We start from the raw sequence: 56,067 nt of genomic DNA, 5'->3' as shown, positions 1-56,067 counted from the left end.
GCCTGATCATCATCGTCGCAGTGTTTCTTCAGCGCAGTGACTGGAAGCTCCGCAAGAGCAAGTAAGCCCCTGACCTGATTTCAACCGAACCGGGACCCGTCCCCAATTCAAATACCGGATCGCACCGGACGGGAGAGGTGCGTCCAGATGGCAGCATTGAAGGAGGAAGCAATGCTCATGAAGAAAGCTTTGGGAGTGATCGCGGTAACCGGTGCGCTGGCCTTTGCGGGCGCTGCGGTTGCACAGGAAAAAATCAAGATCGGCGTCAGCTATCCGACCCCGACCCATGCCTGGGCAGCCGGCATGAACTGGCACGCGGAACAAGCGGAAAAGCGGCTTGAGGCGCTTTATCCGGATGTCGATCTCATCCTGGTGAACTCGCCGGATCCGGAAGCACAGGCAAGTGCCCTGGAAGACCTGGTCTCCGTTCACCAGATCAAAGCCCTGGTGGTTCTGCCGTTCGAATCCGAACCGCTGACCGACCCGGTGCTGAACGTCAAGAAATCCGGTGCATGGATCACGGTCGTCGACCGCGGCCTCAGCCAGCCGGGCATCGAAGACCTTTATGTGGCCGGCAACAACCCGGAACTGGGCCGTGTTTCCGCGCAATACATGAAGACCCGCCTGAAGGACGGCGACAACATCGTCATCCTGCGCGGTATTCCGACGGTCATCGACAATGAGCGCTTCGACGCGTTCATGGCCGAGATCGAAGGCTCCGGCATCAACGTGCTCGACCACAAGCACGCCAACTGGAACCGCGACGACGGCTTTGAAGTGATGCAGGACTTCCTGTCCCGCTTCCCGGACATCGACGCGGTCTGGGCCCAGGACGACGACATCGCCATTGGCGTGGTTGCCGCCCTGAAACAGGCTGGCCGTGACGGCGACGGCATGTTCGTCGTTGGCGGTGCCGGCATGAAGGAAACCATCAAGGCAATCATGGATGGCGACACCCTTATTCCGGTCGACGTTCTCTATCCGCCGGCGATGATCGCCACCGCCATGGACCAGACGGTTGCCGCCTTCAAGTCCAATGGTCCGGTTGCCGGCCGCTACATTCTCGGTGCGACGCTGATCACGCCGGAAAATGCTGAAAACTACTACTTCCCGGATTCGCCCTTCTAAGGCTTCGGGACGTAGCAGGCCGGGGTCTTTCGCGATGGGACCCCGGCCCTTTCCACCTCACCTCACTTCACCTTCCCCGATTTCTGGAGAATGTCATGAAAACCATAAAGGGTCCGGCGTTGTTTCTCGCCCAGTTCGCGGGGGACGAAGCGCCGTTCAATTCCTGGGCATCGATCACGAAATGGGCCGCGGATTGCGGCTATCTTGGCGTTCAGGTACCCAGTTGGGACAGCAGGCTGATCGACCTTGAAAAGGCAGCCAGTTCCAAGACCTATTGCGACGAATTCATTGGAACGGCGCGCGAGAACGGTGTCGAGATCACCGAGCTTTCAACCCACTTGCAGGGCCAGCTCGTTGCCGTGCACCCGGCCTATGACACGGCTTTCGACGGCTTTGCCGCGCCGCATGTCCATGGCAATCCTGCCGCCCGTCAAGCCTGGGCGGTCGACCAGGTCAAACTGGCCCTGGCCGCAAGCCGCAATCTCGGCATTTCGGCCCACGCCACCTTTTCCGGCGCGCTTGCCTGGCCCTATGTCTATCCGTGGCCGCAGCGCCCTGCCGGACTGATCGAAACCGCATTTGACGAACTTGCCAGACGCTGGCGTCCGATCCTCGACTATGCCGAGGAAATGGGGGTTGATGTCTGTTACGAAATTCACCCGGGTGAGGACCTGCATGACGGCATCACCTTCGAGATGTTCCTGGAGCGCGTCAACGGTCACGACCGCTGCAAGATGCTCTACGATCCGTCCCACTATGTGCTGCAGTGCCTGGATTATCTGGACAATATCGACATCTACAAGGACCGGATCGGCATGTTCCACGTCAAGGATGCCGAGTTCAACCCGACCGGACGTCAGGGTGTTTATGGCGGCTACCAGTCGTGGGTCGACCGCGCCGGACGCTTCCGCTCCCTTGGCGATGGTCAGGTTGATTTCGGAGCCGTCTTTTCCAAGATGGCCGCGAATGATTTCGATGGCTGGGCCGTGGTTGAGTGGGAATGCTGCCTGAAGCACCCTGAAGACGGGGCCCGGGAAGGCGCGGACTTCGTGAAGGCTCACATCATCCGCGTGACCGAAAAGGCCTTTGACGATTTCGCCGACGGCGGCAGTGACGAGGCAGCCAACCGGAAGATGCTCGGGATCAACTAGAGTTTTGACTTCGACGAGGCAACAATTGGACGGGTCGGCGACGACGCTCGCCACCTCTCACTCTCGTCATGAGGAGGACCGCCCGGTCCGTTTCGAAGGGTGGGCTGCAATCTTGAAAACAAGTGGCCCCTCCCTCGAAAAAGCGCATCCGCGCTTCCTCAGCATGAGGTTTCTATGTATGTAAACAACGCGTGTAATCGATTACAGCGCGCGGCGCGATAGAACAGAAACAGTTTCAGGAGGAGCGATATGGCCATCGAAGGAAAAGACACCGTGCAGACGCGCCCGATCCGGCTCGGCATGGTCGGCGGCGGCAAGGATGCCTTTATCGGCGCCGTTCACCGAATTGCCGCGCGCATCGACGGCGCCTACGACCTGGTGGCGGGCGCCCTGTCTTCCACCCCGGAGAAAGCGCTTGAATCTGGCCGCGCGCTCGGCCTCAAGGAAGATCGCATCTATGGCTCCTTCGAGGAAATGGCCAAGCGTGAAGCCCGGCTGAAAGACGGCATAGAAGCCGTTGCCATCGTCACGCCGAACCACATGCACTATCCGGCGGCGAAGGAATTCCTGAAACGCGGGATCCATGTCATCTGCGACAAGCCTCTGACTTCAACCCTGGCCGATGCCAAGAAATTCGTGAAGGCTGCGGAAAGCTCCGATGCTCTCTTCTTCCTGACCCACAACTACACCGGTTATCCGATGGTTCGGCAGGCACGCGAGATGGTAGCCAGTGGCGACCTCGGCACGATCCGCGTCGTTCAGGTGGAGTATCCCCAGGACTGGCTGACGGTGGAACAGCACAACAAGCAGGCTGATTGGCGTACCGACCCGGCACGCACGGGCCTTGGCGGCTCCACGGGCGATATCGGCACTCATGCCTATAATCTTGCCTGCTTCATCACAGGCCAGTCGGCGGAAAGCCTTGCAGCCGACCTGCAGTCCTTCGTTCCGGGCCGTCAGGTGGATGACAACGGCCACGTGATGCTGCGCTACGCCAGCGGCGCGCGCGGCATGCTGTGGTGTTCGCAGGTGGCACCGGGCAACGAGAACAATCTCAAGATCCGGATCTATGGCGACAAGGCCGGGCTCGAGTGGCACCAGGAAGACCCGAACTATCTCCACTACACGCCTTTCGGAAAGCCGAAGCAGTTGCTGACCCGGGGCGGTGCCGGCATGCTCGACAGCATCGCCTCGGCCACCCGTGTGCCGCCAGGACATCCGGAAGGCTATCTGGAAGGCTTCGCCAACCTCTACAAGGACGCTGCCGACGCCATCCGTGCCCACCAGTCCGGCAAGGACGCCAGCTCTCTGGTTCCGGGAATCACGGACGGACTTGCCGGCGTGCGCTTTGTAGACGCCTGCGTCCGCTCTTCGGCGAAAAACGCTGCCTGGGTGAAGCTGGACGGATAGTCTTGCCTATCGTCGCACTTTACGAAGCCCGGGCTCTGCTGCCCGGGCTTTTGTCGTTTTCAGGGCACGTTCCCTTGAGAAAGCAGGGCCACAGAACAACATCCTTGCCGCTCTCGGCGATTCCACACGGCGGTGTGTGCTGGACCCTGGATCTTGACTTGGACCGGGATGGCGAATGGCGGGCCTCACCCTTTCCTCGTCGCGCCATGGCTCAACCGTGGTTTCCAGGCCCCTTCCTGACCTTCGTCACGCCTCCTGGAAATGGCCCCGCATCGGCGTGGATTGCCGGATCAGGCCCGGAAACGATGAGGGAAAGAGGCAATCAAGATCGTCATTTTTTTCATTATTACAGATACTTAATCATCCCGTTCGCACCGCACAACGCTACTCGCTTTACAAAAGTAATAAAGTATTACTTAATGATTTTTGTGAGGAGAATATACCTTGTGGAGGAGACCCTATGAAACTCAAGGCAATGCTTATTGCCGGGGCAATGTCGTTTGTCCCGATGACCGCCATGGCTGCCGATCTGACCATCGGTTTTTCGCAGATCGGATCTGAATCCGGTTGGCGTGCAGCTGAAACAACTGTCACCAAGCAGGAAGCTGAAAAGCGCGGCATTGATCTGAAATTTGCCGATGCCCAGCAGAAGCAGGAAAACCAGATCAAGGCGATCCGGTCCTTCATCGCGCAGGGTGTCGATGCGATCCTGCTCGCTCCTGTTGTAGCCACCGGTTGGGACGAAGTCCTGGAAGAAGCCAAGGATGCCGAGATCCCGGTCGTGCTGCTTGACCGGACTGTCGACGCACCGGAAGATCTTTACATGACCGCCGTCACGTCGGATCTGGTTCATGAAGGCAGCGTCGCCGGCCAGTGGCTGGTTGATGAAACTGCCGGCGAGAAGTGCGACATCGTCGAACTTCAGGGAACAACCGGTTCCAGCCCCGCCATCGACCGCAAGAAGGGCTTCGAGCAGGCGATTTCCGGCCATGACAATCTGAACATTGTCCGCAGCCAGACCGGCGACTTCACCCGCAGCCAGGGAAAGGTCGTCATGGAAAGCTTCCTGAAGGCTGTTGGCGGCGCCAACATCTGTGCCCTTTATGCCCACAACGACGACATGGCCGTCGGCGCCATCCAGGCGATCAAGGAAGCCGGCCTGAAGCCGGGTGAAGACATCAAGATCGTCTCGATCGACAGTGTTCCGGACATCCACCTGGCGATGGCAAACGGCGAAGCCAATGCCACGATCGAACTGACCCCGAATATGGCAGGCCCGGCGCTGGACGCGCTTGAAGCCTACCTTGCGGATGGCACGATGCCGCCGAAGTGGATCCAGACCGAGTCCAAACTCTACACGCTCAAAGATGATAACATGGCCATCTACGAGATGAAGAAAGACCTGGGATACTAAGAACGATCCCGATGCCGGGCGGCCTGCCGCCCGGCATCTCAAGGTTCAGGAAGTCCGACTTCGGGGGAAGCCGATACATGGCGAGCGTAACCGACCCTGTGCTCGAATGCCGGGGCATATCCAAATTCTTTCCGGGGGCCATAGCGCTGGATGCAGTGGACCTGACCCTTTATCCGGGTGAAGTGCATGCGCTGCTCGGCGAAAACGGGGCCGGAAAATCCACCCTGATCAAATGCCTGACCGGTGCCTATCGGCGCGATGCCGGCACCATCCTCCTGAACAGCCAGGAAATCTCGCCCAACAGCACTCAGGACAGCCAGAAACTGGGTATCGGCACCGTCTACCAGGAAGTGAACCTGCTGCCGAACCTGACTGTTGCGGAGAACCTTTTTCTCGGCCGCCAGCCGATGTGGCACGGGTTCATTTCCCAGCGCAAGATGATGAAGATGGCGCGGGACCTGCTTGCGGAATTCGGCCTTTCCGTCAATCCGGCCGAACCGCTGTCGGCCTATTCCGTCGCCGTACAACAGGTGGTCGCGATTGCCCGTGCCGTCGAGCTTTCCGGCAAGGTTCTGATCCTTGACGAACCGACAGCCAGCCTCGACCGGGATGAGGTTGACCTTGTTTTTTCCGTCATTGAAAAACTGAAGGCGCGTGGCCTTGCCATTGTCTTCATCACGCATTTCCTCGACCAGGTGTTCGAGATCTCCGACCGGGCAACGGTGCTGAGAAACGGCCGTGTGGTTGGCACCCGTCAGCTTGCAGACGCAACCCAGACCGAGATCGTGACGCTGATGCTCGGCCGGCAGCTGGAAGATCGCATCCACGACCGCGCCCCTTCCGCAACCGGCGACACATTGATAGAGCTGACGAACTTCGGCAAACGCGGCATGATCACGCCGTTTGACCTGACCGTGCGCAAGGGCGAAGTCGTCGGCCTTGCCGGGCTTCTGGGGTCCGGACGTACGGAAACTGCCGAAATCATCTTTGGCGCCGTGCAGGCTGACCAGGGCGAAGCGCTGCTGGAAGGCAAGAAAGTCACCATCAAGAACCCGCGTGAGGCCGTCGCACACCGGTTTGCGCTCTGTCCGGAAGACCGGAAGAGCGACGGTATCGTCGGCGATCTTTCCGTGCGGGAGAATATCATTCTGGCTCTGCAGGCCCGACAGGGCTGGTTCCGGCCACTACCGAAGGCAAAGGTCAATGAACTGGCGGAAGCCTATGTGAAGGCCCTCGACATTCGCCTCGCCAGCCTGGACATGCCGATCCGCCTGCTTTCTGGCGGTAATCAGCAGAAGGCACTGCTGGCAAGATGGCTGGCGACAAATCCGGCCTTCCTGATCCTGGATGAACCGACACGCGGCATCGATGTCGGCGCCCACGCGGAAATCATCGCCCTTATCGAGAAGCTGCGCGAAGACGGCATGGCGCTTCTTGTGGCCTCGTCCGAGCTGGAAGAGCTCGTCGCCTATTCCACCCGAGTGATCGTGCTGCGTGACCGGCGTCAGGTATGCGAACTTGCCGGTGACGACATCACGACTTCCAACATTGTCGCGGCCATTGCCGACGAACCCATGGCGGAGGCCGTTTGATGACCGCACATGTTCACAACACCCTCCGGCGGATCACCCCGCAGCTGATCATCCTGGCTGCCGTTCTGATGTTGAACTTCATGGTATTCCCGGATTTCTTCCGGATAGAATTCCAGAACGGTCGCCTCTTCGGCAATCTGATTGACGTGCTCAATCGTGGCGCACCGACCGCCCTTCTGTGCATCGGCATGACACTGGTCATAGCGACCAGAGGCATCGATCTGTCGGTTGGCGCCGTCATGGCAATTGCCGGTGCGGTTGCCGCTTCCCTTGCCGTGGATGGGCATGGCTGGCACGTCGCCCTTACCGGTGCGCTTGCCGTCGGTGCGATCTGCGGCCTGTGGAACGGCGTTCTGGTTGCTGTCCTGCGCATTCAGCCGATCGTCGCAACGCTTGTGCTGATGGTGGCCGGCCGGGGCATTGCGCAGCTGGTGACGGAGGGAACAATCCTGACCTTCCTGGATCCCGGCCTCATCCACCTGGGCGCCGGCACGATCCTGGGCATTCCGACCCCGATCCTGATCTGGATCGGGCTCGGGCTCGCGGTTGCGGCAGTGGTCCGCAAGACAGCGCTTGGCATGCTGATCGAGGCAATCGGCATCAACGAGAGCTCTTCGCGCCTTGCGGGCATCAACAGCCGCGTGCTGATCATCTCTGTCTATCTGATTTCCGGTGTCTGTGCGGCCCTGGCCGGCGTTATCGTCGCGGCGGATATCAAGGGGGCAGATGCCAACAATGCCGGTCTCTGGCTCGAACTTGATGCCATCCTGGCGGTGGTGATTGGTGGCAACTCGCTGCTTGGCGGGCGTTTCTCGATCTTGGCGTCGCTGCTCGGAGCCCTGATCATCCAGTCGGTCAATTCGGTGATCCTGCTGTCCGGCATGCCGCCTGAATTCAACCTGGTCATCAAGGCACTGATCATCATCGCGATCCTGGTCATCCAGTCTCCGACCGTGAAACACGCGCTTTACATCTTGCGGGCTTCCGCGGAGCCCCAGCCGTCCGACCCCATCAAGGAAGCGAAAGAAAGCCCGCAATGATCCGCTCCACTCATCTGCCGCTTCTGATCACCATCGCGACTTTCGTGCTGGCCTATACGCTGTGCGCGTCGCAATACCCGGCGATGCTGTCGACACGGGTCGTCGCGAACCTTCTGACAGACAACGCCTTTCTTGGAATAGCCGCCGTCGGCATGACCTTCGTGATCCTTTCGGGGGGCATCGATCTTTCGGTCGGCTCGGTGATCGCCTTTACCGGCGTCTTTCTGGCTGTGATCCTGAGGGATACCTCGATCCATCCGCTGGTCGCCTTTGTCCTGGTACTGGCGATCACCATTTCCTTCGGCGCGGCGATGGGGGCGATGATCCACTATCTGGAGATGCCGCCCTTCATCGTCACGCTGGCAGGCATGTTCCTGGCCCGCGGCGCGGCCTATGTACTATCGACCGACAGCGTGCCGATCACCCACGAGTTCTACGACACACTGCAGTCCCTTTACTGGAAGGCTCCGGGCGGCGGACGTTTCCGGCTCACCGGCATGATCATGCTGCTGACCTTCCTCATCGGCATCATCGTCGCCCACCGCACCCGCTTCGGCCAGAATGTCTATGCACTTGGCGGCGGGCTGTCGACCGCCCGGCTGATGGGCGTTCCCCTGGCAAGGACCACCATCGGCATCTACGCAACGTCAGGCGGCCTTGCCGGACTTGCCGGGATCATCTTCTCTCTCTACACGTCCGCCGGCTATTCACTGGCGACGGTAGGGGTCGAACTCGACGCCATCGCGGCGGTGGTGATCGGCGGCACATTGCTTACCGGCGGCACTGGTTTTGTCGCAGGCACATTCTTTGGCATTTTGATCATGGGGTTGATACAAACCTTTATCGTGTTCGACGGAACGCTTTCGAGCTGGTGGACAAAGATCGTGATCGGCGGTTTGCTCTTCGGCTTCATCTTGCTTCAGAAGGGACTCACTTGGGCAACGACACTGCGCAGAAAACCAGCGACAGAGTTCGCCGCGCAATCATGACCTTCGTCGCCACCGGCGGGTTGGGAAGCCAGATCGGAAACCATACCGATCAGGTTGTCGAGCAACTGGGAAGAGCCATCGTTGCAGGTGAGTATCCGCCGGAAACGATGATCCCCCTGGACCCGGACATTTCGGAAATGTTCGACGTCTCGCGCACGGTGGTGCGGGAAGCGAAGAAGACGCTGATCGCAAAAGGCCTGATCCAGTCGAAAGCCAAGGTTGGAACCCATGTCCGGCCCGCATCCGAATGGAACATGTTCGATCCGGACGTCCTGCGCTGGCACGCCGCGCTCAACAACCAGCGTCCGTTTCTGGAAGACCTGTTCGAGATCCGCCTGATCTTCGAACCGGCGGCGGCAGGCAGCGCCGCCAAGCGCGCAACCGATGCGGAATGCGTGACCCTGTCCAAACTCTGCGACAACCTTGCCACCGGCAAGGACAGGGCTGCCGTGGCCGTGGCCGATCTGGAGTTTCACAAGATGATCCTGAAGCTCTCCGGCAATCGCTTCCTGCAGTCACTTGGAGATCTCGTTCAGGCCGCGCTCTATTCCCTCTTCATTGCCGAGGCCAACGAGCGCAACGACCAGGAAACATACGAGTTCGTCGAGCGTCACCGCGCCATCGTCACGGCCATCAAGGCCGGGGACGCAAAGGGAGCCCATGACGCCATGGTCGCCGTCATCCTGGCCGGCCGGAAGATCGAACTGAATATCTGAGGCTGTCTGCGGACACGGGTGCCGCCGGTCCACCTTCTTAGCAACACAAACAAAAAAACCTCATCCTGAGGAAGGCCGCAGGCCTGTCTCGAAGGATGGGCACCTTGCTCCGAGCAAGTGGCCCATCCTTCGAGACGCGCACGCGTGCTCTCCTCAGGATGAGGTCTTTATCTAGTTACTTTACTTGCCGGCTCAGCTGGCCGGCAGCAGGTCGTCCGGCAGGTTCTGGTAGCAGACCGGACGCAGGAAGCGCCGGATAGCCATCGTGCCGACGGAGGTGGCGCCGAAGTTGGTCGATGCCGGGTAAGGCCCGCCGTGAACCATGCTGTCGGCAACTTCCACACCGGTCGGGAAGCCGTTGGCAAGCACGCGGCCTGCCTTGCGCTCCAGCACCGGCATCAGCTTGCGGGCAAGGTCCTTGTCGCCTGCATCCATCTGCAACGTGCAGGTAAGCTGGCCTTCCAGGCTCTTGGCGATTTCCAGAAGCTGTGCTTCATCCTTCACGCGGACCACGATGCCGAGCGGACCGAAGACTTCCTCGCCCAGTTCCTCGTTGGCCAGCCAGTTGTCGCCGGTGGTCTCGAAGACGTAAGGCGCGGCTTCACGGGTCTCGCAGGACGTGCCGATCAGTTCGCGGACACCGCTGGAAGCGGCAACCCGCTTGGAACCGGACCGGTAGGCGGCCGCGATTCCGTCTGTCAGCATGGTCTGCTTGCCAATGCCGCCGAGGGCTTCTGTTGCCGTCGCAACGAAAGCGTCCGCATCCGGACCTTCGAGCACCAGGATAACGCCGGGGTTGGTGCAGAACTGGCCAGCACCCATGGTCAGCGATCCGGCCCAGCCCTTTGCAATTTCCTCGCCGCGAGCGGAGAGCGCCGCCGGCAGCAGGAACATCGGGTTGACCGAACCAAGTTCACCAAAGAACGGGATCGGCACCGGGCGCTGTGCGCACATGTCGAACAGGGCACGGCCGCCACGCAGGGAGCCAGTGAAACCGACGGCGGTAATCAGCGGGTGCTGAACAAGCGCCTGGCCAACCTCGAAACCATTGCCCTGGATGAAGGAGAAGACACCCGGATGGAGGCCGCAGGACTTGATGGCTGCGGCGATCGCCTCGGCGACAATCTCACCGGTGCCCGGATGGGCCGGGTGGCCACGGACGACCACGGGGCAGCCCGCAGCCAGAGCCGATGCCGTATCACCGCCGGCGGTCGAGAATGCCAGCGGGAAGTTGGAAGCACCGAAGACCGCGACCGGCCCGATCGGGCGCTGGACCAGCTTCAGGTCCGGGCGCGGCAGAGGCTGGCGGTCCGGCAGGGCTTCGTCGTGACGCTTGTCGAGATAATCGCCTTTCAGAATATGAGAGGCAAACAGGCGCAACTGGCCGGTGGTGCGACCACGCTCGCCCTGAAGACGCGCTTCCGGCAAACCGGTTTCGGAAGTGCCGATCTCGGTGATGGCGTCCGCACGGGCTTCAATCTCGTCTGCAATGGCATTGAGGAATTTCGCCCGCTCTTCACTGCTGGAATAGCCATAGCTCCAGAAGGCTTCTTCCGCTGCGCGGCAGGCCGCGTCCACCTGGTCGGCGGTACCGACGGAAAAAGCGTGAGACGCGCCATGCGCCGGTTCGGAGGTAAATGTTGCATCGCCGGCAACCCATTGCCCTGCAACAAGCTGCTTTCCGTGAGGCATAAAAGTCATGTCAAACCTTCTGGTTTTGAAGATGGATCAGAATTCGAACGGATCAGTGATGACGCGCCGCCCAAGAGAAAAGGCGTCGCACACATGGATCATCGGCGAGAGATCGACGTCGCTCGTGCCCGATTTCACCAGATCCGCCATACGGACGTAGAGGTTGGCATATTCATGGTTCGCCCCCTGTATAACGGGCTCACCGTCGATTTCCAGCTTCTCACCGCCAAGTGACAGCTTTGCGGCGCCTCGGTCGGTTTCAACGTCGATGTCCCATGTCTGGGGCCCTTCCTGACGCCAGTCGAAATCGGCGGACATTTCCGCGCCAACCGGATCTGCGAAGGTCAGCCCGGCGGCAATCGGCGTTGCCCGGTTCTCCGGAAACTCCAGCGTCGCACCGGTGAGGTGAACCGGATAAGGAAGAACCTCGGTCAGGATCGAGAGCGCATTGATACCTGGATCGAAGACCCCCATGCCACCCGGCTCCCAGATCCATTCCTGGCCGGGATGCCAACGGCGAACATCTTCCTTCCAGGTGATCTTGAGCCGTTTCAACGTGCGTTCGGCAAGGAATGCCTTCAGCGCCGGTACGCTATCGGCATAGCGGGAGTGCCACGTGGCGAACAACGTCACCCCGTGTTCCCTTGCAAGTGCCTCCAGCGCATAGCATTCGGCAAGGCTCTGCCCCGGCGGCTTTTCCAGCATCACATGCTTGCCGGCCTTCAAGGCCTTGGCCGCATACTCGAACCGAGGCTGCGGTGGAATGGCGAGCGAGACAGTGGTGATGTCCGGCCGCTTTTCCAGAAGCTCGTCGATCGTTTGGAAATGATCGATCCCGTCAACGCCGGCGTGACGGCTGACCGCCGCCTCCAGCTGCCAGTCCGGATTACCGGCAACCGCCGGAATGTGCTGATCGCGGGCAATCTTGCCGATGCCCACCAGCGCCAGTTTTTCTGCCATCAATGTGAATCCTTCGGCACGGCGGAACCGCGGCAGCCTTTCAGGAAGTCGAAATCGGCGCCGGTGTCGGCACCCTGAACGTGGTCATGGAACAGGCGGGCGTAGCCGCTGTCCGGAACATGGTGCGACGGCTTCCATGCTGCAAGCCGTGCGGACAATTCCTGTTCGGAAATGTCGAGATGGATTGTCCGGTTCGCAACATCCAGTTCGATCATGTCGCCGTCTTTCACCACCGCCAGCGGTCCACCGGCAGCCGCCTCCGGAGAGGTGTGCAGGACAACGGTGCCATAAGCCGTGCCGGACATGCGCGCATCCGAAATGCGGACCATGTCGGTAATGCCTTTCTTCAGCACCTTGGGCGGCAAGCCCATGTTGCCGACTTCCGACATGCCCGGGTACCCCTTGGGGCCGCAGTTCTTCAGCACCATGACGCAGGTCTCGTCGATGTCGAGGGCATCGTCGTTGATCTTGGCCTTGTAGTCGTCGATATCCTCAAAGACCACTGCCCTGCCCTTGTGCTGCATCAGATGCGGCGACGCGGCAGACGGTTTCAGGACAGCGCCATTGGGTGCAAGGTTGCCCTTCAGAACCGCGATACCACCCTGGTTGGTCAGCGCCTTTTCCGCCGGCAGGATGACATCCTCGTTCCAGTTCTTCACATCCTTGACCTGGTCCCACATGGTCTCGCCGGAAACGGTGATGGCGTCCTTGTTGAGCATGCCCGCCTCGCCGAGGCGCTTGATCACCACCGGCAGACCACCGGCATAGAAGAACTCTTCCATCAGGTATTTGCCGGACGGCATCAGGTTGACGATGGTCGGAATATCCCGGCCTGCCTTGTCCCAATCATCGAGCGAGAGGTCTATGCCGACACGGCCGGCGATGGCCAGCAGATGGATGACCGCATTCGTCGACCCGCCGATGGCACCATTGGTGCGGATGGCGTTCTCGAAGGCTTCGCGGGTCAGGATGTCGGACGGTTTCAGATCGTCCTTCACCATCTGCACGATCCGCCGGCCGGAGAGATGCGCGATCACCCGGCGGCGGCTGTCGACAGCCGGGATCGCCGCATTGCCGGACAGCGCCATGCCGAGTGCCTCGGCCATAGAGGCCATGGTGGATGCCGTGCCCATGGTGTTGCAGCTGCCTGGGGACCGGCTCATGGCGGCCTCCGCCTCCAGAAACTCCTCCTGGGTCATTTCCCCGGCCTTCACCGCCTCGGAGAATTTCCAGAGGTGCGTGCCGGAGCCGACCCGTTCGCCCTGGAACCAGCCATTCAGCATCGGACCGCCGGTGACGACAATTGCCGGAATATCGACTGAAGCCGCGCCCATCAGCAAAGAGGGCGTGGTCTTGTCGCAGCCGACAAGCAAGACGACGCCATCCAGCGGCGTGCCCCGGATCGCTTCTTCCACATCCATGCTGGCAAGGTTGCGGAACATCATCGCGGTTGGACGCAGCGTGCTCTCGCCGGTCGAGAACACGGGGAACTCCACCGGAAAGCCGCCGGCCTCGTAGATCCCGTGTTTGACGCGCTCCGCCAGATCGCGCAGATGCGCGTTGCAGGGCGTGAGCTGGGACCAGGTGTTGCAGATGCCAATAACCGGGCGACCATCAAAGAGGTCGTCCGGCAGACCCTGGTTCTTCATCCAGCTGCGGTGATAGATGTGGTCACGGCTGGTGCCGCCGAACCATTCGGTCGACCGCAATTTGCGCGGCCATTTCGCCGGTTTGAATGCCATGATCTAAAGAACCTTTACTTGAGCCGCCCCGGCTTCCGCAGCCTTGAAAGCCAAGCGGTTTTTCAGGGGAACGCCGAACCCCGGCGCGGAAATCTCGACCTCGTCCCCTTCCCGGCAGCCAATGCCATCGGCGAAGGAAAGCGTTGCCGTGCCGAACATATGCACGTGTAGATCGCCCGGCTGGCGGAAAACGTCATACTTGAAATGATGGTGTTCCAGGTTCGCCAGCGTGTGGGACATGTTGCCTTCGCCCGACAGGAATGGCTTTTCCCAAAGCACTGCGCCGTCACGGTAGATCCGGCTGGTGCCTTCAACCTTCTCCGGAAGCGGACCGACCATCAACTCCGGCCCAAAGGAGGCCGGACGCAGTTTGGAATGTGCCAGGTACAGATAGTTCTGGCGTTCCATCACGTGATCGGAGAACTCGTTGGCGAGCGCGAAGCCGACGCGGAACGGTGTTCCGTCTTCGGCAATAACATATACCCCGGCGATTTCCGGTTCCTCGCCGCCATCCTCGCAAAAACCGGGACTGACAAGATCACCGCCCGGCGCCACCGCGCAGGACCCGTTGCCCTTGTAGAACCATTCCGGCTGGACGCCGACATGGCCCGGCTGCGGACGACCGCCTTCAAGGCCAAGCTGGAACATCTTCATGCTGTCCGTGACGTTGGCATCGTCGTTCTTCGCCTTGGCGTGCATGGCATCACGAGTTGCCGCGGACCCCAGGTGCGTCAGCCCCGTGCCGGTCAGATGCATATGGGCTGCGTCCGGGTGGTCGATCGGCAGCAGCAACCGGCCTTCCGACGCCAGCTGTTCCAGGTCGACCGCCGCGCCGAGTTCATGTCCACGAATACATTCGGTCAGGCTCTGGCCCTTTGCGATGGCTTCCTGAACCAGCTCGTAGGTGGAGGCAACTCCCTTCAGGACAGAAGCTTCGCTGCCATTGCGGACGACCACGGCACGTTTGCCGGCATCATCCAGGATCTGGGAAATCAGCATAGCGTTACCCCTGCTTGTTCTTGTTGTAGACGTCGAAAATTACGGCTGCGAGCAGCACGAGGCCCTTGATCATCTGCTGGTAGTCGATACCGATGCCCATGATCGACATGCCGTTGTTCAGCACGCCCATGAGGAAGGCTCCGACAACCGCGCCAATGATGGTGCCGACCCCGCCGGACATGGACGCCCCGCCGATGAAGACGGCCGCGATCACGTCCAGTTCCAATGCGAAGCCGGCCTTGGGCGTTGCGGTGTTGAGACGTGCAGCGAATACGAGACCCGCGGCAGCAGCCAGAACGCCCATGTTCGTGAAGGCCAGGAAGGTCAGTCGTTCGGTCTTGATGCCGGACAGTTTGGCAGCCTTCTGGTTGCCGCCGAGTGCGTAGATCCGGCGGCCGACCGTCGTCGTTTCGGTGATGAAGGCATAGATGATCGTCAGGACGCCCATGGTGATGAGCACATTCGGCAGACCGCGGAACAGGGACAGCTTGAACATCACGAACACCAGTGCCGCAGCAATGATCACGTTGCGGGCGATGAAGAAGCTCGTCGGCTCATCCTCGATGCCGTAGGCCTTGTTCTGTGCCCGCTGGCGCATGCCGATCCAGACCACAAGGGCTGCGGCCACGACACCGGTTGCGAGCGCAAGAACATTGACCTTGCGAGCACCGAAGAGATCCGCCAGTGCTTCCCCCATGCCGGCCGGAAACATGTCCGGCACGAACCCGGTGGCAATGATCTGGAATTCCTTCGGGAACGGCCCCACCGATTGACCTTCGAGAAGCCAGAGCGACAAGCCGCGGAAGACAAGCATACCTGCCAGCGTCACGATGAAGGATGGTATTTTCCAATAGGCGACCCAATACCCCTGGGCCGCGCCGATAAGCCCGCCGATGGCCAGGCAGACGATCATCGTGATGTACGGCGATTGGCCGTAGTTGACGATCATGACCGCGGCGAGCGCCCCGATGAAGCCCATCACCGAGCCGACCGACAGGTCGATGTTGCCCGAGACGATGACGATCAGCATACCGAGCGCCATGATGATGATGTAGGAGTTCTGCAGCAGCAGGTTGGTGATGTTTACTGCACGCAGCAGCGTGCCGTCGGTAACCACCTCGAAGAAGGCCATCACCGCAATCAGCGCGAACAGCAGTCCGTATTGCCGCAAATGCGAGGAGATATACTCGCCGATGCCCTTGGTCTTCACGACCGGCGTCGCATTGGTGTCGCTATCAGCCAGTTCCATGGGTTTTTCTCTCACTCGTTGACAATGAGCGACATGATGCGCTCCTGGCTCGCATCGCCGGCGGCAAGTTCACCGACGAGAGCCCCTTCGTTCATGACGTAGACCCGGTCGCACATGCCGAGCAGTTCCGGCATTTCCGACGAGATCATGACCACGCCTTTGCCCTGCGCGGCGAGGTCGTTGATGATGGTGTAGATTTCATATTTGGCGCCGACGTCGATGCCGCGGGTCGGCTCGTCCAGGATCAGCACTTCCGGCGCGGTGAACAGCCATTTGGCCAACACCACCTTCTGCTGATTGCCTCCGGAAAGGTTGACCGTTTTCTGGAACACCGACGGCGTACGGATCGCCAGCGCTTCCCGGTATCTCTCGGCAACGCGGGTTTCCTCGTTGCGCTTGAGGATGGGCCCGGAGGAAACGCCGTTCAGGTTGGCGAGCGTCGTGTTGAACCGGATCGTCTCGTCCAGAACCAGCCCGAGGGCCTTGCGGTCTTCGGTGACGTAGGAGATGCCGGCTGCAATTGCCCGGTCCACGGTGCTGACATCAATCGGCTGGCCCTTGAGCTTCACCGATCCGCTGATGTTACGGCCATAGGACCGGCCGAAGATGGACATGGCCAGTTCGGTCCGGCCCGATCCCATCAGCCCGGCAATGCCGACGACCTCACCAGCCCGGACATTGAAGGAAGCGTTCTTGATCACGCGCCGTTCGGAATGCTCGGGATGCCAGACGGACCAGTCTGTGACTTCCATCAGGACATCGCCCGGGGTTCGGCTGTGCTCCGGGAACCGATGTGTCATGTCCCGGCCGACCATGTCGCGGACGATATCGTCCTCGCTCAGGCCTGCCTTGGCGTCGAGGTTCGACACGGTCATGCCGTCACGGATCACCGTAACGCTGTCCGCGACATATCGGACTTCGTTGAGCTTGTGCGAGATGATGATGCTGGTGACGCCCTGCGCCTTGAGTTCCAGCATGAGATCAAGCAGCTTGCGGCTGTCGTTTTCCTGCAGCGCCGCGGTGGGCTCGTCCAGGATCAACAACTTGACGTCCTTCGACAGGGCCTTGGCGATTTCGACAAGCTGTTGCTTGCCGACGCCGATGGAGTCGACCTTGGTCGTCGGGGCCTCCGAAAGACCGACCTTGGCGAGCAGTTCTTCTGTCCGCTGGTTGGTTTTCCGCCAGTCGATCACGCCCTTGCTGGCGCATTCGTTGCCCAGGAAGATGTTTTCGGCAATCGAAAGCTGCGGCACCAGGGCAAGTTCCTGGTGAATGATGATGATGCCCTGCTTTTCACTGTCCGATATGCCGGAGAACCGGGCCGGTTCGCCTTCAAAAACAATCTCGCCGTCATATTGACCGTGCGGATAGACGCCGGACAGAACCTTCATCAGTGTGGATTTGCCTGCGCCATTCTCGCCGACGACGGCGTGAATTTCGCCCTTCTGGACATCCAGATTGACCCGGTCCAGCGCCTTCACGCCGGGAAAGGTCTTGCTGATGTTCTGCATGGAAAGGAGTGCCATCGACCCCGTTCTCCGAATTCCGAGGAAAGACCCACCCACCGAGCCGGACAATCAGGGTCCGGGTCCATTCCGCTCTCCCAGGACTGCGAGGAAGAGCGGAATTGCCGTGTCGATGGGTGGTAAGTGCTGCCGGACCAGCGGAAGATCAATCGGATGGGATCGATCCTCCTGAAGCTGATCACGTCCAAAGTGGCGGAGCATCCGGTGTGCGCTCGGTTGAACGCAGGATGCTCCGGGGTGTTGTCGTTCTTATTTGACCTGGTCTGCAGTGTAGTAACCGCTGCCGATCAGGATCTCTTCCCAGTTGCTGGCGTCGACGGAAACCGGCTCCAGCAGGTAGGACGGAACAACCTTCACACCGTTGTCGTAGGTGGTGGTGTCGTTGATTTCCGGCTCGCCGCCACCCAGCAGGGCATCAACCATGCCGACAGTGACGCGGGCAAGTTCACGAGTATCCTTGAAAACGGTCGAGTACTGCTCGCCGGCCAGGATCGACTTCACGGACGGGACTTCGGCGTCCTGACCGGTGACGATCGGCATCTTCAGATCGCCGGAACCGTAGCCGACACCCTTGAGAGAAGACAGGATGCCGATGGACAGGCCGTCATACGGGCTGAGAGCGCCGTGCAGCTGCTTGTCGGTGTAGTGAGCGGACAACAGGTTATCCATACGAGACTGTGCAACTGCACCGTCCCAACGCAGCGTACCGACGGTGTCCATGCCCATCTGGCCGGACTGGATGACGATCGTGCCATCGTCGATCAGCGGCTGCAGAACGGACATCGCACCGTCGTAGAAGAAGTAGGCGTTGTTATCGTCCGGAGAACCGCCAAAGAGTTCAACATTGTAAGGGCCGTCGCCGAACCGCTCTTTCAAGCCGTTCACGAGAGACGTTGCCTGCTGTACGCCGACCTTGAAGTTGTCGAAAGTCGCGTAATAGTCGACGTCGCCGCTGTCACGGATCAAGCGGTCGTAGGCGATGACCTTGATGCCGGATGCTGCTGCATTTTCAAGAGCGTTGGAAAGCGTGGTGCCGTCGATGGCGGCGATCACCAGAACGTCCACACCCTTGGTGATCATGTTCTCGATCTGGGCGAGCTGGTTCGGAATATCATCTTCTGCGTATTGCAGGTCTGCTTCATAGCCGGCTTCAGTGAACTGCTCGACCATGGAATTGCCGTCGGAGATCCAGCGTGCCGAGGATTTCGTCGGCATGGCGATGCCGATGGAGCCTTTGTCCTGGGCCATTGCCGCGCCAGTCAGCGCCACGCCGGACATAAGGGTTGCTGCTGCCGCTACCGCGACAAGCGCCTTGGAAACAAATTTCATATCGTCCTCCCGGACCGGATCCCAGCCGGCCCAATTCAGTCACAGGCATTCACGGGTTGATGCCGGGGAGTACAAAATGGAAAAGTAACATGACGGTCAAATTATTATTCATTATCATTACATACCTTAATTGATATGAAATAACGGAAATCGGCCATGAGCTTGGACTTGCTGCGGCGGGGAATGAAAATCTCCCACTTGCGATTGCTCGCGGAGCTTGCAAAACACACTCGGCTCACCGACGCAGCAAGCGCTCTCGGCATGTCGCAACCGGCCGCTTCGCGTCTGATCTCCGAGGTTGAGCGTGTGGCGGAAGCCGACATTTACGTGCGATCGGGCCGTGGAATCGAGTTGACCGACATCGGCCACAAACTGGCCGAACGCTGTGTGCGCATCCTGCAGGAGTTTGCCGATGCGGGGCGCGATATCGAACAGCACAAGTCCGGCCAGAGCGGGCACGTCAGCATCGGGTCGGTGACGGGCCCTGCAATCGAATATGTCCTGCCCGCGATACGTCACGTGCGCCTCAGCTACCCTGATATTTCCATTTCGGTGGAAGTCGGTCCCAGTCTCGATCTGGCACCGATGCTGGAGGACGGGCGGCTCGACTTTTCCCTCAGCCGCGTGCCGGTGGATGAAGATCCGGACCTGTTCGAGGAACGCCCTCTCCTGCGCGAACCTGCCTGCCTGGTCGCCCGGACGGATCATCCGCTGACCCGTCTCGCAGCACCTGTGCCTGCAGAAGCCCTATTGGGTTTTGACTGGGTGCTTCCTCCTGTTGGCGCCCCGATCCGCACCACGACGGAACAGGCATTGCGCGACAAGGGGCTTGGACTGCCCACCAAGGTGCTGACGACGTCTTCGTTTCTGTTCACGGTTACGACTGTGCAGCGTACCAACGCGATTGCCGCTGTCGCCCAATCGGTTGCCTCAAGCTTTGCTGAAAATGCAGACGGAAGCCCGGGCACGATCACGGCCCTTGAAAGCGATCTCACCTTGTCGGTTGAGACCTATTCCTTCCTGACCCGAAAAGGCCAGGTTCTGACGCCTGTCGCCCGGATCGTGGCACGTGAAGTCCTGCGGGCAATCACGGGCGAAACGATACTCGCGTGATTGGAGATCGTAAGCCGATGCGATGCAACGTCTTGAAAAACTTGACAAACTGTAGAGGGGGAGTGGTGCCCAGAGCCGGAATCGAAGTGTCAGCATAAGCTATTGATTTTACTGAAACTTCAACTCCGCTCCTACACCGCATACTGTAAAATATACTGTTTTACAGCGTTGTCCGTACCTGTCTAGAACTGTCCGCAACGGTCCAATTTATTGAGCCAAGGTGTTGAGATCACTGATAAAAGGAGCAAGTTCATCCTTGAACATGACACCTTTTTCGGTGAGTTCGCCCTTTACTTCGATGTGTGAGCCCTTGCGAACGCCACTCTTGGAGATCACGGGAGCAGGAATGCTGATAAGACGATAGCCGAGCGGCGCTATCTTCACGACACCGAGTGAGATGGATTTCTCATAGATGTTGGATGCCTGGAAGCTAATCTTACCAGCGGACTCCTCGCCGGAAGAAGCTCGAATCCCAAGCTGACGGGCATTGATGATCGAATAGAAATGAATGTCGTTCCGCTTCGGATCATCGTCCTCGACGTTAGCGGTTGCGAATCCTTCCATCGCAAAAACGCCAAGGGCGAAATTCACCGCTCCGTCAGTGTGAATCCTTTTGAGCTTCTGGTCGGATACCGTACCAGCGGACGAATCCCCGACAGCAAGCCATGCTTCCGTGACTTTCAGAAGCTCAGCAAGGACTCGCAGCTTGTCATGCCTGGGGATGCTAATCCCGGCAAACCAACGCCGAACGCTTTCCTTAGTTACGGTGACGTTGAATCGCTCTAGCTCTCTGACGATCCAAGTCAGCCGACCTCTGTTGTATTCCGGCACAAGATCATTGTTGTCACAGGCGATTGTTAGCCTGTTCGCGAATTCCTGAAACTTGGGTTCTTCACTCATGATTTTCCCCTGACTGGCAACTTGTCCACACCCGTCCACAACTGTTTATAGACATACAATTAATTATTGACTTTGGTCACGTCAATAATAAAGCTGCCGAGTCACTTTTTATTTGATGAACAAGATTAATTTTCAGGGACAGGAATGAAGGATTCCCTAAGCTAATTCAACACGAACTGAATCAATAATTCGTTCTTGAGTGGCATCCCTATCGCTCAATAATGGCAAAAGTCTCTCATCGTAAGTCCCTCGTGCAAGGATATGATGAGTGAAAGTTACTTTCGTTTGACCGGGGCGATGAAGGCGCTTGTTAAACTGCTGGTATATCTCTAGGTCAGGGGTCAGGCCATACCAGACCGAAATGTATCCGCCGTACTGGATATTCTGACCGTGACCGATTGAGTTACCATGGGCAACCATGATTTCAATGTCACCGTTATTCCATCTCTTCTTGGTTTGGCGAACATCGCCCTCACCGAATACGACAGCTTTTTTCCACCTTTTTTTGATCCTATCTAGATCAAACTTAAAGTTATACGCGATCAGTACCGGGTCACCGTTGGCATCCTCGATAATGCGTTCTAATGCTTCAAGCTTTTTATTGTGAATGAAGATGTCTCTACCATCTTCCTGGTACATGCTGCCGTTAGCAAATTGCAGAAGCTTATTATGCAACACGCCTCGGTTGACTGCTTCCACGTCATAGCGCGAAGAATAAAGTGACTCTTGGAACCGCTCGTATTCATCTAAAACCTTTGGCGGCAGATCGACAAAGACTTCAACTGGAACGTTAGGAGGGAGCTTTACACAATCTTCTTCTCTCAAGCTGAACATGATGTCGCTCAGCCGGTTCATGATCTTCTTTTCGGCACCCTTCTTAGGCTCAAGGGACCAGCCCTTGAATCCTTTAGTGAAGAACTTTTCCTCAAATAGGAACTTGCTGTTTCCCAGGCGCTTGCCGAGATCCGCGATGAACGCCAGTCCCCAGAGATTGGGGAGTCCTTTTGGCGCGGGAGTTCCTGTCAACAATACGCAACGCTTCGCACGAGCGCGTGCCTTCGCCATTACTCCGAAGCGGCTTAGTGCCTTGTTCTCTGTCCGCATCTTGCCATTTTTGAACATGCTCGCTTCATCAACGACGATCATGTCATACGGCCAATCCTTGCCGCGCCTGAAGAACTCCCAGAGCCAAGGCAAGGCTTCGCGATTGATGATGTGGATTTCGGTGTCCTGTGACGCTAGGCGAGCGCGCTTCCAATCCTTCTCGACCGTTTTGCGCCTGCCTGCAAACTGCGTCGAATCCTGGGGGTCCATCCCGATCACATCGCGCGCGAAGCGATACGCCTTGGTGTAAGCTGCTTTGATGTCAGGATCGTCATCCTCTGCCCTGATCAGCGTATATTCCAGATCGCGCAGATGTTCCCAATCTTCGATTTCGTCAGGCCATGTTGCCGTTGCCACCAGCATTGGAGCTACCACCAGGACGCGGCGGATCTCTCTGTCGTCCAATAGATCCAGGATCGCGGTTAGCGTGGTAGCGCTCTTCCCCGAGCCCATTGGCAGGGCCAGGATGAGGTATCGTTTTCGCTTGATCTTGTTGACAAAGACAATCTGATAGCGCCGAAGATCCTCCCGACGCAGCACCTTTGGCATGCCCATCAGATAAGGCCCTCGTGATCGCGGCTATTTCGGCCAGAAAGGCGGTCCAGGAGGGCTTTCCCCTCTTCCACGCAATCGATGACCCAGACGCCGAAACCCGCGTCTCTGAGGCGCTGTATTTCGGCCTCCTGGTTGGCGGTTGGCTTCTTGCCCTTCTGCTTGAACTCGATGAAGTAGATGACCCCGGCTTTCATGAAGACGCGGTCAGGGGCGCCATGACGGCCAACCCATTGAAGTTTCCTAACCAAGAAACCTCGTTTTTCTCCATAAGCAGAGACTAGACGCTCTATCTTCTTTTCGAGCATCAGCTCAAACCCCTGTGATACCCGATCTCAGAAAGTATCGAGCGCGCTTCTTTCAAATAATGCTGGTAGTTAATGTCTGACGGAAACTCGTCAGGAAGTTCCATGATCGGCATCGCGCCATCACTCTTAGGAACTTTATTATGTGTTCCCGAAGCATTAGCGTTTTTGTAGTGGATGCTTTCTTGGGAATCCGTCGAGTGATACCAACGGATAGCCTTGCCGAGGTACTTGCCACGGTAGATCGCCCCGCCCTTGACCGTGCGGACGGTGACAAAGCGGCGGATGTCATCACATGCGAGGATCGTTTCGCGCAGCGGGACGCCCTTGGTGATATGATCGATGACGGCCCGAACGCAAATTTCGTTCGTCGGGTTCTTCATCATCATGGGCTCGCCTTCCTTCTCAGGAATGGCGTAGGCGCCCTTGGTCTTCCACCCGCCGTCCTCTTTGACCGCGATGTAGTTGTTCACGTCACGCGAATAGACGGCGCTGTATCGCGTTTCTTCGGTGAAAAAGCCGGTCGCCTTCTCCCAATCGTCAATGATCGCAGCCATCATGTTCGTTTTGCGCTTGGGGCAACGGATGACGATGCCGTCAGTGTTGGCACTGACGACGGGGATGCCTTCAAGCTCAAGCCATTGGATGAGCATCAGAAGGGAGAGCTGACCCGTGATGGTCGTTTGAATGAGAAGTTTGGGAGAGCAGAGGGCCGACCACTTGGAACCGAACTTCCCGAACGAACCGTTGATCGTAATTTTGAGGCTGTCGGCTACGACCTTGTCGCCGTCCTTCTTTGCTTTGAGGCGGCGCGCAACCAGTTTTTTGTAGACGGTGAGGAAAGGCTTGCCGAGATGTTCCGGCATGAGCCCCTGATTGATAATGATCGCCGGGTAGTAAGAGGTAACGTCGCGGTCCACCAAAATGTGGTCGTCGTCGGCGTGTACCGCTTGCGTCTTTTCAGAGCTGTGCAGTCCGCCGATGCCGAGGCGATAGACCCCCTTCCCGATCCTGATATCTAGATCCTTGAGCCCTTTGGGCAGGACCATCTTGCCGGAACCGTCGAGGCGAAACTTACTTTCGTGAACGATGTCCAGGACGGCGTTAAGCTCAGGGCCATCGAACTCGATGAATTTTGGAATGTCGAAGTAGTAGAAGGCGCCAGGGGTGATCTTGGGGCGATAGACTTTCTGACCCGTGATCGCGCTGACTTCGCTTTTGATGACGGCTTCCGCCACCTGAGCGTCCGACTTAGAGCGCAGATCCATCTTGTATTCGACGGACATTTTGGCCCGGAGGTCGATTTGCTTCTGAAGGGTCTTGAAAAGCAGCTCAGTGGCGTCGAGGTCGTTTTCCCAATAGTCGAAGGTTTCATCCATCTGCCGAGGCGTTAGAACTGCCTCGGGCTCGATTGGGAGATCCTGCATCCGCCGACCGTGCATCCGACCGTTGTAGATCTTCAGGCTGGCCTTTCCGGGGGCTACCTCAATCAGATCGATATGATTGAGATTGTCAGGTACTCGGATGCCGAACTGTTTTTCGACATCCCAGGGCTTTAGATTTAGCTCGATGATCGCATTGGCGAGCTGCTTGATTTTCTCGCAGCTCCATCCAGCGATTGCCGCATAGAGAACGGGTAAGTCGAAGTCTTTGGAGTTGAATCCAACGATGAGGTTCGATTCCAGGAACCTCTTCAGGCGTTGCCGCTTCTTCGGGGACAGGCGTTCGTTACCCGCCATCTCCCAATAGTAGACTTCGCCGGTAGCCATATCTTTGCCACCGGCCAGGAAGTAGTTGATGTAGACTTCTGAATCGAGCGCGACTTTCATGTGATGTGGGCCGGGATATCCCCGGCCCTTCTCCATCAGAGATCGTCGTCGCGGCGACGGCGCGAACGGCTATTTCTCGAAGGCCGGTCAACGTCGTCGTCTTCATCTTCCTCGTCACGGCTGCGACGGGAGCGACGGGAAGAGCGGTCGTCATCCTCATCATCGTCATCGCGACTGCGACGGGACCGGCGAGATGAGCGGTCGTCCTCTTCTTCATCGTCGTCCCGACTACGGCGGCTACGGCGAGAAGACCGGTCATCCTCGTCTTCATCCTCATCGTCACGGCTGCGGCGGCTGCGGCGGGAAGAGCGATCATCGCCGTCCTCATCCTCGTCATCACGGCTGCGACGGGAACGGCGAGAAGACCGGTCGTCATCCTCATCTTCATCGTCACGGCTGCGACGGGAACGACGCGAGGAACGGTCGTCCTCGTCTTCATCCTCATCGTCGCGGTTGCGGCGACTGCGGCGGGAAGGACGGTCGTCGTCCAGATCATCGAACTCATCGGGATCGATAGGAGCCGCCCCGAACGGTTCGCCGTCCTCACGGAAGCGAACGGCTTCCAAGGAACAGTTGACGCGCGGGATGCCGTTGTACTTCTGAGCCCAGAAACGGACGATGCCATCCACATAGCAACCGCCGTAGATGACACCGTCTTCCTCGTGCAGATCGGTCTTGTCTCGGTCGAGGACGCGCGGGCGCTTATAGTTTCTGGCCGCGACGACCATGTGGTTTTTCGTTTCGGGGCGGTCGTCATCGCCTTCCCGGAACGCGATATTGTCGGCCTTGATTTTCGGGATCTTTTTCCCGAACTCTTTTTCCTTCGCGGCTTCGATTGCGTCCTCAATGTCGGCAATCATGTCCTCGCCTTCGCGCGTGTCATCCGGGATCAAAAAAGACGCGCTGAACGCTTTCTTTCCATCCGGGTCATTGTTGAACGCCTTCGCACTGAAAAGGTGCGGATGCGACAGCCGAACTTTTCTCAGTTGGACTTTGCAGGGATCGTCACTAGCCAATTTCTGACTCCTTTGTTGACTTGTCACTATTTTCTTGACACTCAATCCAAATCATCGAACTCATCGACAATTGATTTGATTGCCGGTCGGTCGTCATGATCGGGAACAAGCACGGGGTTAGGTGGATCGCGCGTGATCAAGTTCTGGATCTTGGCGAATTGCTTCGGCGGCAGGGCTTTCTCCGCCATCGTCGGGGTGATCAGTTTTTTGGTGTAAGCCTCTTCCCCGAGCTTCGTATCCAGCTTCTTTTTTGCTCGGTCTGGATCGTTCCATCGACGGGGTTTGGCCTTGCCCTCAACGGCCTTGTACCCAGGGACCACGGCTCCCTTGAGAGCGTCGTCAAGAGTTTCGTTCTCGACCCGAGCCAACCACTTCTCAAACATGCTCTTGTGCTCGATGAGGTAGGCTTTTCGAGCGTAAGTTAGTTTCGCTGGTGCGGTCAGGCGTGGCGGGATGCCAAGCTCCGCATTGCGGTCGAGGTCGTCAAAATCGTCTGCAATGATTTTGAGATTGTAGTCGTCATACTCGGGGCAATCGCGATTGATAGCACCAGGGCAGTACATGCATTGCTTTGGGCCGGGGGTGCGCTCGGCATTGGGATCGTAGGTCCGCCTCGCTTTGCGCTTCACCTTCTTCCCGAACTCAAGCAGATCTTCCAGCGTCGTTGTCCAGGTGCCGCCGCCTTTGGTGGAATACGGCTGGAAGACGTGAATGACGAACTTGGTCGCATCCGAGATGTGGCGCGCAACGTTATCCCAAAAGCCGAGCGCATAGATCATGAGCTGTTCGTTTTCGACGGGCGAAACCGGAACCAGCCCAAACTTGTGATCCCAAATATGGATCTCGTTTTTGTTGACGATCCCAACGTCCAGAGTGCCAAACTGACCCGGCATCCAACGCTTGAGATCGACGCGATATTCAACGTAGAGCTTTCCTGGGATGAGGTCGATCTCATCCACGCCGGATTGCAGAATATCGGCTTGTTCCTCTGTCAGCGTGAGCGTGAACTCACCTTCCGTGCGCGTCTCACCGATGTAGTGGTAGGCGTCATTGTCGCTGCGGAGAATGTCTTCCATAAACGAATGAAGGACGGTGCCACCAAGCGCCGCCTCATTGGGATCGTCTGGATATTGGTGCTTTTCGATCAGACCGACCGAACCGGCGCACCGGAGCCATCTGGAAGAGCTTGAAGGGCTCAGACGCGCATGAGCCCTTTCGCTGTGTTGCTGCTTCTTCCTGGACGGACAATTCCCGCAGCGAACGGCCATCAGTCCACCAGGAACCAGCGATCTTCGAGAATTTCGATTTGGCTGAACTGATAACCGAGAACCGAGTGCGTCTGGATCATACCCTTGTAAACGGCATCCACATGGTCGGAGACGAGGAATTTGGTCCCCTCCCCAAGGTGGTTCACCATCGGCGGAAACGACGCCTCAACTTCGCGACCGGGGACAAAAACCAAATACGACGGATGACCGTTACTCCAAGAACCGTGAGCAATCTTCTTCCCCTGTCTTGCCTGATCAATTGCCTTCGAGATGTTCATTCCCATCGCAGTTTTCCCTTTATGCTGACGTTGATTGGACGGCGGAATTGCCTGCCTGCGGATACAAAGGGGTGAAGTCCTGGTTGAGCGCGCAGCGGATCAAACGAACCGCGTTTTCGTCAGTGATGACGAACGCACTGGCATCGTCGTTGCAGGGCTCGGCAACGGTGAGAAGGGCTTCAATGAGAAAGCAGTCTTCCTCCGACATGGAGGTTGACGGTCGATCAGCAAGCGTGACCTTACGCAGATCCGCGACCTCGTTTCGAAGCCGCTCGATTTCGCTAGTTAGGTTCGACATTTGATGCTCCCGCCTGGGTCTTCGGGAGAGGATCGCCTTGGTGGCGAGACTGTCAGACGCCCCTCATTGAGCGCTGGACAATCAAGACGGCCCTCACCGGAAGACCCGGCCTTTCGACCGGGCCGACCAGGGCCTACAGGTCGTCGTTGGAACGACGCCGCGCCTTGGGAGCTTCTTCTTCTTCCTCGTCGGAGCCGCCGCCCAGGCTGTCAATCATGCCCTGCACGTCGTCACAGTCGAACGAGTCTTTTTCAGCGAGTTCGAGCAAGTCGAGCGCGGACTGGCGGTCGTCCTTTTCGATGGCGGAGAACTTTTCAGCGCCGAAATGATCAACGATGGCCGCGATCACTTCCCGGCGCTCGTCGTAGATTTCGTCAGAGTCAACGTCGAGGAACTTCTTCGCCGTGTCCTGCATCTTCTTGTCGCTGATCGCGCGACCGGAAGGCTTCTTGGTGGTGGATGCCTTGGCGCCTGCGGGACGGCCACGGCCCTTGCCAGCCTTCGCGCTTTCCTCGCCCTCATCCTTCTTGGTGGTGCTACCGGTGGCCGCGCCTTTGCCTGCGCTCGAAAGCAGCTTCTCAATCAAGTCGCTGTTCCGGTTGAGGGCTTCGGTGACATCAGCAAGGGCTTTTTCGATACTCATAGTGTTCTCCGTTGGTGGTGCGGATCGTGGTTGTTCGCTAACGGAGCCAAAAAGACACTATTTAATTGCCGTGTGTCAAGTCTCTATTGACGATTTTTCGAGTGCTGTTTACCTTGCCATCCTCTGATGAAAACGGAAGGGCTCAGCATGGCCGATGCAAAAGAAGAAGAAACGCTATACTCACTTTTCTATAACAATTTGCCAAGTCATAGAAGCAAAACCCATCATCAATCTATCGATGCACGTGCTATCGCCGCAGACCTGAATATCTCTCATCAATCCGTTTACGGCTGGATCGAAAGAAACAAGGTTCCTGCCGGTCGTTTTACTGAGCTTCTGACCCTGCCCGGTTCTACTCTGACGGTGGAAAAGCTTCTCCCCTACTGCGTCAAGTAAGTCCCCGGCCCAGGAATAAGGCAGATATCCGCCGTGCTCAGAGAAAACAAATGGCTAGTTAAGGCCGGTGCTTCATTGATTCCCTTGCATGAGAGGTCAAAACGACCGATTGGCAAGAACTGGCAAAGTCTTGAGTCGTACACTTATTCACAGTTGGAAAAAAAATACCGAGACGGCCAAAATCTTGGCATTCGTCTCGGCAAGTGGTCACAGTTTAAAAACGGATATCTACATGTCCTGGATTTAGATATCCGCATCGACGGTAAAGCAGACGAAGCTTTCGACAAGCTGGAGTCATTGTTCGCCGGAGTCGACATCTGGGGGTTTCCTAGAGTCCAAAGCGGCTCGGGCGGCAAATCCTTCCATATCTATTTGATCACATCGTCACCTTTTCCGTCGAAGAAGCTATCACATAGTGACTCGAAGTTCACAGGTAAAGACGGGAAAGATCATTGGGAGTGGGAAATCGAGCTTTTCGGCACCGGCAAACAGGTTGCCATCCCGCCGTCTGTCCACCCCGATACCGGCGACACCTACAAATGGGCAATCGACTGGCACGATGATTGTGTGATCGACCGAGATCACATCGAGTCCCTCTTTTTCCGTGACGACGGTTACGATGAGCACCGGGACGCCGAAGACCTGGAACCGCTCGGCCTGGATATCGATGAGATCGAATCCGACCTTGAGATGATCCAGCATTGGGCAGACGATCACACCACATGGCGAAACGTGGGTATGGCCCTCAAGCACGAGCTTGGTGATGAGGGGTGGCCGGTCTTCGACAAATGGAGCCGCAACGGATCGGGCTACGACCGGCGCAACAACCTTGTTCAATGGAAAGCGTTCAAGAACGACCGTGGCAACCCGATCACCATGCGGACGGTCAAGCACGCAGCGAACGAAGCTCATTGGGAGGTTGAATACGAGACGATAGCCGACGACTTTGATGACCTTGAGCCCGAATTCGATTGGAACGAATGCCTGGACGATTTTGAAGATCTGGAAGACATCACTTCCGAACTTTGGGAATCGTGCCTGAAGGATTTTGACGACCTGGACCCCGACACGCTGCCGGTCAGAAAAGAGCTGAAGGGTATCCCCGCCAACCTGCTTCAGGTTCCCGGTAAGCTTCAAATGGTCGTGGATCTCTACAACAAGACCGCCACGAAGCCGCAGCCCCAATTCGCTGTGCAAACCGCGCTGGCCCTCGGATCGGTCGTCTGCGGGCGTTTCTATCGCACGGACTACAACAATTACTCTTCCCTGTATCTGATCAACGTCGCTGGAACAGGATCGGGCAAAGAGCACAGCTACCGCGTCATTGAACGGGTGCTTGAAGCCGCAGGCCGCGAAGAGTTTGTTGGTCCCCGCTCCTATACGTCAGACTCAGGCGTGCTGTTCACCCTGAAGGATCGCCCGAAGCATCTCACCGTGATCGATGAATTCGGGCGCTACCTGTCGTCTAACCGGCGATCCGGCAACTCCAATGCAGAAGACGTGCAAACCGCGTTTATGGAAATGTTCTCCCGCGTGGACGGCACCTACTACGGCAAAGGCTATTCCACAAAGGGCATGACGGCGGAACAGAAAGAGGCTTTGAAAAACGCGAAGGTCAAGAACCCTTCCCTGACGATCCTCGGCATGACAACGCCGGAAAGCCTGTATTCTTCCCTGAACGGTGAGGACATCGCCAGCGGCTTCTTGAACCGTCTCCTGATGGTCGAATCTCCGATCAGCCTACAGCTATCCAGCCGGAACCGTCCCGGCATCCGCGTACCCGAGCGGCTGAGCAAATGGGTGCAGATGCACTCCTACAACTGCGCCGACGATGACGCGGATGTCCTCGGGCTCATGGAAGGCACCAACACAACGTTTGAGCCGGTCGTCATTCCCTTCACAGCGGAAGCCGCCGAGGCGACGTTTGAGATGGAAAAGGACATCGTCAAGAAGCAGCAGAAGTTGAAAGAGATCGGCATGGAAGCCGTTCTATCCAGAACCCGCGAAATCGCCATGCGCCTGTCGCTGATCGTCGCCCTGAGCTGCGATCACAAAAAGGTTGAGCTGTCGGACTTCGAATGGGCTCGGGAATACGTCACCTTCTATCAAATGCAGATGGTCGGCAAACTCGAAACGGATCTCGGAAAGTCTGATGACGAGCGCATCGCGGATAAGGTCTTCGAGATCATCAAATCCTATGGCGACCAGGGCGCGACCTACCGGCATATCCTCATGCGTTGCCGGTCGCTTCAAAAACTGAAGCCGCGTGAAAAAGAAGACGTGCTCAGCCGGATCAAATCTGACTATGACGTGACCCTGAGAAAGATCCAGGGCACGCGCGGCCCCCCTACCCTGAAATATGTCGCCAAGCAGGCCAGAAAATAGAAAGGGAGATCCCGGCCAGTACCCCGAGATCTCCCCATTCTAGCTTGATTTGGAATTCCGCGAATGACCGTTCACGGAACCCCGCTTCCGAGGCGGGGAAGAAACGAGTGACGCCTCGCCAATTCCCTGCCTTGTCAGTAAGGGGTCCACGAGTGACGCCTCGCAGATCCCTCACTGTAGCCAACCGATGAGAAGCTACCCACTAGCTATCTCACCTACCGGCCATTCTTACCGGAACAGCGACAGAATGTTCTGGCTGCCCTGGTTCGCAATCGACAACGCCTGGATGCCGAGCTGCTGCTGAGTCTGAAGCGCCTGAAGGCGGGTCGACTCTTCGTTCATGTCGGCGTCAACGAGCTGACCAACACCACGGTCAATCGCATCGGTGAGAGCGGACACAAAGTCCTTCTGAAGGTCCACGCGCTTTTTCACGGAACCCAGGAGGGTTGCAGCATCGGTGATCTCAGCAAGAGCGTCATCAACACCACTGATGACGGCTTCCAGTGCGGTGAGATCTGCGGCGTCGTCGGTCACAGCCGAGATGTCCACGTCAGCCACACCAACGCCGGTGACGTTGGCAGCAGCGAAGCCACGGTCCTGGTCGAGAATACCAGTCGTACCACCAGCCGTATCATAGAGCTGAGTAGCGGTAATATCGACCGCCGTGACCTGGACCTGGATCACACCAGCAGCACGAGTGAACGAGCTGACGATGTCCTTGGAAGCAACGGTCGTCACGTCGCTTGCCAACCAGTTTTCACCGTTGAAGACCGCCGAGTCAGCCGTGCTGCGAAGCTGATTCTGAAGCTCGGAGATATCGGACTGGATCTTGCCGCGATCAACACCCGGAGTACGGGCAGCGACCAGTTTGGCTTTGATTTCGTTCATGACATCAACGGTGGAGTCCATGGCCGTGTACATCACATCCACGGTGGCGGCGCCAAGACCCAGGGAGTCTTCGACAGCGCTCAGTGCCATGTTGTCCGAACGCATGGTGGTAGCGATGGACCAGTAGGCAGCGTTGTCTTCCGCACCAGCTACGCGGTAGCCGGTAGAGATGCGGTTCTGCGTTTCAGCGAGGTTAGCGCTGGTGTGACGCAGAGTCTGAAGCGCCGTCATTGCAGATGCGTTTGTCATCAAGCTGGACATGGTTGTCCCCTTTTCGATTTTGAAATTTAACGATGTTAGGGACATGCCGGATTTCACCGGCTCGACGGGTAACGACATCATGTCTTCACCGAAAGAGTGCTCAGTGCCCCGTCGATGAGTTGACTATTGCGGCGCCAGCTTGTGTGAAGCTTACCAGATGACGGGTCAGAAAACGGTCTTCAAAACTTTCTCTGATCCGCTAATCAGATCATTGATCTCTTCTTTAGTGGGTTCGCGGCCCTTCGCGTGATCGCAAATGTTCCGAAGGTCGGCTAGATGTTGGATGAAACGCCATTGTGGCACAGTGGTTACATCAGCATCCCTGAGCAATTGACTTAGGTCGGATATGCCAGGATTCTTCTTTCGAACGGTTATGCCGTGTACACCGCAGACATGCAGAAGATGTTTTTCGATCACAACGCCGCATATGGCACCCGCTGCACGCAAGTATCCGGCTTTTGCCAGAGCAGAAGCCGTTTCAATCTCGCTATCAAAAAGATCAGCCTGTAGAACAGCCTTTAGATCTAGCAGTTTAGACTCGAGTGCGCCCCGCGCTGCTTTCAACATATTCAGTTGTTGGGCGAATTCGGGAATAGCCGCATAGCCGGCTACGACAACCTCCTTCTCCCAACCGCGTGTAACAACAAGTCCCTGTAGATAGTCGCGTATCATGTAGTTTTGATAGGTGATGTCTTTCCTACCCTTGGGAGGCTCAAAATACGATATGAAATCAGACAGTCTATCCGGTAGCACCTGCTTTATCACTGCCTGTGCTTTTGAGTACCACGCCTGATAATCTTTCTTGAAGCTAGGTAGGTTCTTAATCAGAGACTTCAGCCGTTCCTCATTCCCGTCTAGTGCTTCACTGTATGCGCTCTTAAACTTGTCAGGGCTACACTCGTAATCCAACGCCATCGTAAGAAAGTCGCCCTGCTGAATTAGCTCATCTAATTCGTCCGAAAATTTCTTTGTTCGCTCTGACAATAGGGCCTCCCATTTATGTGCAGTGATGCATTTTCTACTTTATCAAGAAACCTACGAAGCGGTACACGCAAAACCTAATCTGCCGCTCCCTCGATCAGCAGCCGTCGAATTCTTCCTGATTTTCGTTCGCATCCAGATCCAGGGATGACCAGCCGAATTCTTCAATGAAATTTCCAGCTCGGCGCACCCCATATTCGACAAGGGCGTAGCCCTTCCTCTTTATGCAAGAAGTCCTATCGATTGAGCAGAGGTGAGTTTCGTCCACTCGATCCGCCCATTTTTCACCTTCACCCCATTCTTGCAGATCATCGACAGGAGGGCCGCTCGGATCAGCACCCGACAAGCAAGATAAAACAGGACCGACCATAACGAGCATCACGACAACCGTTGGCGGGAAAGCTATTTGCAAAATTATTTTGAGCGCTTTTTTCATGATCTCGATGATTTAGTTTTCGAAAAAACCCGTTGACGATGCAAACAGGTTTCCGCCGCATGAAAACGGGTTCTTTATCAATGAATCCAACATTTTAGCAAACCTGTTGACATGGAAACGTGTTGACAGGGGGTGACAGGCAGATATCCCCCGAGTGAGTAAGTCGGAATCTCAGATGTTTAGGGGGCGTCAACATGTAAACAGGTTTCGGTATCGAGGGTATATTCCGATAAATTCCGACAGAGGAATCTATATATGATTCAATAAGATAATATATATCTTTCTCTTTTTTATCTCTTTAGAAAACCCGTTGACAAACCCGTTGACAACCCGCTGACATTTCCAGGTTTTGTCATCACGTTTCCGCATATTCTCAAATTCCCGGAATAACTCAGCTTTTAAAGCGAACCCCTAAAAAAATTAGAAAAAAAATTTGAAAACTCCCGCGTAACGGGCTCAGCGCCCCCCGCATACGCAGCCAAAGGTCAACAAGGACCCCGAGCGACCGCCCCCCTCTGCCGCCGCCCCCGTCCAGCTTCAGGAAGTCCGCGCCCGTCCGCATCCGTCCAGCCCTGCCCCCCGTCATCCGTCCCCGTCCGCATCCGTCCAGACCTGTCTAACTGATACCGCCCCCGATACTGCAACGCGCAATCCGTCCGCATTAGTCCGCCCCTATCTGCAACGGCGCATAACTGCCCCCGCCTATCCGTCCCCGTCCAATGAGGGGAAAGGCAATTACAGATTTTCGATTTTGCGGATTTGGCTAGAACGAAAGTTAGTTTCGCAATGCCGAGGCTTTCCCCATGGCAACGCGCCCCGCTTACGAACGGCAACGCCTGCCGCTCCAAATCAGGCAATCGGTTTGCACCAATCGGAAGGGATGAAAAGCAATCGGCACAATCGGCAACCGACACACTCGGCAATTAGCGCCGCGCCCCGACACGGGGACATGATCACTGATCGGTACGGCAACGGCAGGATTGAAACCCAATCGGCGGGGCATGGTCTGACATGGTCGGCGCGGCAACGGGGCAGAAAGTAACTTTCGGATTCCACCTATTAACTGCCGATTAACCTAGCGCATAGGGACTCCGCATTACCGCCTTTTCAGTCCGCTTTTTTGTCAAGTTTTGCTTGCCTAGTCACGTGTTTTAGGGCAATGTCTCTTTAACGGAAGACGACGCGCCATGGCGCAAACCAAGGGACTAAGACAATGAACTATCACGTTGCAGCCGGTATCAAGAAAGACATTGAAACCGTACAGACAGCCGCCGCTCTTTCTTTCTGGGCAAGTGTTGGCGCAAAGACGATTTCGACCAAAACCACGGCCTTTCCTAAGCCGCGCCTTGTTGTCAATAACGGCTAAAAAGTCAAGTTTAAGGAGTCTCGACAATGGCAACGCGCAAGATGAAAAAACCGCTCATTGGTGACGCCTTTACCAGTGTGCAAGGGGAACCGGCGGAAACCATGAAAGCCTTTGCAGAAGAGCTTGATTATTATGGCCCGCGCCGCTTCAAGCGTTTGATTGACGATTGCCGCGCGATGGCGGTTGAAATCGAGGAGTCGGACGTAAACGCGGGTTTGCCGGAAGGCTTTGACGAATTGATAAACGAGTCTTGTGAGGCTCTTAGCGATTGGGCAAAGACGCACAACGAATTCGCCTATTTCGACTCGCATCCGAATTATCCGGGAACCTATGGCTTTTGGGTGGATACGGACTCCGCCATCGAAAGCGCCGACTTTCAGGTTTCCGACCGTTCCGAATTGCCGACAGGGGCAACCGGGCTTGCGGTTCTCGTAAACGATCATGGCAACGTGTCCGCCTACCGTTGCAGCAATGGCCGCACCTATGAACTATTCGCAGTGGTATAGGGGGCGCGTCAAAATGCCGATCAGGGGCAAAGCCTATATTCTCATGTTTGCCGTGCTGGCCGCGCTTATCGGTCCCGCTGGCAAGCCTGCCGAAGCGGACTCGCGTTGCGTCTTGTATGTCGAGACTTTCGACGGGGAGTCATTCATTGCCGGGGATGGCGACACTTGCGCCGATGCTATGCACGGGGCGCGGTTCCCTGAAAACTGGCGTCTAATCGAATTCCGGGAAACCGAAGGAACACAAGACAATGTCAAACGCATTTGATACATTGGGTTACGCTGGAAAGCTTGAAGCCGGGGGCGTCCCGACCGATCAGGCTAAAGCGCATGCCGAGGCTGCAAAAGAATTCATCATGAATGAACTTGCGACAAAGTCCGATTTGAAAGCCGCGCTTGAAATGGCCGAATTGCGTATGACGCTCAAAATTGGCGGAATGCTTGTTGCAGGTCTTTCTATCCTTTTTGCCCTGATCAAAGTCACGGCATAAATCCCGAACAATCCGAAACCCTGCCCCCCGTCGCCATAGGTGCGCGCAAATCGTCAAGTAAAAGGTGACAGGGCAACCGGAAGGAATTAGCGACATGAGCCGCGATTATATCCCGCGCCCGCAATCCGCCAATTACCTGGACTCCGATTGTCCTAAACCGGCAACCGCCGCCAACTTGCAGCACTCGACCATTACCGAACGGAGTCGTTTCTAATGTGCGGTTTATTCGTTATCGTTGAAATTTCGGACGGGGACTCCATGGTTCTTAACCTGGAACCTAAAACGAAAGAGCATTGCAAACGCGCCATAGGCTGGCAAAGATCACACGGCCAGAACAAAAGCCCGATGCACATTTGCCGCTATGACGTGGAAAGCGACTCCTTTGTCTCGACTGGAGACGAAAGCCGCAAGTTTCAGCCAAACCGCAAGCCTTTCACGGAAACCTCTTGGCTAAGGTTCAAAGGTCGGTTGCGCTTTGATGTAATGACGCACGCAGAACGCCTTGACCATATATGGAAAACCAAGCATTCCGATTATAAAGGCAAGATTGACGGCAAGCGTTATATTCTGATTCAGCGCAACGGCACCGCATCCGTTCCGCTTTCCAGCTTGACGGAATCCGAAATTCGGCGGGAATTTTTTTAGGTCGGAATTCGCATGGATAAGCTTATTGACCAAATTAAGACGATTCCCGGGGGCTTCCTTGGCGCTTTAGGCTTAATCAGCCTTTTCAAAGGAAGCCTCGAATTACAAAAAGACATTCTATATTTAGTCAACACCTACGTAAAGATAACAAACCCAATAGTTGATTACACTTTTGGATATTTATTCAGCCTTGTTAAAATCGATCTAAGCCAATTTATTAAGACATATCTCTCTATTGGAATTATTATTACTATTGCCTTCGTTAAGATGATTATATTTAGCGGAAAAAATGAGGAAATTAAAGACTACAGTAGATTAGAACTATTTTTCTGGACAGCTATGTCTTTATTACTACTTGTTCCATTTTGGCCGCTCCAGTTATTAGTATACTTTATGTTTATTTTTGCGACATTCTTTTCCGATCAATTTGACTTTTACGATTCAGAACTAATGGGGATAAAAGAAATGCTTCCTCACTTCACGAATATGATTATTTTCGTGCTTGTCATACTGTTCTTGAACTATGGCCTTTTGTTCGCTGGCGTCAATTAACCGACCGAACGAAAGTTAGTTTCGCGTTAAGGGGCTGTTTACCGACCGCCCCTTTTTTCGTTTCTGTATAGTCAAGTTTTAATTGACTCACCACGTTTGACGCGCATAAATACCGCCATCGGATCAAAACAAGGGAAACCCCAAAAATGAATATCGAAGTCGGAAAACAGGTTGTCGATATGTACGGCAATAAGGGCTTTGTCGCAGAAGTTAAGGCGGCACGCTCAAACGTTATGACCATTGGAGCCGGGGGACTTCAAAAGCCCGGTTGCGATTTGGTGATTTGTTTTTATGACGGTTCGGTCAGAATCTCAGAAGTTCCCGACACAATCGCCGCGCCTTGGTTTGCGACGGCGGAAGGGCAAGAACTTGAGCCGATCACTTGCGAGTCCGAACGGGCGCAACTGGTAGACGCTGCAAAACGTCACGTTGCCGACTCTCATGATCGGGCGCGGCGCGAACAGGAAGAACGGCGGAACCGCGACAACGAATTTAAAGACCGAATCCGCGACATGGCGCCGGATTGGGCAAAGGCTGCAATCGTCGCAGAAATGCAAATAGACGACTGCGACTCCATGTCTGACTATTACAACACGAAAACCGGCAAACGTATCTTGCTGGCATGGTCGCGGCACGAACGAAATCTTTTCCCGGAAATGCGCAAAGCCGCGTTGAACCATGCCGAAACTAAGTTTCTTTTCGACGCCCCGAAAACTGCCGAGCATGCCGAAAATTATTCTATGGGCGCCGGTTATTACCTGAAAGACGGCGGACGTTATCGCACGGGCTGGACGGTTAAGAAAATCAAGTTTTACGGCAAGGGAGTCGACTATCTGCCGTTCTGCGATGAAATCGCTTTGCCGACCGAAACGGAAGCGCCGAAAGCAACCGTTTCCCCGATACACGTTGAAACCGATGGACTCTTTTCTATTGAGGAACACACTCACACAAAAAAGGGTTTCCAAATGTTCGTTTGCGTCATGTCGCGGCGCATATCGACAGAAGACTTTAAGCAACTCACCTTTGAAGCCCGGAACCTGAAAGGCTGGTATTCCCGGCAATGGGGCGCAACGCCTGCCGGTTTCGCGTTCAAGTCACTTGAAGCCGCTCAAGAATTCGTCAAGACGCACGGCGGCAATCCGGCAGAAACGGAAGCGGCAACCGACACGGACTCCCCTTCCCCCGCCCCCGTCGCAAACCGTCAAAGCGTTGCCGATCGTTTCCGCGAAATGGCGGACGGAATGCAAAGCGCCATCGATTCCAAGTTTGCCGACAAGCTGGAAAACACGCCCCGTCGCCAGCGTATGGCGGAGTCGGCTCGGCAGGACGGCAGGCGTTTGGAGCGGACGCAAAAGGCGTTGCGCGCGCTTGCTGATTTGCACGAGTCCGGGGACTGCCCCGCTATTCTCGCAAGCCTCAAGACAAAGGCGGCAATTCACGATTTGACCGGCTCAAAAATCAATCATTCCGGCAACTATTACGACGCGGGGCGGGAAACCGGGGAACCGGCAAAGGATACCGAACAGGCGCGCGCACTATGGGGAATTCTCAACATGTCTAAACCCGATCCGAAGGCCGAACAGTTGCGGGAACTTCAGAACCGAGTCCAGTTTGCGAACATTCCCGGCTATTTCCCGACGCCCCGCGCGCTTGTTGAACGGATGATAGAAGAGGCGGGACTCGCTTCGGACTTTGCCGGGACAATCCTAGAGCCGGAAGCCGGTTCCGGGGGGATTGCGGACGTTATCCGCGACCATGCCCCCGACGCGAAACTAATTTGCGTTGAACGTCATTTGACGCTTGCCCAGATTCTCAAGTTGAAAGGTCATTCCGTCGTCACTGGCGATTTTCTGGAAACCGACGCGGAACCGGCTTTCGACTTTGTGTTTATGAATCCCCCGTTCGAAAAGGGGCAGGATATGCGCCACATTATGCACGCTTACACGCGGCTAAATGAGGGCGGGACTCTTGTCGCCATCGCTTCAAACGGAGTCTCTTTCCGCCAGGATAACGCAACCGGATTTTTCCGGGCTTGGCTGGATAGTGTCGGCGGCACAATCGAAGCGTTGCCGGATAACTCTTTCAAGGAATCCGGGACCGGAGTCGCAACCGTCCTAATCGCTATTCGCGCGCCTATCGCGTCTACAATTAATTGACGCGCCCCGAATAAATCGTTTCCTGAAAGGTTCAACGCAATGAAACTGGAATTAACAATTAGCCGCGTGAAAGAGGCGATTGAAAAGGTGGAGTCACTTTACCGCCTTGCCCCGTACACGCGGCAAACGTCTGAAGAAATGAACCGCGAATTCCGGCAGTTTATTTCCGATATGGGCAAGGCGCCCCGTTGGGCAATTGCTCAAGTTGAGGGATACCGGGAAGCTCGGCAACGCGACGTTTACAAAAACTTGGTTTTCGGCGGTTTCCTGGATGGCGTCTTTTATTCCACCCATAGCAAGCGGCCAGACTATTACCGGACGCGCGGAATTGATCCGGCAGAATATGGGGACGACGCCAGAGTCAAAAATCGCGGCCATTATTGGGACTCCCCCGATGGCATGGAACCTTATTTCATTTCTAACGCGGAGTCGGTCTAATGCCTGAATTCGTCATGGAAGGAATTCTAGAGCCTGATTTTCAATCGCTCGACTCCTTCACTCAAGGATATATCCAAGCGCTGTTTTTCACTGAAACGGAACCGGGAACCGATGCGGACTCCCATGATCCGGAGTCGCAAAGCTCATTGCCGGGGGATTGTGGTTTTGATGACTTTGCCGCCGAAACCCTCGACGCCATCAAACGCGATTGCGCGGAATTCCAGAAACGACACGCGCCTTTATTGGCGAAAGCCTATGAAACCCGCGACACTTACACGGAAGAACAAGCCGGGATGGATTTTTGGCTTAACCGCAACGGGCACGGCGCGGGCTTTTGGGACCGGGGACTCGGTGAAATCGGGGACGCCCTAAGCAATGCTTGCGATTGGCGCGGCGCCTTCGGAAACCGTGACGTTTATCTAGGTGACGACGGCAAAGTTTATTTTTGAGCGGGGAGTCAAGTTTATGGTGACGATTCACAATAATAAAGGCTGGACGGTGGAGTCGTATGCAAACGGCGCTTGCTACCTGCTAAGCTTCACACAAGACGACGGGGAAACCCTTAGCGCGTTCTTTCAAGGGGATGACGCAACTAACTTTCGCGACGAATTCGACCTAGCGGACGAGTCCGAAAATGCGCAACGCGCCTTCCTAGACCTGTTCGGGCAATATTCTGAGATACTGGAAGCCGCATGAATTACGCTTTTACATTTGCCCTAATCCTGTTCGGTGGCGCTTTCCTGTATTGGCTTAATGCGCCCCCCGACGCGGGATTTCATCTAGTTCCGGCTTTGCTCATTGCCGCCGTGACTTGGTACATTCTGAAAGCCTTGTTGCCCCGCTAATCCGATCTAATCCGACCAACTGCCCCGCCTTGTGCGGGGCTTTTTTTGCCTGTTTCCCGACAAGCGATTTTAAGGGGGGTTAGGCGCGCGTTTGCGCCCCGCTGGCGTCATCATACGCAGCGCCTCGCGTTTCGCCTTCCTAGTGCCGTTTTAGCGCCCCCCGATCCGTCCCCCGGCTTCCCTCATTGCGGTGCCTACCCTGCCCCCGATAGCGCCCCGATCCATTCCGCCCCCGAGTCGCGCAAAGCGATTTTAAGGGGGTCTAGGCGCGCGTTTGCCGGTTCCGACACGCAATCATACCACGCGCGCCCGTGGCGCTCTTACAGGCCCGATTTCTGGCCGAATATGGCGCATTTCTGCCGAAAACCACTCACACGCGCTCGCGCACGCTCGCGCGTGCGCCCGCATGCATACGCGCACCCGTCTGCGCGCGTCGGAGAGGCTGATCACCGCCGCCGAGAAGACCTTTCCTTACTTTGGAACTTCATCGCTATATAAAATTTTTGCGGCCTTACTTAGACCCTCGCCCGCTGCCCAGGCCGCACGCCCGCGCCGTCGCCAGATCGGTAGAAGTTCGCTCAACAAATTGAAACTACTGCTTGTAAATTACAACTTGCTACACACGCAACACTCAACTAAAAGATGCATCGCTCAGTCCGTGGTAGCCCACCAGGTCTGCGAACTGAGCTTTTTAGGGAGTTTATCCATCCTGACCCAACTCCCTAAAAGGCAACCGCGATCATCCCCTTAGACCGGTCGCGGTTGCCAACAGCAACTTACTTGGAAGTCGAAGCGTTGCTCGGACCTCCCGGTCGATGAAAACAATTGCCAAAAATTGACCGCAGTCATTTTAATTGATTGATGAGGCAAGTCACGCAGCGCTCAACCGAGTGGACCGATGCGGTGACGACCCTCCAAACGCCAACAAATCAGTTGACTTATTTTTAGTAACAATAAGGGCGCCGGTTCTCGGTCGATCCACCCTCGGCAGATGACAAATGCAGTCCTCTTGGGAGTTCAACGCCACCAGGAGATCGAAGTTAACCAAATTTCAGTTAACTCACTCAGATCGCACCGTTAACCTGATATCAGTTAACACAACGAAACTAAGTTTCTGATAAGACTCTGAAATTGCCAGCCGCCCCGAACAACCGCCGCTCCGAAAATTGACTGCGGTCAGATTTGAATCCATGGACGCACTACCTAATTCAGAGATACAAGAAATCGTCTTGCCGGTCGATCCTGGGGGATCTTGAAAACGAATTCCGAAAAACGAATTTCAAAAAACGAAAAACGAATTTTGAAAAACGGATTCGCTGAGCGACTATTCCCAACTATTGAGCGACTAAGGGGGGTCAATGCCGAGACGCCGGGGATTTATCAATGCCGAGGAAGTTTTGAAAAAACTTGAGGTTGGCCGTGCCGGTGCAATTCAGGTCTGCACTCAGGCAAAAATTGGTTCGGCTGAATACCGAAGTGCGAACCATATCACGGAAGCTATTGACGATTTGGCCGAGAAGCTGACCGGTGACCGAACCTATTTCCACGGCAAACCGGCAACCACTGCGCCAAGGGAACAACAGTAAGTTTAACAACTGGATTTTTCCTAGGCTTTGGTTCCTATTTGAACCACCGAGTGCCTAGGCTCATTGCATAATCTATGGACTCTTTCTTTACGCATTCGATTCTACTGATATATTCTTCCTGTGTCTGGTCTGGATCAATATTATGAACGCAAACGGCAGCCCCGCTTAATACCGAGAGCACGCCATAAGAACCGGACAAAGCGGCCAATAGACCACCCCATTTTTTCCATTTGTCAAAACGATCAGCGGGAAAAATTGAAGGCATTCTCCCCACCTACTTGTATTCAGCGGCACGTCTTCCTTTGACACGTTCGATGTCGATGTGACCCCACGTCCCTGAAGAAAACTGCTGAGAACCGCTGGATGCCCCAATCTTCAAATTGCCGTCCTCGTCAACGCTTACAGAATTAGCTCTGACGACCTCAGTGGAACTTTTATTCAAAGACTCGTTTATGCGATAAACGGTGACGGTCAAAAAATTCTCGTTCGACATGCACTTAATCCCATTTCCTACACAACCAAGCGTAGATAGTGAGAAGCATTACCATAATCAACCGCTTAGGCTGGCTCGTCAGACAATCTCGCTACAATAACTCACAATTATCAGTCCCATCACTTGACGTAGTTTGCCCCAGGCGTCTTGTCCAAGACTGTTCTCAGACGGATTTTACTTTTCCGATCCAAAATTCGCACCGCATTATGCCTCTGACGCAATATTTCAGTGTAAATTAAAATTCCATTCAGTAATTCTAAAAATTTATTTCCATCGTAATCTATTTTGCTATCTTCTTTTATTGCCTTACGGAGTTCAACAGGAGTGCAATTCTCAAGATCCTTTACCGCGTCATCTTCGATCTCAAAAATCAGGTTATGCGCGACCTCATTTCGCATCTTCGATACACGCCGTATCGCGGCCACCAGATCAGAGGGCAACAGATCTAGTGCCCGACTTAAGCTGACACGCTGACTGAAAGGCATTCTCGAAAATGAGATTTCGTCCGGAAACGCAATTGCTTCCCTGAGTAATTCGTCAATCACATGCTCTAGATAGACGTGAGTTACCATTAGTTGCTGCCATCGACCGCCTTCCTTTAGCCTAACCACGAACCCGTCGTGATCGAAGCTCCACCGTGCTTGAGTTTGTTCGATTATCTCGGCGTCGGGTGTTGACAAAATCTTTAGGTCTTCTTCCGTTACACCCTTTGACATTCACACCTCCCTAGGAACACTCACTTCAGAATACGCTATTCTAAAGTCGGGAGGACAGGGCGATTTAATTCATTTCAACGAAACCAAAAAGTCAATTAATTCTTGACTCGTCATTTTTCTAATGCTTATTTTCCGCCAACGAAACAGGAGATCGCCATGATTTCGAAGCTCTACCCGTATCAAGAAGCGCTGCTCCGCAGCCTGAGTTGCGAGAAGCGCATGTTCCGCCTCGGGCATGAACCGTCCCCCCGTCGTGAAGTAAGGTTCCCGCGTCTTTCCAATGGCACCGAGATCCGCCCTAAAGTAGTGCCGAGGGTCGCTGTCGAGGCGGCTTTTGTGAACAGCTACACCAACCGTAAGCTGACCCCCAGGACCGGCGATATGGAGGTGATGCTTGCCGACATCGAGCGTGTCGAAACTCTGCCGATGAGCCTCTACACCCAGAAGATCAGCGCCATGGTCGAAGAGATGCGGGCATCCATCGACCGGCAGATTTACTCAGCCCTGTTCGTCCCCGCCGCTCTAATGGGAGCCCGCTGATATGTGTTGCTCTGCCGTCCAGTATTCCGATCAGATGGTCTGCACGGTCTGCGATATCGCGTGGGATATGAACGATCCCGATCCGCCGTGCTGTAAGCCGAAATCGGTTCAAGCGATCTCCTGGACCGAATACTTCATGGAAATGGCGCATGTCGCATCAATGAAGTCCAAGGATTCAACACAGGTTGGCGCCGTCCTGGTTGGGCCTGAGCGCGAAGTCCGTTTGACCGCGTTCAATGGTCCGCCGAGGGGTGTGAAAGACACGCCCGAGCGCTTCGAGCGACCGACCAAATACCTGTTTGCGAGCCATGCCGAAGCGAACCTTATCGCGTTTGCCGCCCGTGAAGGGATCAAGACCAAGGGCTGCTCTGTCTACGTCACTCACTGCCCTTGCTCGTCATGCGCGCGGACCCTCATTCAGGCCGGAATTTCGAAAGTCGTTTTCGGACCTGGAACAACATCAATGCCGGATGAAGAATTCACTTCATCCCGCCTGATGTTCGGTGAGGCTGGCGTCATCTGTGTGAACGCCGGTTCCGAAGCCCTCAATGAAACCAAATACTCCAAAAAAGGAAATCGAAATGAGCGAACAAGCATTGCAGGAAATGGAAACCGCCCTCGGAAACGCCGTCAAGGTGGCGAACCGCGAAATGCCTCTTCCGAACACCCTTCCGCAGCCGGTGGACTCCGCCCTAGTGGACAGCCTGCGGAACCAAGCGGCGACCTTCGAAGAAGCGATCCAGGATCTCGATAAAGCCATTGGCGATCTTCAGGCCCGCCGCTCTGAATACGGTCGGGCATTGATCCGCTGCAAAGCTGCCCTGGACGTGCAGATCGACACCAAACACTTGGAGTCTGCTCACTGAGTCACCTTTTAAGTGACTCTGCTACTTGAAAGGGTGATGAGCCATGTCAAGAAAGCTCACGGATACCGAAAGGTTCCTTCTGACCGAAATCATAAGGACAACTTACTTTCGGACTCACGCTGGTTGGATCTCCAACACATCAGCAAAGAAGTTTTCTCTGCGAGTTGCTGACGGGCTCGTCTCCAAGGGTCTAGCCGCGATCAAGAGAGGCGCGGGCTCACCGAAACTGGTTCCGACCGAAGCCGGTCGCCAGACAATGAGACTGAGTATCAGGAGAACTTGAAATGAGATACCGCGCCAGACCGCGCCGCCCGATTGGCACGCGGCAAATCTTCATCATGGACCTCGCCAAGAGGCAGGGTTTCATCAAAGCCGACACTTCCTTGGACCAGCAAGTCACGTTGAGACTTCACGAAAACGGCCTTCTTCGCCGTGACACCAAAGACGCATACACATTCTACCCGAGGTAAAATCATGGACTTCTTTGAACTCAGCCCGCAGCTTGTCACCCGGCATCGCAAATGGTCAGACGCAACCTTTGGACCGCGCAGCGAACGCGGCCCGATCAGCTCGCTCAAGCATCTCAAGAAGGAAGTTGATGAAGCGCTGAACGACCCTCATGAGGTCGAGGAATACGCCGACATGATGTTCCTGCTTCTCGATGCCGCGCATCGTGCCGGGTTCGATTGTTTCGACGTTCACGGCGCCATGGTCGATAAGCTCCCGGTGCTTCTGAAGCGCGATTATCCGAAGACCGCGCCAGAGGAAGTGAGCGAACACATTCGAAAATAGAGACAAATTAAAAGGCACGTAAAAAGTGACTCTTTCCGCTTGACCAGTCAATTTTTTCCTGACAAAAACGAAGCGAAAGTTAGTTTCAGTACCCAGGAGAACACATCATGGCTTCCATCAAAAAGATCATGCAGGGGCGCTCCGACGTTTACCGCGTCTCCCCCTCTGACCTCTCAGTCAAAGAGGGTTGGAATGGTCGCGACATGGACGACCCGGAAAACAAGGCGCATATCCGCCAGCTCGCAGAATCCATCGCAGAAGTGGGCGTCAAAGAGGCTCTGACGATCTATAGCGAGGGTGAAGATTTCTTCATCGAGAACGGTCACTGCCGTCACGCAGCCGCCCTCATGGCAATTGCAGAGTTCGGCGCCGACAAAGACATGACTGTCCCGGTCAAGATGTCGAACGCGAAGGCAACCGACGCCGAGCGCATCTTGTCTCAGATCATCCTCAATTCCGGCAAACAGCTCAGCCCGCTTGAACAGGGTCGGGTCTATGAGCGCCTTCTCGAAGCGGGGATGACCTCAACCAACATCGGCAAACAAGCCGGTGTGAGCCGCGTCTACGTCAATGATCTGGTCCGCCTCGCCCAATGCCCGAAACCACTCACCAGCCTTGTGCGGGAAGGCAAGGTTTCCGCGACCCTGGCAATCCAGATGCTCAAGGACAACGAAGGCGATCCGAAACAGGCGCTCAAAGACCTGAAGGATGGCCTAAAGGAAGCCAAGCGCGCCGGTAGCGAAAAGGTGACCCGGAAGCATGTCAAGAAAGCGAAGGGCGAAGGTTCCGGGGAACCGAACGAAACCGCATCTGCATCACCGGCAGAAACCCCGGCTCCCGCCCCCGCAGAGCCCAAAAAGCCGAGCAAGGTCGAACTTGTTCAGAGCATCCTCAAGAAGGGCTATGGATCGGCTGAAAAGGCCGAAGAAACCGGTGACGTGACGGTGACCTTCTCCGAGGACGACTGGAAATCCCTGGTCGAGCTTCTGGATCTTCGCGGACGTGATGCCGAGAAGGATCTGATCTGATGTCGCAGGGTTCGTTGAGCGTCCAGGTCGGGGGGTTGCATTACTGCGAACTCCCCGTCCAACCATTCCAGCTCAGCGCGGCACGCGATTGGGACGCCTTTGCCCACACCATCATGAAGTACGTCGTCCGCTACCCGGAAAAAGGCGGACTCAACGATCTCAAGAAAGCTCGGCACGTTGCAGATCTTCGAGCTGAGCTGCATGACCAGACTGAACACATTTCGGTTGGCGAGTTTGTCAAGAAAAACGGGCTTGGTCACCTGGAAGAAGCCGCGTTGCTGGCCTTGGACATATGGGTGAAGTCCGAAGACCCGAACGGCGCTGAGTATCGCATGTTCACGGTGCTCATGGACCGGCTCATTCAGGTCAGGACCGATGAAGCATTCTCAGAAGAAGGTGAAGAATAATGAGCAGACGGCGTGATGATGATGACTTGATCGGGGACAACTCGGTTGATGACGGCCAGCTACGCGCCTTTGTCGAACGGATCGAACGCCTGGAAGAAGAGAAAAAGGCGATCTCCGACGACATAAAAGACGTTTACGGGGAAGCCAAGGGGAACGGATACGACGTGAAAATCCTGCGCAAGGTGGTCAGCCTGCGGAAGAAACAGCCGCACGAGCGCGAAGAAGAAGAGGCGGTCCTTGACCTATATCTGCGCGCATTGGGGATGAGCGGATGACCCTGGAAGAAGCTCTCAGAGACGCTATCAAGCGGGGCTTCCTCCATCTCAGTCTTGACCTGCATTTCGGGGCTGACCAGTGGCGGGCGACCTATCGCAACACGGACAACGCGAACGTCGTCTACGTCGAAGATCCCGACCCTATCGAGGCGATCCGCAAGGCCCTCAAGCGCTATCGCGGACCTGTCAATATCAAGGAACCTACCTCGGCGGCAGCAAAGAAGGCGCCAGCGAAACGGAGCCGTCGCACACGCGACGACGATGACTTGATATGAGCGGCCTTCTCGATGAGCTGGAACGCCGGATCAAACGCGGTGAACTCACCGGCTTCACTGTCTGGCCCACTTCCGGCGACTCGAAGAAGGCGGGCCGCTTCATGGTCAGCGTCAAGAAGCCCGGTCGAGAAAGCTACGGCGTGAACTTCGCAGACACGATTGAAGACGGCTTGGCGCTGTGCCTCGCACCCCGCGACCGAGACACCGGCAAACAACAGCAACGCCGCAGCAGCAGGCGCAACGACGACGATTTGATATGACTGACATCACGATCATTGAAGACGACGCACTCGCCGCGCTCAGGCGCCTTAATGATGACGGCGTCCTGGTGGACGGCTGTCTCACGGACCCGCCCTACTATCTGGAGTCCATCGTCAAGCGCTTCGGTCGGAAGCAGGCTGCGGCGAAACAGGGTCAGGACGGGCGTTTCACACGGCTCTCAGACGGATTTCGCGGGCGGCAGTGGGATACCGACCAGAACGGCTACAAGATCGCCCACGACCCCGAATTCTGGCGCTTGGTGAAACAGCTTATTCGCCCTGGTGGTTTCTGCTTCGCCTTCTCGTCTCCGAAGACGGGTCATCGCCAAGCGGTTGCAATGGAAGACGCCGGGTTCATCATGCATCCGCTTATCGGCTGGTTGTATGGCACCGGCTGGCCGAAAGCTCATTCCGTCACTAAATTCGTGCCAGAGGCTACAAAATGGAGTGGATGGTACTACGGAACACAAACTCAGAAACCGGCACTTGAGCCAATCTACATCGGCCAAGTGCCCTTCGAAGGGACCGGATACGGGAATGTACTTACACACGGAGTAGGTGCATTCAACATTGACGAATGTCGCATTGGTGATTCTGGACGCTGGCCTGCCAACGTCATGCACGACGGCTCCGAACCTGTCGTTTCGCTAGTCGGTCAGGCCGTATCTGAATATTTCGGAATGTTTCCACCCGCCCTTTACTCGCAAAAAGCTACTAAAGAGGATCGCGCAGGCTCGAACCATCCTTCCGTAAAGCCTGTATCCCTATTACGCACGTTAATCCGCCTAATTATGCCAAAAGGAAGCACCGTAATTGATCCTTTTGCCGGTAGCGGAACGACGGGCGCTGCCGCAAGGGCAGAAGGAATGAACGCAATTCTGATCGAAAGAGAAGAAGACTACGCGGATATCATTAGAGGGCGATTTGATGAAAATCTTAAGTCCCCGTTGGTGGAAATCATTTACCGGCTGTTGCTACAGGATGATCCCGCGAAGCTGACGTAATACCGCAACCATCGGTCACAGGTGGTTGTTAATATCAACAATGCAATAATAAATACAATAAACACGTACTCGACCTGGAGAGTCTGTAATGAGTGTCAATATTAAATTGCTAAGGCGCAAGAAACTTAGCTTCGTGAACGGCAGGGAAGCTGGTGCCGTAAACTACTGGAACGTGTGTTCAACGGGAGATTGGACAAACGACACACAAATGGGGGCTCGTTACTATAACGATCTGAAAGAGTACATTCGGGAGACGAGTGACGCACTGGTTGTAAGATCAATCCTACCCGCCTTGTTCGCCGTGGCAGACAAGACGGGTGTGGAAATTGGTTTCCTAGACGCACTCGGGAGCGACATAGGCTCATAAAGACTTCAAGAAGGACCAAATGTCCTTCACGATATTGCTGGCGGCTCCACCGAGTAATATGCCGCCAGCAATCACGATAATCCCCATTCCGATACCGCGCTGGCGCCACGTGCGCACCATTTCAGCCTCGGGTTCGACCTCAGTAATCCGCTCATGATGGTCGTCAAGTTTCCGAGCGTGCTCGATATCGTTGTCTTCCAGACGCTTGAGCCTTTCGTCAATGCTCTCACGCCAAGACTTGAACTCAGTCGAATTTGCCTCGACCTTGTGAGTCAAGGTTTCCGCGAGGCTTTCGAACTTGAGCTGCCGCTGTCCGATGCCTTCGATCTTCTCATAGACCTTAGCCCGGTTCTCCGAGGCCATTCGGTCGTCCTCAATGGTGCGCCGCTCGTGATTGTCGAGGCGGGTTCCAAGACCTTCGATCAAAGTTTTGATGCGACCGAGTTCCATGAACAGATGCGGGTTCTCAAGGGGTGCTTCGCTCATTTTGCGTTCTTTCTATGGCCGCAGAGATCCTTGTAGACGGCGTTGTTGCGCTTAGCGTCCAGGATGGTTTCAGGGGTGTCTTTGGTGGACCAGGAGACGGGCTTTAGGAGCCCGTCCTTTTCGTCCGTGCCGCACAGGGCTTCGAGCTGCTTCCTGTCGTCTTTGGAGACGCTAGTCACGCCTGAACCCGTCGTCGCGGAACAGCTCGTCAGGATCGTCATTGACGCGATCACGAGCCCTTTCAGCGCGATTTCGAAGCTTCTCGGCGTTGCGGACTTCGCGTTCACCGCGATCCGACCAGCCTTGTTGCTTCCACCGCTGGCGAGCGATAGCAACCGCCAAGACGGCGATTGCCGTAAGCGCAGCATAAGCCGCATTACGGAAACCGAGATATCGAGCCGCCAGGAGGTACAGGCCGACCGCAGCGCCGATAGACGGGATCGACCATGACCACCAAGGCAGATCGTATGAGAGGAAATCGGAGATCTCATTCATCAGATCCCCTCAAACGTCTGCTTGGACTTCAGGTGCCCCCTGATCGCCCAGAAAGCACCCCCCAGGATGAGAAGACCGGCAACGACGTACATGCCGGTGGAAACCCATTCCAGCGAGCCTACGCCTGTGCCAGAGAGCTTGTCGGCAATGTCGTTGATCTTGTCGCCGCCGACCGTCAGAGCAGCACCGCCCCCCATCCCGAACACGCCGCTTTTCACATCGCGGTTTTCCGTCGCCGGCACATCGGCCGACTGAATCGCCGGCTCCCCTTCGAAGCTTGCCAGCTCCGCCGAAGTGCGCGGACCAACAACACCATCGGAATCGAGTCCATTCTCCGCCTGGAATGCCTTGACGGCATCGCGGGTCGCGGGGCCAAAATCGCCGTCGATGTTCAGGACGTGGCCGTGCTTGACAAGAAGCTTTTGCAGCTCCCGCACCCGAGCGCCTTCCGACCCCATGCGAAGCATTCCGCTCGATGCGGACGCCGGGGACGATTTTCCAGCAAAGCGCTCGTAGGCATTCTTGAGCTTGGTGTGATAGCCGTACTTCCGGTATTTCGGGCCGTTGTAACCACGGGCGAAACCGGACCAGTCGAAACGCTGAAGCTCATCGACCAGACCCGCCCACTTGATGTAGTTGGTCATGAGGTCGAGCTGACCGGTAAAGCCGAGGCAAGCGATCTCGATCATGTGTGCCGGTGACTGATAGCCGAGCTTCTTCCAGTGGGCGACCATCACCTGACCGAAGCCAATCGAGATCGACATGCGAGCGGCATCCGGGTCAATTTTCATTGCCCGCTTGAGCAATGCCCACCGTGCCGATTGGCTCTTTGGATTTTTGACTGCCCCGGCCTTCGGATTGGCAAGACCGGCCTTGCGCGCTTCCTGGCGCTTCGAAGGATCTACGAGCTGATCGAAGTAGTGACCTTCCCAACGAATGAGGGGAAGGTTTTTCCCGTCCACGTCAGCGAAGATTTTCCCATTGCTTTCGATCTTAACCGCCGCAAGGAGGGCGTTCGGATCGACGGACAGTTTCAGCGCTTCCGCTTCGACCGACCGCATCTGAATGTGGGTGAACATTTGGAAACCCCTAAAGTCAAGTTTATGCTGCTAAGACACCATAAACTTGACTTTTGGTCTACCCTCAACCAGGGAAATATAAGGTTGCGTCCCCATCGATCAGCGGAAGGATAGGTAAAAGTACCAGTCTAGTAGGAGAGGACTGTGATTTTGGTCCCCTCATCGTCATCTCCCATCGCCCAAACCCCCGTGCTGCCAGGAAGACCGGCGAGACTCATCTCAGGGGCGCCGCTTGAGACACCACGGCTGATCGTGATCGCCGGATCGGTCAAACCCGGCTCACTGGTGCCGACGTGGATGTGAGCCGAGCCGGTTTCTCCGAGTTGGATCGCCACGACGGTCTTGTTATCCGCAATCTTGGTCCAAGTTTCATTGCTCAGATCGTATGCGATGGTTTCAGCGGCCATATTCCAATCCTTATCCTATGCGGAACCGCACACCAGCGGCACCGACCGTGAAGAAAGAAGTATCGAACCCAATACCGATTAGGTTGGCATCCACGGGCTGCGAGAACGGGGGGTTGTTGGGATCGAATGAGGAACCTTGGATGAACGGATACCTCATGCCCCCTTCGATCTGGTAACTTAGTTGCGCTTCGCCTGCCAAGACGATGGCGGGGAAGCCGAGGGCACCGAGAACCGGATAGCTGCTGGATGCCTCCCCGTCGATCCTGAACGGGGGATAGGACAGAGTTCCGTTAAGCGCGTTCGCCATTCCCAATTCTCCATTCACGACCAAAGCCGGATAATGCGTGCTGCCCCGAAGCGTTTGATAGAAGTCGATCCGCCCGGAAGCTCGAAGCGCCGGATAGCTCATGCTCCCGCGCGTCTTGTAGTGTTGGTGAATGATGATCCGAGCCGTGAGAGCTGGAAAAAGCATGTCAGCCGAGACTACCGGGATGAGGATCGCTTCCCCGGTCAACTGAAGCGCTGGATATTGAAGGGACGCGATTGCGTTGTTCCCGATCCCTCCCAGAAACCCTTCAAAGCCGAGGGCCGGATAGCTCAGCTCCGCGTTCACTGAATTCCGGTTGCCAAGCTCACCGATAAGACCGAGCGCAGGGTAACTCAGCTCACCGTACATCGCGGTGTCAGTACCGCCCAATCCTTGCGCCTTGAGCTTGGGGTAACGCATGTTCGCGTCAAGTCTCAGAGGGACGCGGCCTGAGCCCACGAAGACCGGCGACGGATAGGCCAGGGTTGCCGAAAGGCTGATCGGAGCTTTGGCAGCACCATCCATCCGCAAGGCTGGAAATAGGAGCCCGCCGATCACGTCAATCGGATCGGTCGCACCTGAGTCGATGACGCCAGCGAGTTTCAGCAAGGGGAAGCTCATATCCGCTGAAATCACAACCTGGATTTCACCTTGCCCTGACATGGCCAGCGATGGATAACTGAGATCTCCGAGCGTCCCGATCACTGCGCTGAGTTCCCCTGCAAGCGTTAGCGCGGGAAAGGCAAGGTCCGCTTCCAGATCGTATTCACGTGAGATCGCCTCGCCATTCAGGGCAAGCGCCGCATAACTCAATTCGCCGGTCAGCGTAGCGTCTGGACCGCCTGAGCCTGATGCTGTCGCGGCACCATACGACAGATCTCCAAACACTTGTGCTGCGATGTTTACTTGTCCCGCCGCGATCAGCTTCGGATACCATAAATCGCCATAGGCAAACTGATAATCGGGTACTGTGTTGGTTACCTCAATTTCGCCGTCGCTCAATGAGATAAGCGCGCCGTCAAAGCGAATGGGAAGTCCCCTGTCCGCGTCAATGGGGTCAAACTGGTATAGCTCTCCCGACATCCCAAGTGCCGGAAGATTGAGGCGAGCCCTGACGGTGACGCCTTCGTAGAAATCGATTGTCGAGTCCCCTTCCCCAACCGTAACCCTGACATGCTCGATGAGGTATGTCGGGAAACGTTCGAAGTCGGAATCGCCAAATCCAGATGCCGTTAATCTAGGATAGCGAAGATCTCCGCTTGCTGTTTCGGCCACGGATCACCCTTCCTAGACGCTGTAGAGGACGAAGCCATTGCTTCCCGTTTCGAAACTAACTTCCGTGTTCTGCAGGAAGGTTTGTTCGGTTTGGAAATCGACAAAAATGATTGGGGTCGTGCCGGAATAAATGAGCCCATAGCGGACGCTGAGATCCCCGCCGACGATGACCTGAGCGAAGGGGTCACACGTCAGCGCTGCGGCCCCGTTTTCTTTCGACACGAGCATGATGTTTTGGATGGCAAGACCACCTTGAGGCCAACCGCTACCGAAGACCTCGGCAGCACCGGCATTGGTGACATCGTTGACCGTCGCGTCCGTCGAGTCGAATGACGCGGTGTTGTCGAGAAGCATGTATTTGACGGCACCGAGATCGACACCGTTGTTCACGAGGTATAGCAGGCCGACATCATACAGGTAGGTCGTCCCTTTCGGCGCAAGGAAATGCGGGCTTACTGCCTGAGAGGTTACACCTGTAGGGATATTCGCCATGACGGTAGCAGAAACGTCCTGCCAGACCCCGCCAGCGTCGATTTGATAGGCCAGCCTTGAAGCGGCATCCACGAGCATCTTGCCGTCCGCAGAGAAGTCCAGGAGGTTGCCGAGGTTGGCGATCTCTTGAACCTCGTCATAGGTGTTTCCGGTGCGCCGGTAGACCTTTGTGAGGTAGGTTGTTGCGCCACCAGTGTAGGAGATCGCAATTGTCCGATTGTCAAACGCGGCAACGATCCTGCGCGGCACAAGACCAACTTCGCTGATCGTGGAAACCTGGGCCATGTTGTCACCCGTTCTGCGGAAGACCAATGTGTCCGCAGCATCCGTTCCGAGTAATACGAACCGGCTGTCAGGCGTCCAGGCGCAAAGCTTGATCGGCGCACTGTGCGTGATCGCATAGCTAGTCCCGTAGGACGGATCTCCGTTTGCGTCGTTCCCATTGCGCACGTTTACACGGCTCGTATTTACCGCATCTACACCACGGAACATCAAAGTCAGATCGGGGGAAACCGCCATACAGTTGACCGTTCCGGCATTCGAGATCGAAGTGTCAACGGTCGCGCTTCCAGCGTGTCCAGTGAAGCTGCCGACCTCACTCAGCTCATGGTACTTGAAGGCTCCCGTACCGACCGGCGTGAACGTCAACGGTGGCTGATTTTTGAAAAAGACCGGCTTGAAGTTGATGATATTCGTGATCGCGTTCGTGATCGAAACTTCGGTATCCGAAGGTGTGGAGTCCGGGTAATAAGCTCGTAGGCGCCACGTGTTGGAACCGGTCCCCGGATACTGAGCTGCAAAGAATTCGCCGTCCCGCATCCATGCAAGATGAGGCGGCGTACTGATGTAAGGGCTGAGGGCCTGAGCCCCGATTTGCACAAAGGCGGAACCGGCAAGCTCGAATGAGCGCAATGTGCTCGGTGACCAAACGACAAGATGAGGGTTACCTTCTGCCACTTCCGACTCCGTCTTTGTGCTGTTTTAGGCTGGCGCGATTTATGCCGAAGCGGGCATGGTGATGGTCAAAGATACGACCGTCACATCAATGCCCGAGACAATGGACGTGGACGACAGCTTCAGGTCGCCCGAGCCGCCAGTGTTGGAAACCGATCCGTCCATGACCGGATTGCCGTCGCTGTCGAACGCGCGGAAGAACGTTGCTTCACCTGTGTTGGCAGCGGTGACAGACGTGATCGCGTTCGCAGTCGCGTGACCGCCGCCGCTCGCATCAACTGCGGCCTGGAATGCCGGGTCAGCGAAATCAAAGGTTACGAGCGGGGTTTGCCCGCTGATCGCGGTTTCCAGATCGGCGGGACGTGTGCCGTTGAACACCGTGAGAGTGCCATTTGCGGCACCCGCGTCGAGGTATGCGTTGAGGAAATCGCAAGCGGCAATTGCCATTGCTTTGGTGATCGAAAGTGCCATTCTCAGCTCCTATATGGTCAATCTATGATTGTCTTTACAATAAAAACTTGACATTTTCAACGCGGTTGACCTCGATAGGCGACGTTTATCGCCACATATGGGATGTACTCTTTAGGGAAGACTTCCCCGCCAGGAGTATGAGTTCCACCGGGGGATGTACCGGACCCGCCACCACCACCGATTCCAAAGTCATCATCGTCCCCAGGCTGAATGTCGGGGCGATCAACGGGCATGTCATCGACCGGCATCCCCTCGCCTTCAGTCGGTTCGCCGTCAACGTCTTCGTTCACCGGGATCACGTTGTCAGGCACAAGAACAATCAGGTTGTCACAGGTTGACCCGAATTCGATATCCAGGATGACCCCGTTCGCCCATGTCATGTCGTCGCCGTAGGAACGCTCCTGGATCTCGTCACCGATGCGTTTGTAGGCTGTGAATGGTTTTACCGCCCCGCCGTGACCAACGATCACGTCTTCACATGAGGAAAACGCAACCGGGCCGAAATCGACCAGGGCGCTATCAACTTCTGTGTAGTTCAGATTTCCGTCGAACTTGTAGAGCTTGATATCACTGTCAAGAACGGCTTTGTCATAGGTGGCGACAAAGTAAGTTTCGGCGGGAGAGAACGCCGCGAAGGAATTTACCATCTGGTCCGAGAACTCGACCCCCTTCAGCACAATGCGATCTTGAAAAACATCGTAGACCCGGCGCGAATTCCCGTTCACCGCGTCTTTGGCAACATAGGTGAAGGCGACCGGCGTTTTCGAAAACTTCATGTACTCGATGGAAACGTCTTTCTCGTGAGCGATGTATCCCTTTTCTTCGAGTGTGGTTCCGTTCAGCCGATAGAGACTGATGAATGTCCCTTCCAGGTTTTCAAGCTTCGAATAGCCGCCATCTGCGCCG

General features: G+C 56.0%; 60 protein-coding genes and 1 pseudogene (2 of these 61 running past the window's edge). 33 read left to right on the top strand and 28 right to left on the bottom strand.

Going from position 1 to position 56,067, the window contains the following annotated elements; all coding sequences use genetic code 11:
• The 10 genes from Q666_RS47865 to Q666_RS47825 form a co-directional block, all read left to right on the top strand.
• Positions 1–65 carry the 3' end of an ABC transporter permease gene (locus Q666_RS47865; protein ID WP_022999996.1) on the top strand. Its footprint begins 952 nt before the window's first position, so only the last 65 of its 1,017 coding nucleotides appear in the window; its start codon lies off the left edge, out of view; the stop codon is at positions 63–65.
• Positions 66–147: 82 nt separating this feature from the next.
• Positions 148–1,128, top strand: coding sequence for a substrate-binding domain-containing protein (locus Q666_RS47860; protein ID WP_022999995.1), 981 nt, complete (start codon positions 148–150; stop codon positions 1,126–1,128).
• A gap of 95 nt (positions 1,129–1,223) precedes the next feature.
• Complete coding sequence (locus Q666_RS47855) at positions 1,224–2,279, top strand: sugar phosphate isomerase/epimerase (protein WP_022999994.1); 1,056 nt, start codon at positions 1,224–1,226, stop codon at positions 2,277–2,279.
• Between the two features lie 249 nt (positions 2,280–2,528).
• Positions 2,529–3,689 (top strand): Gfo/Idh/MocA family oxidoreductase, encoded by a 1,161-nt coding sequence (locus Q666_RS47850; RefSeq protein WP_022999993.1) that lies wholly within the window; start codon positions 2,529–2,531, stop codon positions 3,687–3,689.
• Positions 3,690–3,691: 2 nt separating this feature from the next.
• Positions 3,692–4,153 (top strand): hypothetical protein, encoded by a 462-nt coding sequence (locus tag Q666_RS66205; RefSeq protein ID WP_161633232.1) that lies wholly within the window; start codon positions 3,692–3,694, stop codon positions 4,151–4,153.
• Positions 4,150–5,103, top strand: coding sequence for a galactofuranose ABC transporter, galactofuranose-binding protein YtfQ (gene ytfQ / locus Q666_RS47845; RefSeq protein ID WP_022999992.1), 954 nt, complete (start codon positions 4,150–4,152; stop codon positions 5,101–5,103). The genes Q666_RS66205 and ytfQ overlap by 4 nt, the downstream gene beginning before the upstream one ends.
• A 77-nt stretch (positions 5,104–5,180) precedes the next feature.
• Entirely contained in the window at positions 5,181–6,695 is a 1,515-nt protein-coding gene (locus Q666_RS47840) for a sugar ABC transporter ATP-binding protein (protein ID WP_022999991.1), read from the top strand.
• Positions 6,695–7,735, top strand: coding sequence for an ABC transporter permease (locus Q666_RS47835; protein ID WP_022999990.1), 1,041 nt, complete (start codon positions 6,695–6,697; stop codon positions 7,733–7,735). Before Q666_RS47840 ends, Q666_RS47835 begins: the two co-directional genes overlap by 1 nt.
• Positions 7,735–8,724 (top strand): galactofuranose ABC transporter, permease protein YjfF, encoded by a 990-nt coding sequence (gene yjfF, locus Q666_RS47830; RefSeq protein ID WP_031268969.1) that lies wholly within the window; start codon positions 7,735–7,737, stop codon positions 8,722–8,724. The genes Q666_RS47835 and yjfF overlap by 1 nt, the downstream gene beginning before the upstream one ends.
• The gene (locus Q666_RS47825) at positions 8,721–9,440 is read left to right on the top strand and encodes a FadR/GntR family transcriptional regulator (protein WP_022999988.1); all 720 of its coding nucleotides are present in this window, start codon (positions 8,721–8,723) and stop codon (positions 9,438–9,440) included. Before yjfF ends, Q666_RS47825 begins: the two co-directional genes overlap by 4 nt.
• Before the next feature lie 192 nt (positions 9,441–9,632).
• Here Q666_RS47825 and Q666_RS47820 read toward each other — a convergent pair whose 3' ends face one another.
• From Q666_RS47820 to chvE, 7 genes are all read right to left on the bottom strand, one after another.
• Entirely contained in the window at positions 9,633–11,141 is a 1,509-nt protein-coding gene (locus Q666_RS47820) for an aldehyde dehydrogenase (NADP(+)) (RefSeq protein WP_023014522.1), read from the bottom strand.
• Between the two features lie 27 nt (positions 11,142–11,168).
• The gene (locus Q666_RS47815) at positions 11,169–12,092 is read right to left on the bottom strand and encodes a Gfo/Idh/MocA family oxidoreductase (protein ID WP_022999986.1); all 924 of its coding nucleotides are present in this window, start codon (positions 12,090–12,092) and stop codon (positions 11,169–11,171) included.
• Positions 12,092–13,834: an L-arabinonate dehydratase gene (araD, locus tag Q666_RS47810; RefSeq protein WP_022999985.1), complete on the bottom strand. Its 1,743-nt coding sequence runs from the start codon at positions 13,832–13,834 to the stop codon at positions 12,092–12,094. The genes Q666_RS47815 and araD overlap by 1 nt, the downstream gene beginning before the upstream one ends.
• A 3-nt stretch (positions 13,835–13,837) precedes the next feature.
• Positions 13,838–14,833, bottom strand: a complete 996-nt coding sequence (gene araD1, locus Q666_RS47805) for an AraD1 family protein (protein ID WP_022999984.1) — start codon at positions 14,831–14,833, stop codon at positions 13,838–13,840.
• Between the two features lie 4 nt (positions 14,834–14,837).
• Positions 14,838–16,082, bottom strand: a complete 1,245-nt coding sequence (gene mmsB / locus Q666_RS47800) for a multiple monosaccharide ABC transporter permease (protein ID WP_022999983.1) — start codon at positions 16,080–16,082, stop codon at positions 14,838–14,840.
• Between the two features lie 11 nt (positions 16,083–16,093).
• Entirely contained in the window at positions 16,094–17,608 is a 1,515-nt protein-coding gene (gene mmsA / locus Q666_RS47795; RefSeq protein ID WP_022999982.1) for a multiple monosaccharide ABC transporter ATP-binding protein, read from the bottom strand.
• 249 nt (positions 17,609–17,857) lie between these two features.
• A complete protein-coding gene (chvE, locus tag Q666_RS47790) occupies positions 17,858–18,937 on the bottom strand; it encodes a multiple monosaccharide ABC transporter substrate-binding protein (protein ID WP_022999981.1) in 1,080 nt (359 codons plus the stop codon).
• 156 nt (positions 18,938–19,093) lie between these two features.
• Between chvE and Q666_RS47785 the strand changes: the two genes are divergently transcribed.
• A complete protein-coding gene (locus Q666_RS47785; RefSeq protein ID WP_035908189.1) occupies positions 19,094–20,050 on the top strand; it encodes a LysR substrate-binding domain-containing protein in 957 nt (318 codons plus the stop codon).
• A 207-nt stretch (positions 20,051–20,257) separates the two neighbouring features.
• Here Q666_RS47785 and Q666_RS47780 read toward each other — a convergent pair whose 3' ends face one another.
• From Q666_RS47780 to Q666_RS47740, 9 genes are all read right to left on the bottom strand, one after another.
• Positions 20,258–20,950 (bottom strand): hypothetical protein, encoded by a 693-nt coding sequence (locus tag Q666_RS47780; protein WP_022999979.1) that lies wholly within the window; start codon positions 20,948–20,950, stop codon positions 20,258–20,260.
• A gap of 156 nt (positions 20,951–21,106) precedes the next feature.
• On the bottom strand, positions 21,107–22,609 hold the full coding sequence (locus tag Q666_RS47775; RefSeq protein ID WP_022999978.1) for a DEAD/DEAH box helicase: 1,503 nt from the start codon (positions 22,607–22,609) through the stop codon (positions 21,107–21,109).
• Positions 22,609–22,914: a VRR-NUC domain-containing protein gene (locus Q666_RS47770; protein WP_022999977.1), complete on the bottom strand. Its 306-nt coding sequence runs from the start codon at positions 22,912–22,914 to the stop codon at positions 22,609–22,611. The genes Q666_RS47775 and Q666_RS47770 overlap by 1 nt, the downstream gene beginning before the upstream one ends.
• Positions 22,914–24,740 (bottom strand): hypothetical protein, encoded by a 1,827-nt coding sequence (locus Q666_RS47765; protein ID WP_031268964.1) that lies wholly within the window; start codon positions 24,738–24,740, stop codon positions 22,914–22,916. Before Q666_RS47765 ends, Q666_RS47770 begins: the two co-directional genes overlap by 1 nt.
• Positions 24,741–24,775: 35 nt before the next feature.
• On the bottom strand, positions 24,776–25,801 hold the full coding sequence (locus Q666_RS47760) for an ssDNA-binding protein (RefSeq protein ID WP_081713258.1): 1,026 nt from the start codon (positions 25,799–25,801) through the stop codon (positions 24,776–24,778).
• Positions 25,798–27,024, bottom strand: a complete 1,227-nt coding sequence (locus tag Q666_RS47755) for a DUF2800 domain-containing protein (RefSeq protein ID WP_022999974.1) — start codon at positions 27,022–27,024, stop codon at positions 25,798–25,800. Before Q666_RS47755 ends, Q666_RS47760 begins: the two co-directional genes overlap by 4 nt.
• Positions 27,024–27,308 carry a hypothetical protein gene (locus tag Q666_RS47750; RefSeq protein ID WP_023014520.1) on the bottom strand — a complete coding sequence of 95 codons (285 nt, stop codon included), beginning with the start codon at positions 27,306–27,308 and terminating at the stop codon, positions 27,024–27,026. The genes Q666_RS47755 and Q666_RS47750 overlap by 1 nt, the downstream gene beginning before the upstream one ends.
• Positions 27,309–27,321: 13 nt before the next feature.
• Positions 27,322–27,600: a hypothetical protein gene (locus Q666_RS47745; protein ID WP_152533342.1), complete on the bottom strand. Its 279-nt coding sequence runs from the start codon at positions 27,598–27,600 to the stop codon at positions 27,322–27,324.
• 133 nt (positions 27,601–27,733) lie between these two features.
• Positions 27,734–28,243, bottom strand: a complete 510-nt coding sequence (locus Q666_RS47740; RefSeq protein ID WP_022999971.1) for a hypothetical protein — start codon at positions 28,241–28,243, stop codon at positions 27,734–27,736.
• A gap of 147 nt (positions 28,244–28,390) precedes the next feature.
• On the opposite strand from Q666_RS47740, the gene Q666_RS47735 reads away from it, so the two are divergent.
• The gene (locus Q666_RS47735) at positions 28,391–28,639 is read left to right on the top strand and encodes a hypothetical protein (protein WP_152533341.1); all 249 of its coding nucleotides are present in this window, start codon (positions 28,391–28,393) and stop codon (positions 28,637–28,639) included.
• A gap of 33 nt (positions 28,640–28,672) precedes the next feature.
• On the top strand, positions 28,673–31,024 hold the full coding sequence (locus Q666_RS47730; RefSeq protein ID WP_081713257.1) for a bifunctional DNA primase/polymerase: 2,352 nt from the start codon (positions 28,673–28,675) through the stop codon (positions 31,022–31,024).
• A 228-nt stretch (positions 31,025–31,252) separates the two neighbouring features.
• Here Q666_RS47730 and Q666_RS47725 read toward each other — a convergent pair whose 3' ends face one another.
• From Q666_RS47725 to Q666_RS47715, 3 genes are all read right to left on the bottom strand, one after another.
• Entirely contained in the window at positions 31,253–32,173 is a 921-nt protein-coding gene (locus tag Q666_RS47725) for a flagellin (protein WP_022999968.1), read from the bottom strand.
• A 165-nt stretch (positions 32,174–32,338) separates the two neighbouring features.
• The gene (locus Q666_RS47720) at positions 32,339–33,157 is read right to left on the bottom strand and encodes a hypothetical protein (protein WP_022999967.1); all 819 of its coding nucleotides are present in this window, start codon (positions 33,155–33,157) and stop codon (positions 32,339–32,341) included.
• A 94-nt stretch (positions 33,158–33,251) separates the two neighbouring features.
• The gene (locus tag Q666_RS47715) at positions 33,252–33,590 is read right to left on the bottom strand and encodes a hypothetical protein (RefSeq protein ID WP_022999966.1); all 339 of its coding nucleotides are present in this window, start codon (positions 33,588–33,590) and stop codon (positions 33,252–33,254) included.
• Positions 33,591–34,803: 1,213 nt separating this feature from the next.
• Here Q666_RS47715 and Q666_RS66200 point away from each other — a divergent pair.
• From Q666_RS66200 to Q666_RS47670, 10 genes are all read left to right on the top strand, one after another.
• Positions 34,804–34,956, top strand: a complete 153-nt coding sequence (locus Q666_RS66200) for a hypothetical protein (protein WP_022999964.1) — start codon at positions 34,804–34,806, stop codon at positions 34,954–34,956.
• Positions 34,957–34,982: 26 nt separating this feature from the next.
• On the top strand, positions 34,983–35,462 hold the full coding sequence (locus tag Q666_RS47705; RefSeq protein WP_022999963.1) for a hypothetical protein: 480 nt from the start codon (positions 34,983–34,985) through the stop codon (positions 35,460–35,462).
• On the top strand, positions 35,440–35,727 hold the full coding sequence (locus Q666_RS47700) for a hypothetical protein (RefSeq protein ID WP_152533340.1): 288 nt from the start codon (positions 35,440–35,442) through the stop codon (positions 35,725–35,727). The genes Q666_RS47705 and Q666_RS47700 overlap by 23 nt, the downstream gene beginning before the upstream one ends.
• Positions 35,711–35,950 (top strand): hypothetical protein, encoded by a 240-nt coding sequence (locus tag Q666_RS47695; RefSeq protein ID WP_031268960.1) that lies wholly within the window; start codon positions 35,711–35,713, stop codon positions 35,948–35,950. Before Q666_RS47700 ends, Q666_RS47695 begins: the two co-directional genes overlap by 17 nt.
• Positions 35,951–36,208: 258 nt before the next feature.
• Positions 36,209–36,595 carry a hypothetical protein gene (locus Q666_RS0133285; protein WP_022999960.1) on the top strand — a complete coding sequence of 129 codons (387 nt, stop codon included), beginning with the start codon at positions 36,209–36,211 and terminating at the stop codon, positions 36,593–36,595.
• Between the two features lie 12 nt (positions 36,596–36,607).
• Positions 36,608–37,147 (top strand): hypothetical protein, encoded by a 540-nt coding sequence (locus Q666_RS47690; protein ID WP_022999959.1) that lies wholly within the window; start codon positions 36,608–36,610, stop codon positions 37,145–37,147.
• A 146-nt stretch (positions 37,148–37,293) separates the two neighbouring features.
• Positions 37,294–39,303 carry a methyltransferase gene (locus Q666_RS47685; protein WP_022999958.1) on the top strand — a complete coding sequence of 670 codons (2,010 nt, stop codon included), beginning with the start codon at positions 37,294–37,296 and terminating at the stop codon, positions 39,301–39,303.
• A gap of 39 nt (positions 39,304–39,342) precedes the next feature.
• A complete protein-coding gene (locus Q666_RS47680; RefSeq protein WP_022999957.1) occupies positions 39,343–39,741 on the top strand; it encodes a hypothetical protein in 399 nt (132 codons plus the stop codon).
• Positions 39,741–40,190 carry a hypothetical protein gene (locus Q666_RS47675; protein WP_022999956.1) on the top strand — a complete coding sequence of 150 codons (450 nt, stop codon included), beginning with the start codon at positions 39,741–39,743 and terminating at the stop codon, positions 40,188–40,190. Before Q666_RS47680 ends, Q666_RS47675 begins: the two co-directional genes overlap by 1 nt.
• A gap of 16 nt (positions 40,191–40,206) precedes the next feature.
• A complete protein-coding gene (locus Q666_RS47670; protein WP_022999955.1) occupies positions 40,207–40,437 on the top strand; it encodes a hypothetical protein in 231 nt (76 codons plus the stop codon).
• A gap of 2,347 nt (positions 40,438–42,784) precedes the next feature.
• Here the strand turns inward: Q666_RS47670 and Q666_RS47660 are convergent.
• Positions 42,785–43,381, bottom strand: a complete 597-nt coding sequence (locus tag Q666_RS47660) for a hypothetical protein (RefSeq protein WP_022999952.1) — start codon at positions 43,379–43,381, stop codon at positions 42,785–42,787.
• 156 nt (positions 43,382–43,537) lie between these two features.
• Here Q666_RS47660 and Q666_RS47655 point away from each other — a divergent pair, with 156 nt between their 5' ends.
• The 10 genes and pseudogenes from Q666_RS47655 to Q666_RS64875 all read left to right on the top strand — a co-directional run bounded on the left by Q666_RS47655 (position 43,538) and on the right by Q666_RS64875 (position 48,828).
• Positions 43,538–43,921 (top strand): hypothetical protein, encoded by a 384-nt coding sequence (locus Q666_RS47655; protein ID WP_022999951.1) that lies wholly within the window; start codon positions 43,538–43,540, stop codon positions 43,919–43,921.
• Between the two features lies 1 nt (position 43,922).
• A pseudogene (locus tag Q666_RS66935) lies at positions 43,923–44,315 on the top strand (hypothetical protein); the annotation flags it as partial.
• Positions 44,316–44,502: 187 nt separating this feature from the next.
• Complete coding sequence (locus tag Q666_RS66740; protein WP_286133764.1) at positions 44,503–44,787, top strand: hypothetical protein; 285 nt, start codon at positions 44,503–44,505, stop codon at positions 44,785–44,787.
• A gap of 474 nt (positions 44,788–45,261) precedes the next feature.
• Positions 45,262–45,579 (top strand): dATP/dGTP pyrophosphohydrolase domain-containing protein, encoded by a 318-nt coding sequence (locus Q666_RS47645; RefSeq protein WP_022999947.1) that lies wholly within the window; start codon positions 45,262–45,264, stop codon positions 45,577–45,579.
• A gap of 107 nt (positions 45,580–45,686) precedes the next feature.
• The gene (locus tag Q666_RS0133270; RefSeq protein WP_022999946.1) at positions 45,687–46,607 is read left to right on the top strand and encodes a hypothetical protein; all 921 of its coding nucleotides are present in this window, start codon (positions 45,687–45,689) and stop codon (positions 46,605–46,607) included.
• Complete coding sequence (locus Q666_RS64880) at positions 46,607–47,014, top strand: DUF3310 domain-containing protein (protein WP_022999945.1); 408 nt, start codon at positions 46,607–46,609, stop codon at positions 47,012–47,014. Before Q666_RS0133270 ends, Q666_RS64880 begins: the two co-directional genes overlap by 1 nt.
• On the top strand, positions 47,014–47,289 hold the full coding sequence (locus Q666_RS47640) for a DUF2312 domain-containing protein (RefSeq protein WP_022999944.1): 276 nt from the start codon (positions 47,014–47,016) through the stop codon (positions 47,287–47,289). The genes Q666_RS64880 and Q666_RS47640 overlap by 1 nt, the downstream gene beginning before the upstream one ends.
• The gene (locus Q666_RS47635) at positions 47,286–47,564 is read left to right on the top strand and encodes a hypothetical protein (RefSeq protein ID WP_022999943.1); all 279 of its coding nucleotides are present in this window, start codon (positions 47,286–47,288) and stop codon (positions 47,562–47,564) included. Before Q666_RS47640 ends, Q666_RS47635 begins: the two co-directional genes overlap by 4 nt.
• Positions 47,561–47,824 carry a hypothetical protein gene (locus Q666_RS47630; protein WP_022999942.1) on the top strand — a complete coding sequence of 88 codons (264 nt, stop codon included), beginning with the start codon at positions 47,561–47,563 and terminating at the stop codon, positions 47,822–47,824. The genes Q666_RS47635 and Q666_RS47630 overlap by 4 nt, the downstream gene beginning before the upstream one ends.
• Entirely contained in the window at positions 47,821–48,828 is a 1,008-nt protein-coding gene (locus tag Q666_RS64875; protein ID WP_022999941.1) for a site-specific DNA-methyltransferase, read from the top strand. The genes Q666_RS47630 and Q666_RS64875 overlap by 4 nt, the downstream gene beginning before the upstream one ends.
• 361 nt (positions 48,829–49,189) lie before the next feature.
• Here Q666_RS64875 and Q666_RS47615 read toward each other — a convergent pair whose 3' ends face one another.
• The 8 genes from Q666_RS47615 to Q666_RS47575 all read right to left on the bottom strand — a co-directional run.
• Entirely contained in the window at positions 49,190–49,681 is a 492-nt protein-coding gene (locus Q666_RS47615; RefSeq protein WP_022999939.1) for a hypothetical protein, read from the bottom strand.
• Positions 49,678–50,172, bottom strand: coding sequence for a hypothetical protein (locus tag Q666_RS65915; protein ID WP_152533339.1), 495 nt, complete (start codon positions 50,170–50,172; stop codon positions 49,678–49,680). Before Q666_RS65915 ends, Q666_RS47615 begins: the two co-directional genes overlap by 4 nt.
• Before the next feature lie 3 nt (positions 50,173–50,175).
• On the bottom strand, positions 50,176–51,255 hold the full coding sequence (locus Q666_RS64870) for an N-acetylmuramidase domain-containing protein (protein ID WP_022999936.1): 1,080 nt from the start codon (positions 51,253–51,255) through the stop codon (positions 50,176–50,178).
• A gap of 128 nt (positions 51,256–51,383) precedes the next feature.
• Complete coding sequence (locus Q666_RS47595; protein ID WP_022999935.1) at positions 51,384–51,662, bottom strand: hypothetical protein; 279 nt, start codon at positions 51,660–51,662, stop codon at positions 51,384–51,386.
• A gap of 10 nt (positions 51,663–51,672) precedes the next feature.
• Positions 51,673–53,244: a hypothetical protein gene (locus tag Q666_RS47590; protein WP_022999934.1), complete on the bottom strand. Its 1,572-nt coding sequence runs from the start codon at positions 53,242–53,244 to the stop codon at positions 51,673–51,675.
• Positions 53,245–53,256: 12 nt separating this feature from the next.
• Complete coding sequence (locus tag Q666_RS47585; RefSeq protein WP_152533338.1) at positions 53,257–54,693, bottom strand: hypothetical protein; 1,437 nt, start codon at positions 54,691–54,693, stop codon at positions 53,257–53,259.
• Positions 54,694–54,732: 39 nt separating this feature from the next.
• Positions 54,733–55,161: a hypothetical protein gene (locus Q666_RS47580; RefSeq protein ID WP_022999932.1), complete on the bottom strand. Its 429-nt coding sequence runs from the start codon at positions 55,159–55,161 to the stop codon at positions 54,733–54,735.
• 56 nt (positions 55,162–55,217) lie between these two features.
• On the bottom strand, positions 55,218–56,067 hold the final stretch of the coding sequence (locus tag Q666_RS47575) for a WD40 repeat domain-containing protein (protein ID WP_022999931.1). Its footprint extends 2,243 nt past the window's final position; the window shows 850 of its 3,093 coding nt (coding positions 2,244–3,093); its start codon lies beyond the right edge, outside the window; it ends in the stop codon at positions 55,218–55,220.

This window comes from Labrenzia sp. C1B70 (genome assembly GCF_000475395.1).
Taxonomy (GTDB): domain Bacteria; phylum Pseudomonadota; class Alphaproteobacteria; order Rhizobiales; family Stappiaceae; genus Roseibium; species Roseibium algicola.
This window is presented reverse-complemented; position numbering and strand designations above follow the sequence as displayed.

Excerpts from the sequence above, each read along its gene's own strand:
- Q666_RS47855 (WP_022999994.1), top strand. The coding sequence starts at position 1,224 with ATGAAAACCATAAAGGGTCCGGCGTTGTTTCTCGCCCAGTTCGCGGGG.
- Q666_RS47755 (WP_022999974.1), bottom strand. The coding sequence starts at position 27,024 with ATGGCCGTTCGCTGCGGGAATTGTCCGTCCAGGAAGAAGCAGCAACAC.
- Q666_RS47765 (WP_031268964.1), bottom strand. The coding sequence starts at position 24,740 with ATGAAAGTCGCGCTCGATTCAGAAGTCTACATCAACTACTTCCTGGCC.
- Q666_RS64880 (WP_022999945.1), top strand. The coding sequence starts at position 46,607 with ATGTCGCAGGGTTCGTTGAGCGTCCAGGTCGGGGGGTTGCATTACTGC.
- Q666_RS47775 (WP_022999978.1), bottom strand. The coding sequence starts at position 22,609 with ATGGGCATGCCAAAGGTGCTGCGTCGGGAGGATCTTCGGCGCTATCAG.
- Q666_RS47655 (WP_022999951.1), top strand. The coding sequence starts at position 43,538 with ATGATTTCGAAGCTCTACCCGTATCAAGAAGCGCTGCTCCGCAGCCTG.
- Q666_RS47695 (WP_031268960.1), top strand. The coding sequence starts at position 35,711 with ATGTCAAACGCATTTGATACATTGGGTTACGCTGGAAAGCTTGAAGCC.
- Q666_RS47700 (WP_152533340.1), top strand. The coding sequence starts at position 35,440 with ATGAACTATTCGCAGTGGTATAGGGGGCGCGTCAAAATGCCGATCAGG.
- Q666_RS47675 (WP_022999956.1), top strand. The coding sequence starts at position 39,741 with ATGCCTGAATTCGTCATGGAAGGAATTCTAGAGCCTGATTTTCAATCG.
- Q666_RS47715 (WP_022999966.1), bottom strand. The coding sequence starts at position 33,590 with ATGAAAAAAGCGCTCAAAATAATTTTGCAAATAGCTTTCCCGCCAACG.
- Q666_RS47815 (WP_022999986.1), bottom strand. The coding sequence starts at position 12,092 with ATGGCAGAAAAACTGGCGCTGGTGGGCATCGGCAAGATTGCCCGCGAT.
- Q666_RS47705 (WP_022999963.1), top strand. The coding sequence starts at position 34,983 with ATGGCAACGCGCAAGATGAAAAAACCGCTCATTGGTGACGCCTTTACC.
- Q666_RS47750 (WP_023014520.1), bottom strand. The coding sequence starts at position 27,308 with ATGGGAATGAACATCTCGAAGGCAATTGATCAGGCAAGACAGGGGAAG.
- mmsB (WP_022999983.1), bottom strand. The coding sequence starts at position 16,082 with ATGGAACTGGCTGATAGCGACACCAATGCGACGCCGGTCGTGAAGACC.
- Q666_RS47635 (WP_022999943.1), top strand. The coding sequence starts at position 47,286 with ATGACCCTGGAAGAAGCTCTCAGAGACGCTATCAAGCGGGGCTTCCTC.
- Q666_RS47860 (WP_022999995.1), top strand. The coding sequence starts at position 148 with ATGGCAGCATTGAAGGAGGAAGCAATGCTCATGAAGAAAGCTTTGGGA.
- Q666_RS47615 (WP_022999939.1), bottom strand. The coding sequence starts at position 49,681 with ATGAGCGAAGCACCCCTTGAGAACCCGCATCTGTTCATGGAACTCGGT.
- Q666_RS65915 (WP_152533339.1), bottom strand. The coding sequence starts at position 50,172 with ATGAGATCTCCGATTTCCTCTCATACGATCTGCCTTGGTGGTCATGGT.
- Q666_RS47660 (WP_022999952.1), bottom strand. The coding sequence starts at position 43,381 with ATGTCAAAGGGTGTAACGGAAGAAGACCTAAAGATTTTGTCAACACCC.
- Q666_RS47645 (WP_022999947.1), top strand. The coding sequence starts at position 45,262 with ATGGACTTCTTTGAACTCAGCCCGCAGCTTGTCACCCGGCATCGCAAA.
- Q666_RS47770 (WP_022999977.1), bottom strand. The coding sequence starts at position 22,914 with ATGCTCGAAAAGAAGATAGAGCGTCTAGTCTCTGCTTATGGAGAAAAA.
- Q666_RS47595 (WP_022999935.1), bottom strand. The coding sequence starts at position 51,662 with ATGGCCGCTGAAACCATCGCATACGATCTGAGCAATGAAACTTGGACC.
- Q666_RS47735 (WP_152533341.1), top strand. The coding sequence starts at position 28,391 with ATGGCCGATGCAAAAGAAGAAGAAACGCTATACTCACTTTTCTATAAC.
- Q666_RS66740 (WP_286133764.1), top strand. The coding sequence starts at position 44,503 with ATGAGCGAACAAGCATTGCAGGAAATGGAAACCGCCCTCGGAAACGCC.
- Q666_RS47745 (WP_152533342.1), bottom strand. The coding sequence starts at position 27,600 with ATGTCGAACCTAACTAGCGAAATCGAGCGGCTTCGAAACGAGGTCGCG.
- Q666_RS47690 (WP_022999959.1), top strand. The coding sequence starts at position 36,608 with ATGGATAAGCTTATTGACCAAATTAAGACGATTCCCGGGGGCTTCCTT.
- Q666_RS47820 (WP_023014522.1), bottom strand. The coding sequence starts at position 11,141 with ATGACTTTTATGCCTCACGGAAAGCAGCTTGTTGCAGGGCAATGGGTT.
- Q666_RS47670 (WP_022999955.1), top strand. The coding sequence starts at position 40,207 with ATGGTGACGATTCACAATAATAAAGGCTGGACGGTGGAGTCGTATGCA.
- Q666_RS0133285 (WP_022999960.1), top strand. The coding sequence starts at position 36,209 with ATGGTTCTTAACCTGGAACCTAAAACGAAAGAGCATTGCAAACGCGCC.
- Q666_RS64875 (WP_022999941.1), top strand. The coding sequence starts at position 47,821 with ATGACTGACATCACGATCATTGAAGACGACGCACTCGCCGCGCTCAGG.
- Q666_RS47685 (WP_022999958.1), top strand. The coding sequence starts at position 37,294 with ATGAATATCGAAGTCGGAAAACAGGTTGTCGATATGTACGGCAATAAG.
- Q666_RS47680 (WP_022999957.1), top strand. The coding sequence starts at position 39,343 with ATGAAACTGGAATTAACAATTAGCCGCGTGAAAGAGGCGATTGAAAAG.
- Q666_RS47740 (WP_022999971.1), bottom strand. The coding sequence starts at position 28,243 with ATGAGTATCGAAAAAGCCCTTGCTGATGTCACCGAAGCCCTCAACCGG.
- Q666_RS47840 (WP_022999991.1), top strand. The coding sequence starts at position 5,181 with ATGGCGAGCGTAACCGACCCTGTGCTCGAATGCCGGGGCATATCCAAA.
- Q666_RS47630 (WP_022999942.1), top strand. The coding sequence starts at position 47,561 with ATGAGCGGCCTTCTCGATGAGCTGGAACGCCGGATCAAACGCGGTGAA.
- Q666_RS47835 (WP_022999990.1), top strand. The coding sequence starts at position 6,695 with ATGACCGCACATGTTCACAACACCCTCCGGCGGATCACCCCGCAGCTG.
- Q666_RS47785 (WP_035908189.1), top strand. The coding sequence starts at position 19,094 with ATGAGCTTGGACTTGCTGCGGCGGGGAATGAAAATCTCCCACTTGCGA.
- Q666_RS47850 (WP_022999993.1), top strand. The coding sequence starts at position 2,529 with ATGGCCATCGAAGGAAAAGACACCGTGCAGACGCGCCCGATCCGGCTC.
- ytfQ (WP_022999992.1), top strand. The coding sequence starts at position 4,150 with ATGAAACTCAAGGCAATGCTTATTGCCGGGGCAATGTCGTTTGTCCCG.
- Q666_RS0133270 (WP_022999946.1), top strand. The coding sequence starts at position 45,687 with ATGGCTTCCATCAAAAAGATCATGCAGGGGCGCTCCGACGTTTACCGC.
- Q666_RS47780 (WP_022999979.1), bottom strand. The coding sequence starts at position 20,950 with ATGAGTGAAGAACCCAAGTTTCAGGAATTCGCGAACAGGCTAACAATC.
- Q666_RS64870 (WP_022999936.1), bottom strand. The coding sequence starts at position 51,255 with ATGTTCACCCACATTCAGATGCGGTCGGTCGAAGCGGAAGCGCTGAAA.
- Q666_RS66200 (WP_022999964.1), top strand. The coding sequence starts at position 34,804 with ATGAACTATCACGTTGCAGCCGGTATCAAGAAAGACATTGAAACCGTA.
- araD (WP_022999985.1), bottom strand. The coding sequence starts at position 13,834 with ATGGCATTCAAACCGGCGAAATGGCCGCGCAAATTGCGGTCGACCGAA.
- araD1 (WP_022999984.1), bottom strand. The coding sequence starts at position 14,833 with ATGCTGATTTCCCAGATCCTGGATGATGCCGGCAAACGTGCCGTGGTC.
- Q666_RS47640 (WP_022999944.1), top strand. The coding sequence starts at position 47,014 with ATGAGCAGACGGCGTGATGATGATGACTTGATCGGGGACAACTCGGTT.
- chvE (WP_022999981.1), bottom strand. The coding sequence starts at position 18,937 with ATGAAATTTGTTTCCAAGGCGCTTGTCGCGGTAGCGGCAGCAGCAACC.
- Q666_RS47825 (WP_022999988.1), top strand. The coding sequence starts at position 8,721 with ATGACCTTCGTCGCCACCGGCGGGTTGGGAAGCCAGATCGGAAACCAT.
- mmsA (WP_022999982.1), bottom strand. The coding sequence starts at position 17,608 with ATGGCACTCCTTTCCATGCAGAACATCAGCAAGACCTTTCCCGGCGTG.
- Q666_RS47725 (WP_022999968.1), bottom strand. The coding sequence starts at position 32,173 with ATGTCCAGCTTGATGACAAACGCATCTGCAATGACGGCGCTTCAGACT.
- Q666_RS47580 (WP_022999932.1), bottom strand. The coding sequence starts at position 55,161 with ATGGCACTTTCGATCACCAAAGCAATGGCAATTGCCGCTTGCGATTTC.